50 protein-coding genes and 1 tRNA gene (1 of these 51 running past the window's edge) are annotated in these 57,671 nt (G+C 69.0%); 21 read left to right on the top strand and 30 right to left on the bottom strand.

Annotated elements, in window-relative coordinates:
* Positions 1-5, bottom strand: partial view of a copper homeostasis protein CutC gene (locus ACX1D0_RS00255; protein WP_459018919.1) — the 5' end (the start) only. The gene continues 706 nt to the left of window position 1, outside the view; only the first 5 of its 711 coding nucleotides appear in the window; its start codon is at positions 3-5; its stop codon lies beyond the left edge, outside the window.
* 110 nt (positions 6-115) lie between these two features.
* Between ACX1D0_RS00255 and ACX1D0_RS00250 the strand changes: the two genes are divergently transcribed.
* Positions 116-1,411: an MFS transporter gene (locus tag ACX1D0_RS00250; protein WP_459018918.1), complete on the top strand. Its 1,296-nt coding sequence runs from the start codon at positions 116-118 to the stop codon at positions 1,409-1,411.
* Positions 1,412-1,720: 309 nt separating this feature from the next.
* Here ACX1D0_RS00250 and groL read toward each other — a convergent pair whose 3' ends face one another.
* Positions 1,721-3,352, bottom strand: coding sequence for a chaperonin GroEL (gene groL, locus ACX1D0_RS00245; protein WP_459018917.1), 1,632 nt, complete (start codon positions 3,350-3,352; stop codon positions 1,721-1,723).
* 212 nt (positions 3,353-3,564) lie between these two features.
* Here groL and ACX1D0_RS00240 point away from each other — a divergent pair, with 212 nt between their 5' ends.
* Positions 3,565-4,071: a hypothetical protein gene (locus tag ACX1D0_RS00240; protein ID WP_459018916.1), complete on the top strand. Its 507-nt coding sequence runs from the start codon at positions 3,565-3,567 to the stop codon at positions 4,069-4,071.
* Here ACX1D0_RS00240 and ACX1D0_RS00235 read toward each other — a convergent pair.
* A complete protein-coding gene (locus ACX1D0_RS00235) occupies positions 4,004-4,279 on the bottom strand; it encodes a DUF3263 domain-containing protein (RefSeq protein WP_459018915.1) in 276 nt (91 codons plus the stop codon). The genes ACX1D0_RS00240 and ACX1D0_RS00235 overlap by 68 nt on opposite strands.
* A 127-nt stretch (positions 4,280-4,406) precedes the next feature.
* Here ACX1D0_RS00235 and manA point away from each other — a divergent pair, with 127 nt between their 5' ends.
* The 3 genes from manA (at position 4,407) to ACX1D0_RS00220 (ending at position 6,354) form a co-directional block, all read left to right on the top strand.
* Positions 4,407-5,585: a mannose-6-phosphate isomerase, class I gene (gene manA, locus ACX1D0_RS00230; RefSeq protein ID WP_459018914.1), complete on the top strand. Its 1,179-nt coding sequence runs from the start codon at positions 4,407-4,409 to the stop codon at positions 5,583-5,585.
* A gap of 41 nt (positions 5,586-5,626) precedes the next feature.
* A tRNA-Thr gene (locus tag ACX1D0_RS00225) sits at positions 5,627-5,702 on the top strand.
* Between the two features lie 46 nt (positions 5,703-5,748).
* Positions 5,749-6,354, top strand: a complete 606-nt coding sequence (locus tag ACX1D0_RS00220) for a class I SAM-dependent methyltransferase (protein ID WP_459018913.1) — start codon at positions 5,749-5,751, stop codon at positions 6,352-6,354.
* Positions 6,355-6,361: 7 nt separating this feature from the next.
* Here ACX1D0_RS00220 and ACX1D0_RS00215 read toward each other — a convergent pair whose 3' ends face one another.
* Positions 6,362-7,138, bottom strand: a complete 777-nt coding sequence (locus ACX1D0_RS00215; RefSeq protein WP_459018912.1) for a DedA family protein — start codon at positions 7,136-7,138, stop codon at positions 6,362-6,364.
* A 210-nt stretch (positions 7,139-7,348) separates the two neighbouring features.
* On the opposite strand from ACX1D0_RS00215, the gene ACX1D0_RS00210 reads away from it, so the two are divergent.
* From ACX1D0_RS00210 to ACX1D0_RS00200, 3 genes are all read left to right on the top strand, one after another.
* Positions 7,349-8,443: an ABC transporter ATP-binding protein gene (locus tag ACX1D0_RS00210; protein WP_459018911.1), complete on the top strand. Its 1,095-nt coding sequence runs from the start codon at positions 7,349-7,351 to the stop codon at positions 8,441-8,443.
* A gap of 83 nt (positions 8,444-8,526) precedes the next feature.
* Positions 8,527-9,687, top strand: a complete 1,161-nt coding sequence (metB, locus tag ACX1D0_RS00205) for a cystathionine gamma-synthase (RefSeq protein WP_459018910.1) — start codon at positions 8,527-8,529, stop codon at positions 9,685-9,687.
* A gap of 20 nt (positions 9,688-9,707) precedes the next feature.
* Positions 9,708-11,087 (top strand): DUF4032 domain-containing protein, encoded by a 1,380-nt coding sequence (locus ACX1D0_RS00200; RefSeq protein ID WP_459018909.1) that lies wholly within the window; start codon positions 9,708-9,710, stop codon positions 11,085-11,087.
* 22 nt (positions 11,088-11,109) lie between these two features.
* On the opposite strand, the gene ACX1D0_RS00195 is transcribed toward ACX1D0_RS00200, so the two are convergent.
* Both ACX1D0_RS00195 and ACX1D0_RS00190 read right to left on the bottom strand, forming a co-directional pair.
* Positions 11,110-11,730, bottom strand: a complete 621-nt coding sequence (locus tag ACX1D0_RS00195) for a class I SAM-dependent methyltransferase (RefSeq protein WP_459018908.1) — start codon at positions 11,728-11,730, stop codon at positions 11,110-11,112.
* Positions 11,731-11,756: 26 nt separating this feature from the next.
* Complete coding sequence (locus tag ACX1D0_RS00190; protein ID WP_459018907.1) at positions 11,757-12,479, bottom strand: DsbA family oxidoreductase; 723 nt, start codon at positions 12,477-12,479, stop codon at positions 11,757-11,759.
* Between the two features lie 73 nt (positions 12,480-12,552).
* Here ACX1D0_RS00190 and cysS point away from each other — a divergent pair, with 73 nt between their 5' ends.
* The 3 genes from cysS (at position 12,553) to ACX1D0_RS00175 (ending at position 16,471) form a co-directional block, all read left to right on the top strand.
* Positions 12,553-13,998 (top strand): cysteine--tRNA ligase, encoded by a 1,446-nt coding sequence (cysS, locus tag ACX1D0_RS00185; protein WP_459018906.1) that lies wholly within the window; start codon positions 12,553-12,555, stop codon positions 13,996-13,998.
* Complete coding sequence (rlmB, locus tag ACX1D0_RS00180; RefSeq protein WP_459018905.1) at positions 13,999-14,952, top strand: 23S rRNA (guanosine(2251)-2'-O)-methyltransferase RlmB; 954 nt, start codon at positions 13,999-14,001, stop codon at positions 14,950-14,952.
* A gap of 82 nt (positions 14,953-15,034) precedes the next feature.
* A complete protein-coding gene (locus tag ACX1D0_RS00175) occupies positions 15,035-16,471 on the top strand; it encodes a glycine hydroxymethyltransferase (RefSeq protein ID WP_459018904.1) in 1,437 nt (478 codons plus the stop codon).
* 2 nt (positions 16,472-16,473) lie between these two features.
* Here ACX1D0_RS00175 and ACX1D0_RS00170 read toward each other — a convergent pair whose 3' ends face one another.
* From ACX1D0_RS00170 to ACX1D0_RS00155, 4 genes are read right to left on the bottom strand one after another with little or no spacing between them, the layout of a single operon-like run.
* Positions 16,474-18,156, bottom strand: coding sequence for a DUF2207 family protein (locus ACX1D0_RS00170; RefSeq protein WP_459018903.1), 1,683 nt, complete (start codon positions 18,154-18,156; stop codon positions 16,474-16,476).
* Positions 18,153-18,620, bottom strand: coding sequence for a 2-C-methyl-D-erythritol 2,4-cyclodiphosphate synthase (gene ispF, locus ACX1D0_RS00165; protein WP_459018902.1), 468 nt, complete (start codon positions 18,618-18,620; stop codon positions 18,153-18,155). Before ispF ends, ACX1D0_RS00170 begins: the two co-directional genes overlap by 4 nt.
* Complete coding sequence (gene ispD, locus ACX1D0_RS00160) at positions 18,617-19,342, bottom strand: 2-C-methyl-D-erythritol 4-phosphate cytidylyltransferase (RefSeq protein ID WP_459018901.1); 726 nt, start codon at positions 19,340-19,342, stop codon at positions 18,617-18,619. Before ispD ends, ispF begins: the two co-directional genes overlap by 4 nt.
* 12 nt (positions 19,343-19,354) lie before the next feature.
* Complete coding sequence (locus ACX1D0_RS00155; RefSeq protein WP_459018900.1) at positions 19,355-19,840, bottom strand: CarD family transcriptional regulator; 486 nt, start codon at positions 19,838-19,840, stop codon at positions 19,355-19,357.
* Between the two features lie 165 nt (positions 19,841-20,005).
* Between ACX1D0_RS00155 and ACX1D0_RS00150 the strand changes: the two genes are divergently transcribed.
* The gene (locus ACX1D0_RS00150; protein ID WP_459018899.1) at positions 20,006-20,497 is read left to right on the top strand and encodes a hypothetical protein; all 492 of its coding nucleotides are present in this window, start codon (positions 20,006-20,008) and stop codon (positions 20,495-20,497) included.
* 4 nt (positions 20,498-20,501) lie between these two features.
* Here the strand turns inward: ACX1D0_RS00150 and ACX1D0_RS00145 are convergent, their stop codons facing one another.
* The gene (locus ACX1D0_RS00145) at positions 20,502-21,179 is read right to left on the bottom strand and encodes a response regulator (protein WP_459018898.1); all 678 of its coding nucleotides are present in this window, start codon (positions 21,177-21,179) and stop codon (positions 20,502-20,504) included.
* Positions 21,180-22,343 carry a sensor histidine kinase gene (locus ACX1D0_RS00140; protein ID WP_459018897.1) on the bottom strand — a complete coding sequence of 388 codons (1,164 nt, stop codon included), beginning with the start codon at positions 22,341-22,343 and terminating at the stop codon, positions 21,180-21,182.
* Between the two features lie 196 nt (positions 22,344-22,539).
* Here ACX1D0_RS00140 and phoU point away from each other — a divergent pair, with 196 nt between their 5' ends.
* The 3 genes from phoU to ACX1D0_RS00125 all read left to right on the top strand — a co-directional run bounded on the left by phoU (position 22,540) and on the right by ACX1D0_RS00125 (position 24,919).
* Positions 22,540-23,205 (top strand): phosphate signaling complex protein PhoU, encoded by a 666-nt coding sequence (phoU, locus tag ACX1D0_RS00135; protein WP_459018896.1) that lies wholly within the window; start codon positions 22,540-22,542, stop codon positions 23,203-23,205.
* 93 nt (positions 23,206-23,298) lie between these two features.
* A complete protein-coding gene (locus ACX1D0_RS00130; protein ID WP_459018895.1) occupies positions 23,299-24,048 on the top strand; it encodes a phosphoglyceromutase in 750 nt (249 codons plus the stop codon).
* A 136-nt stretch (positions 24,049-24,184) separates the two neighbouring features.
* A complete protein-coding gene (locus tag ACX1D0_RS00125; RefSeq protein WP_459018894.1) occupies positions 24,185-24,919 on the top strand; it encodes an SDR family oxidoreductase in 735 nt (244 codons plus the stop codon).
* On the opposite strand, the gene ACX1D0_RS00120 is transcribed toward ACX1D0_RS00125, so the two are convergent.
* The 6 genes from ACX1D0_RS00120 to ACX1D0_RS00095 all read right to left on the bottom strand — a co-directional run bounded on the left by ACX1D0_RS00120 (position 24,916) and on the right by ACX1D0_RS00095 (position 31,384).
* Positions 24,916-26,361: an AI-2E family transporter gene (locus ACX1D0_RS00120; protein WP_459018893.1), complete on the bottom strand. Its 1,446-nt coding sequence runs from the start codon at positions 26,359-26,361 to the stop codon at positions 24,916-24,918. The two genes, ACX1D0_RS00125 and ACX1D0_RS00120, sit on opposite strands and share 4 nt — an antisense overlap.
* 77 nt (positions 26,362-26,438) lie before the next feature.
* Positions 26,439-27,578, bottom strand: coding sequence for an iron-containing alcohol dehydrogenase (locus ACX1D0_RS00115; protein ID WP_459018892.1), 1,140 nt, complete (start codon positions 27,576-27,578; stop codon positions 26,439-26,441).
* Positions 27,579-27,671: 93 nt separating this feature from the next.
* On the bottom strand, positions 27,672-28,031 hold the full coding sequence (locus ACX1D0_RS00110; protein WP_459018891.1) for a biotin/lipoyl-containing protein: 360 nt from the start codon (positions 28,029-28,031) through the stop codon (positions 27,672-27,674).
* Positions 28,032-28,050: 19 nt separating this feature from the next.
* Positions 28,051-28,311 (bottom strand): hypothetical protein, encoded by a 261-nt coding sequence (locus tag ACX1D0_RS00105; RefSeq protein WP_459018890.1) that lies wholly within the window; start codon positions 28,309-28,311, stop codon positions 28,051-28,053.
* An 11-nt stretch (positions 28,312-28,322) separates the two neighbouring features.
* Positions 28,323-29,879: an acyl-CoA carboxylase subunit beta gene (locus ACX1D0_RS00100; RefSeq protein ID WP_459018889.1), complete on the bottom strand. Its 1,557-nt coding sequence runs from the start codon at positions 29,877-29,879 to the stop codon at positions 28,323-28,325.
* Between the two features lie 11 nt (positions 29,880-29,890).
* A complete protein-coding gene (locus ACX1D0_RS00095; RefSeq protein WP_459018888.1) occupies positions 29,891-31,384 on the bottom strand; it encodes a methylmalonyl-CoA carboxytransferase subunit 5S in 1,494 nt (497 codons plus the stop codon).
* Positions 31,385-31,719: 335 nt separating this feature from the next.
* On the opposite strand from ACX1D0_RS00095, the gene ACX1D0_RS00090 reads away from it, so the two are divergent.
* From ACX1D0_RS00090 to ACX1D0_RS00080, 3 genes are read left to right on the top strand one after another with little or no spacing between them, the layout of a single operon-like run.
* Positions 31,720-34,113, top strand: coding sequence for a glycoside hydrolase family 3 C-terminal domain-containing protein (locus tag ACX1D0_RS00090; RefSeq protein ID WP_459018887.1), 2,394 nt, complete (start codon positions 31,720-31,722; stop codon positions 34,111-34,113).
* A gap of 23 nt (positions 34,114-34,136) precedes the next feature.
* Positions 34,137-34,760, top strand: coding sequence for a GtrA domain-containing protein (locus tag ACX1D0_RS00085; RefSeq protein ID WP_459018886.1), 624 nt, complete (start codon positions 34,137-34,139; stop codon positions 34,758-34,760).
* Positions 34,761-34,773: 13 nt separating this feature from the next.
* On the top strand, positions 34,774-35,778 hold the full coding sequence (locus tag ACX1D0_RS00080) for a glycosyltransferase family 2 protein (RefSeq protein WP_459018885.1): 1,005 nt from the start codon (positions 34,774-34,776) through the stop codon (positions 35,776-35,778).
* Here ACX1D0_RS00080 and ACX1D0_RS00075 read toward each other — a convergent pair.
* Together ACX1D0_RS00075 and ACX1D0_RS00070 are read right to left on the bottom strand one after the other, a co-directional pair.
* Complete coding sequence (locus tag ACX1D0_RS00075) at positions 35,771-37,087, bottom strand: ATP-binding protein (protein ID WP_459018884.1); 1,317 nt, start codon at positions 37,085-37,087, stop codon at positions 35,771-35,773. The genes ACX1D0_RS00080 and ACX1D0_RS00075 overlap by 8 nt on opposite strands.
* A complete protein-coding gene (locus ACX1D0_RS00070; protein ID WP_459018883.1) occupies positions 37,084-37,797 on the bottom strand; it encodes a LytR/AlgR family response regulator transcription factor in 714 nt (237 codons plus the stop codon). Before ACX1D0_RS00070 ends, ACX1D0_RS00075 begins: the two co-directional genes overlap by 4 nt.
* A gap of 89 nt (positions 37,798-37,886) precedes the next feature.
* Between ACX1D0_RS00070 and glf the strand changes: the two genes are divergently transcribed.
* On the top strand, positions 37,887-39,029 hold the full coding sequence (gene glf / locus ACX1D0_RS00065; protein WP_459018882.1) for a UDP-galactopyranose mutase: 1,143 nt from the start codon (positions 37,887-37,889) through the stop codon (positions 39,027-39,029).
* Positions 39,030-39,125: 96 nt separating this feature from the next.
* Here the strand turns inward: glf and ACX1D0_RS00060 are convergent, their stop codons facing one another.
* The 4 genes from ACX1D0_RS00060 to ACX1D0_RS00045 form a co-directional block, all read right to left on the bottom strand.
* Positions 39,126-42,095, bottom strand: coding sequence for a glycoside hydrolase family 3 C-terminal domain-containing protein (locus ACX1D0_RS00060; RefSeq protein ID WP_459018881.1), 2,970 nt, complete (start codon positions 42,093-42,095; stop codon positions 39,126-39,128).
* 51 nt (positions 42,096-42,146) lie between these two features.
* A complete protein-coding gene (locus ACX1D0_RS00055; protein ID WP_459018880.1) occupies positions 42,147-42,560 on the bottom strand; it encodes a hypothetical protein in 414 nt (137 codons plus the stop codon).
* A 99-nt stretch (positions 42,561-42,659) separates the two neighbouring features.
* Entirely contained in the window at positions 42,660-45,047 is a 2,388-nt protein-coding gene (locus tag ACX1D0_RS00050) for a glycoside hydrolase family 3 N-terminal domain-containing protein (protein WP_459018879.1), read from the bottom strand.
* A gap of 744 nt (positions 45,048-45,791) precedes the next feature.
* Positions 45,792-46,205: a CBS domain-containing protein gene (locus tag ACX1D0_RS00045; RefSeq protein WP_459018878.1), complete on the bottom strand. Its 414-nt coding sequence runs from the start codon at positions 46,203-46,205 to the stop codon at positions 45,792-45,794.
* Between the two features lie 205 nt (positions 46,206-46,410).
* Between ACX1D0_RS00045 and ACX1D0_RS00040 the strand changes: the two genes are divergently transcribed.
* Together ACX1D0_RS00040 and ACX1D0_RS00035 are read left to right on the top strand one after the other, a co-directional pair.
* On the top strand, positions 46,411-47,397 hold the full coding sequence (locus ACX1D0_RS00040; protein ID WP_459018877.1) for a putative endonuclease domain-containing protein: 987 nt from the start codon (positions 46,411-46,413) through the stop codon (positions 47,395-47,397).
* 347 nt (positions 47,398-47,744) lie between these two features.
* Positions 47,745-48,983 (top strand): prolyl oligopeptidase family serine peptidase, encoded by a 1,239-nt coding sequence (locus tag ACX1D0_RS00035; RefSeq protein WP_459018876.1) that lies wholly within the window; start codon positions 47,745-47,747, stop codon positions 48,981-48,983.
* Positions 48,984-49,083: 100 nt separating this feature from the next.
* On the opposite strand, the gene ACX1D0_RS00030 is transcribed toward ACX1D0_RS00035, so the two are convergent.
* From ACX1D0_RS00030 to ACX1D0_RS00005, 6 genes are read right to left on the bottom strand one after another with little or no spacing between them, the layout of a single operon-like run.
* Positions 49,084-50,208, bottom strand: coding sequence for an SDR family NAD(P)-dependent oxidoreductase (locus tag ACX1D0_RS00030; protein WP_459018875.1), 1,125 nt, complete (start codon positions 50,206-50,208; stop codon positions 49,084-49,086).
* The gene (locus tag ACX1D0_RS00025) at positions 50,205-51,563 is read right to left on the bottom strand and encodes a PHP domain-containing protein (RefSeq protein ID WP_459018874.1); all 1,359 of its coding nucleotides are present in this window, start codon (positions 51,561-51,563) and stop codon (positions 50,205-50,207) included. Before ACX1D0_RS00025 ends, ACX1D0_RS00030 begins: the two co-directional genes overlap by 4 nt.
* A 5-nt stretch (positions 51,564-51,568) precedes the next feature.
* Positions 51,569-54,028 (bottom strand): alpha-ketoacid dehydrogenase subunit alpha/beta, encoded by a 2,460-nt coding sequence (locus ACX1D0_RS00020; RefSeq protein WP_459018873.1) that lies wholly within the window; start codon positions 54,026-54,028, stop codon positions 51,569-51,571.
* Positions 54,029-54,058: 30 nt separating this feature from the next.
* A complete protein-coding gene (gene lpdA / locus ACX1D0_RS00015; protein ID WP_459018872.1) occupies positions 54,059-55,426 on the bottom strand; it encodes a dihydrolipoyl dehydrogenase in 1,368 nt (455 codons plus the stop codon).
* Positions 55,427-55,443: 17 nt separating this feature from the next.
* On the bottom strand, positions 55,444-56,820 hold the full coding sequence (locus ACX1D0_RS00010; protein ID WP_459018871.1) for a dihydrolipoamide acetyltransferase family protein: 1,377 nt from the start codon (positions 56,818-56,820) through the stop codon (positions 55,444-55,446).
* Positions 56,821-56,834: 14 nt separating this feature from the next.
* Entirely contained in the window at positions 56,835-57,602 is a 768-nt protein-coding gene (locus ACX1D0_RS00005; protein WP_459018870.1) for a DeoR/GlpR family DNA-binding transcription regulator, read from the bottom strand.
* Between the last annotated feature and the right edge of the window lie 69 nt (positions 57,603-57,671).

Here is a 57,671-nt window from a genome sequence, read left to right as displayed (position 1 = left end):
CTCATGGAGCCATCTTGCCAAGTCACTGGCGCCAGCGGGCGTAGGCGCGCACTGTCGGCGGCATGCTGCGCCGGCCTGGATGGACAACTTTGGTCGACAGGGGTTGACTGAGCCGGTGCCTCGCGTCCGCAACCCCATGATCGTCACCCTGCTCGGGCTCCGCGGCAACGGCCGCGCCTCGGTCTACACCGAGCCCCTGTGGGGTCTGTCGATGATGCTGGTCCTGCCGTACGCCTCGGTGTTCATGCTGGCCCTGGGCATCGGCGACGCGCAGATCGGCCTGCTCGCCACCATCTCGATGCTGTCCCAGGTGGTCTTCGGGCTGCTGAGCGGCGTGATCACGGACAAGCTGGGGCGGCGGATGACCACCGCCGTGTTCGACATCGTCGCCTGGGCCATCCCCTGCCTCATCTGGGCCTTCGCCCAGAACTTCTGGTGGTTCCTCGCCGCGTCCATCGTCAACGGCGCCTGGCAGGTGACGCAGAATTCCTGGGACTGCCTGCTGGTCGAGGACGTCGACCGCGCAGAGATCCCCAAGGTGTACTCGCTGGTCAAGGTGGCGGCAGAGTTCTCCGCACTGTTCGCGCCGATCGCCGCGATCCTCGTCTCCACGCTGGGGCTCGAGTTCGCGGTCCGCATCCTCTACCTGAACGCATTCTTCATCATGTCGTTCAAGATCTGGCTGCTCTACCGCTATACCACCGAGACGGCGACGGGCCGCATCCGGATGGAGCAGACCCGCGGCGTGAGCATCTGGCGGTCGTTGTCCGAGTACCGCGGGGTGCTCGGGCTGATCCTGCACTCCAGGGGCACCATCTTCGCGCTCATCATCGCCGCCATCGTCGGCGCCGTCGCGCTGGTCAACGCCACCTTCTGGCAGGTCGTCATCAACCAGCGGCTGGGCGTGCCCGACGCGCTCCTGCCGTTCTTCCCGATGGTCCGCTCCCTGCTCTCGGTGCTGTTCTTCTTCACTCTCATCCCGCTGCTCACCCACGCGAAGCACCTGAAGGCCCCCACCCTGATCGGCTTCGGCGTCTACCTCGCCGGGCAACTCCTGCTGGTGGGTATTCCGAGCTCCGACGGCGCGGCCGGCGCCGCCACCTACGGCCTGCTCGCCGTCTGCCTGATGCTCGACGCGTTCGGCGGCGGCATCCTGTTCATGCTGGCGGAATCCCTGGTGGCTCTCCACGTGGACCGGGACGAGCGGTCGCGGGTCATGGCCATCCAGCGCACGGTGGTGATGTTGGTGACCGCCCCCTTCGGCTGGATCAGCGGCTGGTTGTCGGGCATGGACCGAAGCTGGCCGTTCCTCCTGACGTCCGCGCTGCTGGTGCTGGGCCTGGTCGTCGCAGGATCCTTCTGGGTGACCACGCACTCGGAGACACCCGACGAGGAACTCTCCGCGGCCTGAGGATTGAGCCGGACACGGCTCTCGTCAGGCTGTGTCGAGCCGGACACGGCTCTCGTGGGGCGCTGTTGAGCCGGATCCGAGACTCAACGCCCAATTCGCACCCTTTGAACGATCCAAGCCTCCGCGAAGTCCAGATCCGGCTCATGTGGTGGTGGGCCGGCCACCGCACGGCTCGGTGAGCCAGCCGGTCTCGGCACACTGTTGGGCCGGTTGCTGGCCGCCGCGCTACCGGCCGGAAACATCGGAGGACACCGAAAGGGCGGCCCCGAAACGGGACCGCCCTCCTGGCTTGCCTGTGCGAGGGGTGGCTCAGAAGCCGCCCATGCCGCCCATCTCGTCCATGCCGCCGCCGGCGCCGCCCGCGGGGGCCTTCTCCGGCTTGTCGGCGATGACGGCCTCGGTGGTGAGGAACAGCGCCGCGATGGACGCGGCGTTCTGCAGCGCCGAGCGGGTGACCTTGGCCGGGTCGATGATGCCGGCCGCGACCATGTCGACGTACTCGCCGGTGGCCGCGTCGAGGCCCTGGCCCACGGGCAGGTGCGCGACCTTCTCAGCCACGACACCACCCTCGAGACCGGCGTTGGCCGCGATCTGCTTCAGCGGGGCCGAGGCCGCGGTGAAGACGATCTGCGCGCCGATGGCCTCGTCGCCCTCAAGGCCCTCGACCGTGGCGGCCTTGGACGCCTGCAGCAGCGCGACGCCACCACCAGGCACGATGCCCTCCTCGACGGCCGCCTTCGCGTTGCGCACGGCGTCCTCGATCCGGTGCTTGCGCTCCTTGAGCTCCACCTCGGTGGCCGCGCCGACCTTGATGACGGCCACGCCGCCGGCCAGCTTGGCGAGGCGCTCCTGCAGCTTCTCGCGGTCGTACTCGGAGTCCGAGTTCTCGATCTCGCGACGGATCTGCGAGACGCGACCCTCGATCTGCGCCGACTCGCCGGCGCCCTCGATGATGGTGCACTCGTCCTTCGAGACCATGACGGACCGGGCGGAGCCCAGCAGGTCCACGGTCACGGCGTCGAGCGACAGGCCGACCTCTTCGCTGATGACCTGCGCGCCCGTGAGGATCGCGATGTCCGTCAGCATGGCCTTGCGGCGGTCACCGAAGCCCGGCGCCTTGACGGCGATGGACTTGAACGTACCGCGGATCTTGTTGACGATCAGGCCGGCGAGGGCCTCACCCTCGACGTCCTCGGCGATGACCAGCAGGGGCTTGCCGGACTGCATGACCTTCTCGAGGACCGGCAGGAGGTCCTTGAGCGAGGAGATCTTGGAGTTCACCAGCAGGACATAGGGGTCATCCAGGGTGGCTTCCATGCGCTCGGCATCGGTCACGAAGTAGGGCGAGATGTAGCCCTTGTCGAAGCGCATACCCTCGGTGAGCTCGAGATCCAGCCCGAAGGTGTTGGACTCCTCGACCGTGATCACGCCCTCCTTGCCGACCTTGTCCATCGCCTCGGCGATGATCTCGCCGACGGTGGTGTCAGCGGCGGAGATCGACGCGGTGGCGGCGATCTGCTCCTTGGTCTCGACGTCGATGGCCATGTCGGCCAGCTCGGCGACGATGGCGGCGACGGCCACCTCGATGCCCTTCTTCAGGCTCATCGGGTTGGCGCCGGCGGACACGTTGCGGAGGCCCTCGCGGACCATCGCCTGGGCCAGGACGGTGGCCGTGGTGGTGCCGTCGCCGGCGACGTCGTCAGTCTTCTTGGCGACCTCTTTGACCAGCTCGGCGCCGATGCGCTCGTACGGGTCCTCCAGCTCGATCTCCTTGGCGATGGACACGCCATCGTTGGTGATCGTGGGGGCGCCCCACTTCTTCTCCAGGACGACGTTGCGGCCCTTGGGGCCGAGCGTCACCTTGACCGCGTCTGCCAGCGTGTTCATGCCACGCTCGAGGGCGCGGCGCGCTTCCTCATTGAACTCAATCAGCTTTGCCATGGTGTTTCGGGAGTCCTCCCGTCAAGTGGGGCCTGAGCCCCGAAGTGTGCAGTGTCGGGTGAACCGCGGTGCCCGCGACGGACGGCTAAGCCTCACCGGCAGTTCGGTAGCACTCAAAGCGTGAGAGTGCTAACCCCATTATTAGCACTCGACACAAGAGAGTGCAAAGGCCCACTATGGTCCGGAGACAGAAATCTCGGACGGGAGCCCCGATGGATCTGCCGCGACTCGCGCGGGACACCGCCAATGTGGTCAACCTCTCGACGCCGCTGGGCCTGGCGCTGGCCGTCGTCGGCCGGGCGAGGCTGCGCCGGCGGGGCCACCTGATCGTGGCGGACCGGGCCCGGCTCCCCATCCACAACGCGGGCGCCGTGACCATCGGCTCGGTGGTGCTCATCCCGCATCGCAGCGCCGAGGAGGTGGAGGCCTCCACGCCCACCCTCATGGAACACGAGGACGGGCACGCATGGCAGTACGCGTACAGCCTCGGGTTGCCGTTCCTACCGCTCTACGGCCTGGCCACGCTCTGGTCCATGGTCCGGACCGGGGACCGCGCCAGCGCCAACTACTTCGAGGTGCAGGCGGACCTGCTCAAGGGGGGCTACCGCATCAACCCGACGATGCCCGTGGGGAGCGGGATCCGGCGCCTCCTCAGCCGTGGAGCCGCCGGGCGGAGCGGGCGGCCTGCCGCTGGCCGCGCATCCGACGCAGGCGCTTGACCAGCAGAGGCTTGTAGGCGAGCGCCTCCGGCGTGTCGATGAGGGCGTTGAGCTGCTGGTAGTAGCGCGCCGACGAGAGGCTGAAGTGCTCCATGATGGCCTGTTCCTTCGGCACCGCCGAGGTGAACCACTGATCCTCGAAGTCCAGGATGGCGGCTTCACGTTCGGTCAGATCCACCGGGGCGCTCACGGAGAAGGCTGCAGACATGCCGCTCAGTCTAAACCCGAATCACAACGCTGTCATTAGGCGGTGGCGCAGACTGCTGCCGCGTGGGCGGCTCTCGCGCTACAGTCGAATACGCCCTGGCCCACTCACCCCCGAGGACCACATCACCATGCGCCGACTCACCGGCCACGTCCAGCACTTCGCCTGGGGTAGCCCGACGGAGATCCCCACGATCCTCCGCAGGGATCCCGATGGCCGGCCCTGGGCCGAGTACTGGCTGGGCACTCATCCCAGCGGGCACGCCCACCTCGAGGACGGGAGCGCGCTCGCGGACCTCGTGCAGGAGGCTCCCCACGTGCTGGGCGACGCCAGCCAGACGCAGTTCGGCGCGCGCCTGCCGTTCCTGCTCAAGATCCTGTCGGCGTCGTCCCCGCTCAGCCTCCAGGCCCACCCGTCGCGGGAACAGGCGGAGGTCGGCTATGCCCGCGAGTCGCTCCTCGGGCTCCACCCCAGCGATCCGGTGCGCTCCTTCAAGGACGACTGGCCCAAGCCGGAGGCCATCGTGGCGCTCACCCCGTTCGAGGGACTGCTCGGCTTCCGGGACCCCGTCGAGACCGCGGGGCTCTTCGAGGGTCTGGGCGTGGCGGACGAGCTGGCGTCGGTCATCGGGCCGCTGCGGGACCGACGCGACGCTCCGGCGCTGCAGGAGGTGTTCCTCGACGTCCTCTCACTGGGCGAGCGCCGCTACCTGGTGGACGTCGTCCTGGCCGCCTCGGTGCAGCTCCTCCACGCCCCCGGCAGCCTCGGCGAGTTCGCGCGCACCGCGGTCGAACTCGACGAACACTTCCCGGGGGATCCGGGCATCCTCGCCGCGCTCCTCATGAACCGCTTCGCGCTGCAGCCCGGCGAGGCGGTGGCGCTCGAGGCCGGCGTGATGCATGCCTATCTCCGCGGCACGGGCGTGGAGATCATGGCGAACTCGGACAACGTCATGCGCGGCGGGCTGACGCAGAAGCACATCGACGTCGACGGACTGCTGCAGGTGGTGGGCTTCGAGCCCATGGTCCCGCAGATCCTCGTCGCCTCCGGAGCCGACGGCGTCTACCTCTACCCCACGTCGTTCCCGGAATTCGAGCTGTGGCTGATCGCCCCGTGCGACCCCGCGCCCATCCCGATGCCCCGACCGGACTCGTGCCGGATCGCGCTTGCCACGTCCGGCGCCTTCACGCTGCACGGCGACGGGAGCCCGCACCACCTGGCCTCCGGTGACGCCGTGTTCATTCCCGCCGACGAGCACGTCACGGTCAACGGTCACGGCCAGCTCTTCGTCGCCGCTTCGGGCGCCTAGGTTTCCCACCGGCACCTTCGCCCGGCACAATAGTGGCGCTCGCCTCCTTAGCTCAGCGGCCAGAGCGCTCGCCTTGTAAGCGAGTGGTCGTGGGTTCGACTCCCACAGGAGGCTCCACCGCCGCTGGTTTGTGGGCGCGGGTCGGTGAGACCAGAATGGCCCCATGACTGAACCCAGCAAGTGGGCGCGCATCATCGCCGCGGACCCCGATCACTCTCAGCGCTACATCGAGCGCTTCAAGATGATGGAGGCGGCCGGCCACGACCTGGGCGGAGAGGCCCGCACCGTCGACGCGATGGTGCCGCGAGGTGCCCGCATCCTCGACGCCGGCTGCGGCCCCGGCCGCGTGGGTGGGCGGCTGCACGCGCTGGGCCACGTCGTCGTCGGCGTCGACGTGGACCCGGCGCTCATCGAGGCCGCCGAGATCGACCACCCCGGTCCGACCTGGCTCGTCGGCGACCTCGCCGAGCTTGACCTGCCTGAGCGGGGCGTCGACGGCGACTTCGACGTGATCATCTCCGCCGGCAACGTCATGGGCTTCCTCGCGCCGTCGACGCGCGTTGACGTCCTGCGCCGCTTCGGGACCCACCTGGCGCCCGAGGGTCGCGCCATCATCGGCTTCGGCGGCGGCCGCGGCTACGAGTTCTCGGACTTCTTCGCCGACCTCGACGAGGCGGGGCTTCGCCTGGATCTCGCTTTGTCGACGTGGGACCTGCGCCCGTTCACCGCGGAGTCCGACTTCCTCGTCGCCCTCTGCTGCCGCGCCTGAGACAGGGTCAGGCAGCCTTCGAACGGGCCTTCCGACGCTGGTTGAGGTACGTGGTGACAACGATGAAGATGATCAGCGCGATGGCCACGTACCCGGCCACCTTGGCGTAGACGTTGAGGACGGCCACCGCCGCGTCGCCCAGCTGCCAGCCCATGAGGAAGAAGCCGACGAGCCAGATCGTGGAGGCGATGTAGTCGTAGACGAGGAAGCGCCTGAGGCTCATCCCCGACGCCCCGGCCAGCACGAAGACCACCTGCATGAGCGGCAGAGGCATGGGGATGTAGGCGATGAGGAACCCCAGCGGCCCCGCCTTCTCGGCCCACCGCTCGGCTCGGGCGTAGGCCTGCGCGGCGCGCCTGGACTGCCCGGACCAGACCTCGATCATGCCGCGACCCCACAGCTTCCCGGCCCACCAGTAGACCCAGTCGAACTTGAGGCTGAGGATCGACGCGACCACCAGCACCACCGGCCAGTGCGGCATCTCGCCCGTCGAGGCGATGGCCCCGCTGGCCGCGACCGCGGTGCGACCGCCGGTGATCATCGCCAGCCAGTCCGGGGCGGTGGCGAGCAGCCACGCGCGGGTGGGCAACAGGATGAGGCCGAAGACGCCGACGACGCCGAACCAGGCCAGGCAGGCGATGTCGTCGCGGCCCGGCTCCTTGCGCCACGGCATGCCATCGGCCTCCCACCAGGCGGGCTCCGCCTCGACGGCGGCCGGGTGATCCGGGTCGACGGGGCCGGCCGGATCGACGGCGGCGTCGTCGCGCCCCTGCTCATCAGTCACGGGGGGAATCCTACGTCCACAGGCCACGACACCCCCGATCCCGCAGCCGCCGACGGCGTGAACCCTCAAGGCGTGCCTCCCGCTCCGCGGACCCATCTGGGAATTCGGGGGCCCCGGGGTGTAAAGTCACGCAGCAGGAACACCTGATATCAGGTTCCTATCCACTACGGATCGTCGGGCACGTACCTGCCCGTGGAAAGGAATATGGCTATGGCCACCGTTAGTTACCGCGACGCCTCCCGGGTCTACCCCGGCACCGATCGCCCCGCCGTCGACAAGCTCAGCCTCGAGATCGAGGACGGCGAGTTCATGGTTCTCGTCGGCCCCTCGGGTTGCGGCAAGTCCACCTCCCTCCGGATGCTGGCCGGCCTCGAAGAGGTCAACTCCGGCTCCATCTACATCGGCGACCGCGATGTCACCGACCTTCCCCCGAAGGACCGCGACATCGCCATGGTTTTCCAGAACTACGCGCTGTACCCCCACATGACCGTTGCTGACAACATGGGCTTCGCGCTCAAGATGCAGAACGTGCCCAAGGCGGACCGCGAGAAGCGCGTCCAGGAGGCCGCCAAGCTGCTCGGCCTTGAGGACTTCCTCAGCCGCAAGCCGAAGGCCCTCTCCGGCGGCCAGCGTCAGCGCGTCGCCATGGGTCGCGCCATCGTGCGCCAGCCCCAGGTCTTCCTCATGGACGAGCCGCTGTCGAACCTGGACGCCAAGCTCCGGGTCTCCACCCGCACCCAGATCGCCGCGCTCCAGCAGCGCCTCGGCGTCACCACCGTCTACGTCACGCACGACCAGGTCGAGGCCATGACGATGGGTGACCGTGTCGCGGTGATGAAGGACGGCATCCTGCAGCAGGTCGACACCCCGCTGGCCCTCTACGACGCGCCGAAGAACCTCTTCGTCGCCGGCTTCATCGGCTCCCCGGCCATGAACCTGATCTCCGGCAAGCGCGTCGAGGACGGCGTGCAGGTCGGCGACTACGTCGTGCGGATCCCGCGTGACACCCTCAACAAGGCGGCCGGCGGCGAGGACACCCTCACCATCGGCATCCGTCCCGAGGCGTTCCGCGTCGCGGAGGAGGGCATCGGCCTCCACATCGCCGTCGTCGAGGAGCTCGGAGCGGACTCGTTCCTCTACGGCACCCTTGCCAGTTCCCACGAGGACGAGATCGTGAGCGAGCAGCAGTTCGTCGCCCGCGTCGGCGCCCGTACCGCACCCCACAAGGGTGAGGTCGTCCGCCTCTCCGCCGCGCCGGACCAGGTGCACGTGTTCAGCAACAAGACTGAAGAGCGTCTCTCCTGACAGCGAAACAGCACTGACGTGGAGCCCCGGTTCGCCGGGGCTCCACTATTTTTGGGCGATGACGGCATGACGAGAGGAACGCGATGGCAGAGCTTGGCCGATGGACCCAGGGGATGCGCGCGGGGCTGGGCGTGGACCCGGCCCACGGCGCCGTCGTCCCCCCGCTGTACCTGAGCAGCAACTTCACCTTCGCGGGGTTCGACGAGCCCCGCGAGTACGACTACACCCGCTCCGGCAACCCCACCCGGGATCTGCTCAACGAGGCCCTGGCCACGCTGGAGGGCGGGGCCGGGGCCACCACCGTCGCCACCGGCCTGGCGGCCATCACGCTCGTGGCGGAGGCGTTCGTGCCGGCCGGGGGGCGCGTCGTCGTCCAACACGACGCGTACGGCGGCACGTGGCGGCTGTTCAGCTTCCTGGCCTCGCAGGGGCGCTTCGAGGTGGAGTTCGTGGACTTCAACGACGACGCCGCCTTCGATGCGGCGATGGACCGGTCCCCGGCCCTGGTGTGGATCGAGACGCCGTCGAACCCGCTCCTGCGGATCACGGACCTCGCCGATGCCGCCGCCCGGGCGCACGCCGTCGGGGCGCTGGTCGCGGCGGACAACACGTTCCTCTCGCCCCTGCTGCAGCGCCCGCTCGAGCACGGTGTGGACATCGTCATCCACTCCACCACCAAGTTCATCAACGGGCATTCGGACGTGGTGGGGGGCGTGGCGGTCGCCGCAGACCCTGAGGTCCACGCCCGGCTGCGGCTGTGGGCCAACGCCCTCGGGCTCACCGCGAGCCCGTTCGACGCGTACCTCACGCTTCGCGGGCTCCGCACCCTCGACGCCCGCCTGCGTGTGCACGCCGCCAACACCTCGGCCCTGGTGGCGCTCCTGGACGGCCACCCGGCGGTCGAGGCGCTGCACTACCCGGGGCTGGCGGCTCACCCGGGCCACGAGGTCGCGGCGAGGCAGCAGGCCGGATTCGGCTCCCTGATCTCGGTGGACCTGGCCGGCGGCGTCGGCGCCGTCCGCCGCTTCCTGGACGGCCTGCAGATCTTCCACCTCGCCGAATCGCTGGGCGGCGTGGAGTCCCTGGTGTGTCACCCGGAGACCATGACGCACGCCGGGATGACCATCGAAGCTCGCGAGACCGCCGGCATCGGCGGCGGCCTGCTCCGCCTGAGCGTCGGCATCGAGTCCGAGGCGGATCTGGTGGCCGTGGTGGCCGAGGCGCTGAAGCGCGCCGGAGCGTGACCAGAGACTAGACTCACCCCGTGCCCAGGTTCCTCGCTGCCAAGCCGGATGCGGACCTCCTCCAGTTGCCCTGGCAGGTCCCGCTCGTCGACTGGCCGGCGCGCCACCTCGTCGCACTCCCCCGAGGCATCTCGCGCCACGTGGTGCGCTTCATCACCGTCGGGGAGGAGATCTTCGCAGCCAAGGAGATCCTGGAAGAGGTGGCGGTGCAGGAGTACCGCATGCTCACCGAGCTGAAGCGGCTGGGCGTTCCCTCGGTGGACCCCGTGGGCGTGGTCCTCGGGCGGGCGGACTCCGCCGGTGACCATCTGGACCCCATCCTGCTGACCCGGCACCTGCCGTTCTCGTTGCCGTACCGCTCCCTGTTCTACCCGGGCGTCAAGCACGAGACGGTCAACCGGCTGCTCGACGCGATGGTGGCGCTGTTCGCACGTCTCCACCTCACCGGCTTCTACTGGGGCGACGTGTCGCTGTCCAACATCCTGTTCAGGCGCGACGCCGGCGAATTCGCCGCCTACCTCGTCGACGCTGAGACCGGCGAGCTGCACGACACCCTCACGCATGGGCAGCGCGCGCACGACCTCCAGATCGCGCGCACCAACCTCTTCGGCGAGTTCCTCGACCTCGAGGCCGGCGGCATCCTGGACAGCTCACTGGACCCGAAGTGGCTGGTCACCACCATCGAGGACCGCTACCAGCAACTGTGGGCCGAGCTCACCGGCGAGGAGGAGTTCGACGGTTCTGAGCTGTACCGCCTCGAGGGGCGGGTGCGCCGCCTCAACGCGCTGGGCTTCGACGTGGCCGAGATCGACGTCGACACCTCTGCCGACGGCCGCACCATCCGGATGCGGCCCAAGGTGGTGGAGGCCGGGCATCACACGCGCCGCCTCATGCGGCTCACCGGCCTGGATTCCGAGGAGCACCAGGCCAGGCGGCTCCTCAACGACATGGACACCTACCGCGCCAAGACAGCCCCGCACGCCCCCGAGTCGGTGGCGGCGCACAAGTGGCTGGTCGAGGTGTTCGAGCCGGCGGTCACCCGAATCCCGGCGGACCTGCGCGCCAAACGCGACGCGGCGCAGTTCTTCCACGAGGTGCTGGACTACCGCTGGTACCAGTCGCAGCGCGAGAACCGCGAGGTGCCCACCGAGGAGGCGGCGGCCGGGTACATCCATGAGGTGCTCACGCAGCTGCCAGACGAGCAGATGGTCAACGTCGATCCGGTGGGCGGCGAGCTGGCCAACAAGTACGACCCCTCACACGGCTACGTCGACGACAACGACGAGAAGCCCTACGACCCGTGGGAGGACGGCGCCAACGACCCGGAGATCCCGGTGATGGCCGGCTTCGACATCAATGCGCTGCGCGCGAAGGCCGCAGCGAAGAAGTCGAAGGGCTGAGGCCCGGGCCGCCGCCGGCCCGCTAACGCCTGCGTGCGTGCAGCCGCTCGATGAGCCCGTGGTGCAGGCGGTCCGAGTCGACGATCTGCAGTCCCATGGCCTCGACGACGAGGCGCGGGCGGCGGGTCCAGTGCTCGCCCTGCAGGGGGATGGTGACGGCCTCGAGGAGCCACTGCACGGCACGCAGCGCCGGGTTCGTGGAGCCCACATGATCGGCGAGCAGGAGGCTTCCACCCGGCCGCAGGACGCGCACCATCTCCTCGACCCCCCGTCGGTGATCGGCGAATCCGCACAGCGAGTACGTGCACACCACTGCGTCGAAGCTGCCGTCGCCGAACGGGAGATCCTGCCCGTCCGCTATCAGCGAGTCCACCGACAGGCCCAGCCGCTCGATCCTGCGGCGTGCCACCCTCAGCATCCCCTCGCTCAGCTCGACCGCAGTCAGGTCCGTTCCGGGACCGTAGTACGGCAGGCTGAGCCCCGTCCCGACGGCCACCTCCAGCACGTCGCCCTTCGCGCGCTCAGCAACCCACGCGCGGCTCTCCGCCAGGAAACGGCGCTCCATGGGCGCGATCATGGCGTCGAACCGCTCGGCGCCCTCGTCCCAGTGCTGACGGAGCCGGTCCTCGCGTGCTTTCGACATGGGTCAAGTACACCAGCCCACCGGCGTCAGCTGCAGCCCTCCGCGCCGCAGGCTTCGCCCGTGCCGCCGTCGATGGTGATGAGGCTCGGCGTCCGCTCCGACCATGAGACCTCGAGCGCCTGCAGGAACACCTCCGGCGGTTGCGCCCCCGAGACGCCGTACTTGCCGTCGAACACGAAGAACGGGACGCCGCGCACGCCGATCGCGGCGGCCTCGGCGACGTCGCGGCCCACGGCGGCGTCGAGGGCCTCGGAGTCGACCGCGGCGCGCGCCTCCTCCCCGGGCAGCCCCGCCGTCAGCGCGAGCCCGACCAGCACGTCGGCGTCACCGATGTCGCGGCCGCCCTCGAAGTGTGCGGAGAGCAGTGCCTCCTTCAGGCGCCCCGTCCTGGTGCCGCCGTCGGCCGCATCGGCCAGTTTGGCCGCCTGCAGGACGCGGTGCGCCCGGCGGGAGTTGGCCACCACGAGGTTGTCGAAGTCGTACTCCAGCCCCTCGCCGCGGGCCTGCTCCGACACGTGCCTGATCATCTCCTCGACGGTGTGGGCGGGGATTCCCTTCGCCGCGACGAGGTACTCCACCTCGGAGCGATGGTCATGCTGGGGCAGCGTGGGGTCGAGTTGGTAGCTTCGCCACTGGACCGTCACCTGCTCGCGCTGCGGGAACTCGGCCATCGCCCTCTCGAAGCGGCGCTTACCGATGAAGCACCAGGGGCAGGCGATGTCGGACCAGATCTGAACGTCAAGACTCACGGTCACATGATAGTGCATGTTTCAACCAGATCCGCGCGGCGAACCGGCGGCCCGGCCAGTAGACTCACCTGTTGTGACGCTCAAGATCTATGACACCGCGACCCGCTCAGTGCGGGACTTCGTGCCACTCGGCGACGGCACGGTGTCGATCTACCACTGCGGGCTCACCGTGCAGGCGTCGCCGCACCTCGGGCACATCCGCAAGGAGGTCGTCTTCGACGTGCTGCGTCGCTGGTTGGAGCACAAGGGCCTCAGCGTCACCGTCGTGGCCAATGTGACCGACATCGACGACAAGATCCTCGCCAAGTCCGCCGAGGCCGGCGTGGAGTGGTTCGCCCACGCCTACCACTTCGAGCGCGAACTCCACGACGCGTACGCCTCCTTGGGCTGCAAGCCCCCCACCTACGAGCCGCGCGCCACCGGCCACATCCCCGAGATGATCGAGCTCATGGGCACCCTCGTCGAGCGCGGCCACGCCTACGCGGCCCCCGACGGCTCGGGTGACGTGTACTTCGACGTCAAGTCCTGGCCCCGCTACGGCGAGCTGAGCGGGCAGAAGGTCGACGAGATGGAGCCCGCGGCGGACGCGGATCCCCGCGGCAAACGCGACCCTCGCGACTTCGCCCTGTGGAAGGGCCACAAGGAGGGCGAGCCCCTGACCGCGTCGTGGCCCTCGCCCTGGGGTCGCGGCCGCCCGGGCTGGCACCTCGAGTGCTCCGCGATGGCGGGCAAGTACCTCGGCGACACCTTCGACATCCACGGCGGCGGCGTGGACCTGCGCTTCCCGCACCACGAGAACGAGTTGGCGCAGTCCGCTGCGGCCGGCAAGGGGTTCGCGCGGTACTGGATGCACAACGCGTGGGTCACCATGGCGGGCGAGAAGATGAGCAAGTCGCTCGGGAACACCGCCCTGGTCTCCGAGGTCACGAAGACCTACAACCCCCGCGCGGTCCGCTTCTTCCTGCTCGCACCTCACTATCGCTCCACCATCGAGTTCTCCCCGGCCGACGAGGGGACCCGCGGCTCCCTGACCGAGGCGGAGAAGGCGATCGAGCGGATCGACTCCTTCCTCGACCGGGCCGCGGAACACGTCGCCGGCGACTGGCACGCCTCACGAGCCCACCGCCTGCCCCAGTACCGCGCCTTCGAGGAGGCCATGGACGACGATCTGGGCACCCCGGCGGCCACTGCCGCCCTGTTCGACGCCGTACGAGGCGGCAACCAGGCCCTCACATCGGGCGACCCCGAGCAGATCGCGGACCACTACTTCGCGGTCAGCGCGATGCTGAATGTCTTCGGCATCCACCCTGAGGCCGACGAATGGGCTGGCCAGTCCACGGGCAGCGACCTGACCCCCGTCGTCGACGGCCTCGTCGCCGCGCTGCTCGAGCAGCGCGCCAAGGCCCGCCAGGCGAAGGACTGGGCCGCCGCGGACACCATCCGCGACACTCTCGCAGGCCTCGGCCTCGTGATCACAGACACTCCCACCGGCCCCCGGTGGAGCTTGGAGAAGAAGTAGATGGCAGGCAACTCATCGCGCCGCGGCGCGACCAGCAAGGGCAAGAACAAGGCGGCGGGCTCCGGCGGCCGGGTCCGGCGTGCGCTCGAGGGTCGCGGCCCCACCCCCAAGGCGGAGGATCGCCCCTACCACAAGGCGTACAAGGCCAAGCAGATGGCGCAGCGCCAGCAGGCGGGCCGGCCCAGGACGTCGAAGGCGCCCGCCGGTGCGGACTGGGTGGTGGGACGCAACCCGGTCTTCGAGGCGCTGACGGCCGGCCTGCCGGTGAAGCAGGCCTACGTCGCCGAGGGCGCCGAACGCGACGACCGCCTCCGCGACATCCTCAAGTTCACGGCCGAGCACGGGATCCCGCTGCTTCAGGTGACCCGCGCCGAGCTGGACCGGGTCACCGGCGGACTCGTGCACCAGGGCGTGGCCGTACAGCTGCCGGCCTACGAGTACGCGGACCACGAGGACGTGCTGGCCGATGCGCTGGACCTCGACGGCATCGTCGTGGCCCTGGACGGCATCACGGATCCCCGCAACCTCGGCGCCATCATCCGGTCAGCGGCGGCCTTCGGGGCGCAGGGCATCATCATCCCGTCGCGACGCTCGGCGTCGATGACCGCCACGGCGTGGAAGACCTCCGCGGGGGCAGCCGCGCGGCTGCCGATCGCCATGGCCACCAACCTCAACCGCGCGCTGGAGCAGGCGTCGAAGATGGGCTTCACCATCGTCGGCCTTGCCGGCGAAGCTGAGATCCCGGTTTCAGGCGTCCCGGGCGTCGACGGGCCACTGGTCATCGTCGTCGGCTCGGAGGACGAGGGCTTGGCGCGCCTGGTGCGTGAGCACTGCGACGCACTGGTGTCGATTCCCATTGCACGCGGTGTGGAATCTCTGAACGCGTCGGTCGCGGCCGCCGTGGCGCTGTACGAGGTGACGCAGCAGCGCGCGGGGATCACCCCGTCGGAGTGACGTCCAGCCGCCGGCCTCGAGGATGCCTCGGGCCGGCGGGGGGACTAGATTTGGACCCACACCCGCACACCCAAGGAGAACAGTGAGCGATCTCGAGTCGGTCTCGTCGGCCTACCGGACCCTTCTGGGCATGATCGAGAAGGTGGAGCCCCGCATCGCCCAGGCGACGCGGCAGGAACTCACCGATCAGCGCGCGTCGCTGAAGCTCATCGCGTCCGAGAACTACGCCAGCCTCCCAGTGCTCGCCACCATGGGCACCTGGCTCAGCGACAAGTACGCCGAGGGCACCGTCGGCCACCGCTTCTACGCGGGCTGCCAGAACGTGGACACGGTGGAGGCCGTCGCCGCCGAACACGCGCGCGAGCTGTTCGGCGCCGAATACGCCTACGTTCAGCCACACTCCGGCATCGACGCGAACCTCACCGCGTACTGGGCCATCCTGGCGCACAAGATCGAGTCCCCCGCGCTGGCCGAGTTCGGCGCGAAGGGCGTGGCGGAGCTGTCCGAGGCGGACTGGGAGACCCTACGTCGACGCTTCGGCGACCAGCGGCTGCTCGGCATGTCACTCGACGCCGGCGGACACCTCACGCACGGCTTCCGCCCCAACGTGTCGGGCAAGATGTTCCACCAGCGCTCCTACGGCACGGATCCGGAGACCCAGCTCCTGGACTACGACGCGCTCGCGGCTCAGGCGCGCGAGTTCAAGCCGCTGATCCTCGTGGCCGGCTACTCCGCCTACCCACGGCGCGTGAACTTCGCCACGATGCGCGAGATCGCCGACGAGGTGGGCGCCGTGCTCATGGTGGACATGGCGCACTTCGCCGGACTCGTGGCCGGCAAGGTGTTCACCGGCGACGAGGACCCGGTGCCCCACGCCCACGTCGTGACCACCACCACGCACAAGTCCCTGCGCGGCCCGCGCGGCGGCATGGTGCTGGCCACCGAGGAGTTCGCGCCGTCCGTGGATCGCGGCTGCCCGCTCGTCCTGGGCGGCCCGCTCTCCCACGTCATGGCCGCGAAGGCCGTGGCGCTCGCGGAGGCCCGCACCGCCGAGTTCCGGACCTACGCCCAGAATGTGGCGGACAACGCGAAGGCGCTGGCCGAGGGGCTCCTCCGTCGTGGGGTGAGCCTGGTCTCCGGCGGCACGGACAACCACATCGTGCTGATGGACGTCCGCTCCTTCGGGCTGACCGGCCGCCAGGCAGAGGCCGCCCTGCTCGAGTCCGGCATCGTGACCAACCGCAACGCCGTCCCCCATGATCCCAACGGCGCCTGGTACACCACCGGCGTGCGGCTCGGCACCCCGGCGCTCACCTCGCGCGGCTTCACGCAGTCGGACATGGACGCGGTGGCGGACATGATCGCCGGCGTCCTGTCGTCGACCACCCCCACGACGACCAGCGCGGGCGCGCCGAGCAAGGCGAAGTACGAACTCACCGACGACGCCCGCAGCGGCTCACTGGCCGAGGCCGAGCGCCTGCTGCGGATGCACCCGCTGTACCCCGGCTTCGAGATCTGAGGTCAGCGCGAGTACAACGCGCCCTGGACGGTGTGGATGAACTGCGTCATCGACGCGGGTAGGTCCTGCAGGTGCCACGTGCCCGGCGCGTGGTACCAGTCCAGGGCGTCGGGGTCCGGGATGGTGTCGTCGTCGTCAGCCGCGACCATGGCGTCCAGCCACCGCTCCTTGCCGCCCAGCACGACGGTGTAGCCCAGCAGCCGCGAGATCTCGTCCAGCTCGCGCCCCCGAGGCATCTCCGTCGTGGGGTGCGTCGCCAGCAGCGCCGACAGCGCCTGGAGTCCGGTGAGGAGCGCGGCGCCGGCGGCTGTGCGGCGCGGCATGCGGTCCGCCACGCCGACGACGGCGCCGCCCACAGCGAGCAGCACCAGCGCCACCAGCCCGAGGGTGGTGAACGCGACGAGGGCGACGGCCGCGATGAACGCGAGGCCGAGCACGACGTAGCCGCGGGTCCGCCACGAGGACCTGGTGGAATCGGGTCGCTGCTCGAACCAGCCGCGCGCCACCACGTCGTCGTAGAGCGCGTCCTGGATCCGGTCGATGCGCCCCTCGCCCAACCTGGCCGCGAGGCCCGACACCAGCTTCTGCTCGCCCACCGGAGCCACCGCATCCAGCAGCTCACGCTCGAAGCGCGCCAGGTCCTCCGGCGATGCCGCGGTGCGCTCCAGTGCCCAGTCCAGCAGCCCGTGGCTGGGGCGCGGCAGTTCGGTGATCCGCAGGTGTCCGCGCACCGCGAGGTCCACGAGGCTGGCGGTGATGTCCACCGGGTCCACCCGCTCATCTGCGACGGTGCCCACGTGTCCGGGCCGCACCCCCTCGGGAACCCGGAACACCGACTCCCCGTGGCCCACGGGCGCGAACGATGCGATGGCGCGCGGCGCCGCGGGGTCGAGGTCGCGGCCGGCGCGGCGGTGCAGGAGGGTGACGAGCGCCGCGCCCAGAAGCGCCGTGCCCAGAGCGGCCAGCACCGCCGGCCACGACACCTCGAAGGCCCGGTCGAGGCTCCAGCGTTCGGCGACGTCCGCCGTCGCCGCCACCGCCTCAGCCGGGTATGCGACGCTCAGCACCACCTCGTCGCCGGCGGCGCGGGGACCGTCCTGGAAGGAGGGCGTGGGCTGATCGAACGTGCCGCCGCTCAACGCGGCACACCGCCCCACGCTCCCGGGCGGGCCGGCCACGCAGTCCATGAGTTGCTGGGTGGCCGGCCCCTCGACGGTGCCAGCCACGTGCGCGAGCGCCACGGGCATCCCCTGGATCAGCGGCCACTCCAGCAGCGTCAGCGCACCGTCCTGACCCTGTTCGGCGCGGGTGGCTCCGTGCACCTCGTAGGACACGGTGACCGCCCCGGGGCCGTCGACGCCGACGCGGATCTCCACCTGGGTGGCGGTGGTCGTGGTGGACAGGTCGGCGCTCTGGCCGCCGACGGTGGCGGTGATGTCCGAAATCCGGTACCGGTGGTAGGAGGAGCCGTCGATGTCGCGGCGCAGCGCCAGCACCTGGGTCAGCTCGTCCAACGGGCCGTCGAAGGTGAGGGTCTGGGTGACGCGCAGCGTGCCGTCCCCCTGCACGACGGCCGCGACCTCGGCGGAGGCGCCGCCGTCGTCCGCCAGGGCCGCCTGCGGTGCCCCGAGCAGCAGCGCGACGGCGGCGCTCAGCAATGCCCACCCCGCACGGACCGCAGTCACCGCATGACCATGGCCACGGCGATGGCCGCGACCCCCTCGCCCCGCCCGGTCAGCCCGAGGCCGTCGGTGGTGGTGGCGCTCAGCGTGACCGGCGCCCCGACGGCGGCGCTCAGCGCCAACTCGGCCTCGGCCCGGCGCGATGCGAGCCGGGGCCGGTTCCCGATCACCTGGACCGAGACGTTGCCGATGGTGAATCCCGCGGCCCGGACGCGGCGCGCGGTCTCCGTGAGGAAGGCGATACCGCTCGCGCCCGCCCACTGCGGCTCCGAGGTCCCGTAGTTGCTTCCGAGGTCCCCGAGGCCGGAGGCGCTGAACAGCGCGTCGCAGGCGGCGTGGGCCGCGACGTCGCCGTCGGAGTGTCCGGCCAGGCCGGCCGGCTCGTCGGGGAAGTGCAGGCCGGCCACCCACATCGCGACGCCCGGCTCGAGCCGGTGCACGTCTGTGCCGATACCCACGCGTGTCATGCGCTCCCCCTGTCGCCGGCGTGAACGGAGCGGTGGCGCTCCGCGAGGATGGCCTGGGCCAGGATGAGGTCTACCGGCTCGGTGATCTTCATGGCGTCCCGGTGGCCCCCGACCAGCGTGACGTGCAGGCCCACGTGTTCGCAGGCGGCGGCGTCGTCGGTGACCTCCACGCCTTCCTGCGCGACCCTCTGGTGCGCGTCGCGCAGCTGCCCGTAGCGGGCGCCCTGTGGCGTCTGCACCGCCCGCAACGGCGACCGGTCCACCACCACGGACGCGTGATGGCCGATGCGTCGGATGGAGTCCACGACCGGGACCACCGGGACGACCACGTCGTCACCGGCGGCGACGGCGTCCGCGACGGCGCGGACCACGGCCGCGGGCACCAGCGCCCGGGCGGCGTCGTGCACGAGAACCACCGCGTCGTCGGCGACGGCGAGCGCATCCAGCCCGAGCCGGACCGATTCCTGGCGGGTTGCGCCGCCCCGCACAGTGCGGACGGGGACCGCCGCGCCCGCGAGGGACTGGGTGAACTCCCGGTCCCGCCCGGCGGGGATGGTGACGACGATCTGCGTCACGCCGCCGTCGGCCAGGGCGTCCACGGCGCGGCGCACCAGCGCGATCCCGTCGAGCTCGACGAGCGCCTTCGGCAGCGCGGCCCCGAACCGGGAACCAGAACCGGCCGCCACCACAACGGCGACGACCGGCGTATCAAGATGTGACACCTGGGTCTGTTTTCAGGAGGCGAGGACCTCGTCGAGCATGACCTCGGCCTTGTCCTCGTCGGTGCGCTCGGCGAGCGCGAGTTCGGCGATCAGGATGGTGCGGGCCTTGGCCAGCATCCGCTTCTCGCCTGCGGAGAGGCCCTTGTCGCGGTCACGGCGCCACAGGTCTCGGACGACCTCGGACACCTTGATCACGTTGCCGGAGTGCAGCTTCTCCATGTTGGCCTTGAACCGGCGGGACCAGTTCGACGGCTCCTCGGTGTGCTCAGCACGAAGGACCGCGAACACCTTCTCCAATCCGTCGGCATCAACCACGTCACGAACGCCCACCAGGTCCAGATTGCAGGCCGGTACGCTGATCACAAGGTCGTTTTGTCCGATGACGCGGAGGACCAGGTACAGCCTGTCCTCACCTTTGATGGTCTTGTTCTCGATGTCTTCAATGACAGCCGTCCCATGATTGGGGTAGACCACCGTTTCACCGATCGAAAAAGTCATTCTCACTGACCCCTTTCCAAGACCCAATTCTAGCAGCCCGCCCACCCATGGCCCAGACGACGATTCTTAGCCGACCCCGAACCGCCCCGGTGGATGCTTCGTGGTACACGCCTCGCTGTTCCGGTTAGGATGTGCCTAGCCCACGCCCCCACAGCCGGAGGACACATGAGCAGCACCCTGCGCCGCACCGCGGCCCTCGTCGCCACAGCGGCGCTCGCCGTCTCGATGAGCGCGTGCACCGCCGGGCAGTGGGAGTACGCCGCGCCGCCCGCCGCAGGCGTACAGAAGGACGAGGGCGGCCTGAAGCTGCGCAACGTGCTCGTCGTCACCGACGGCGAAGGCAAGGGCATGATCCTGGGCGGCATCGCGTCACGGGATGAGGCGGCCACCGTCGTGGGGCTCGGATACGCGGCTGAGAAGGACGACGGCAGCTACGGCGAACTCAACGCCGTCGCGTTCGAGGCGGACATCCCCAAGGGCAAGACGATCATCCTCGACGGCGCGGACACCTCGTTCAACAGCTCCGAGCTGCTGATCGGGCGCCTCGCCCGCGTGGCAGTGGTGTTCGAGAGCGGGGAGCGCGTGATCCTCACGGTGCCGGTTGTGTCAGCCGAGCACGCGGACTTCGCCGACGCGTGGCAACAGGCCAACGCCTGAGGCGTCAGCCCTCGTACTTGTAGCCCAGGCCCCGCACGGTGATGAGCCGCTGCGGGTTCGCCGGGTCGCGTTCGATCTTGGACCGCAGCCGCTTGATGTGCACGTCGAGGGTCTTGGTGTCGCCCACGTAGTCGCTGCCCCAGATCCGGTCGATGAGCTGGCCCCTGGTCATGACACGGCCGGCGTTGCGCAGCAGCAGCTCCAGCAGCTCGAACTCCCGCAGCGCGAACCGCACGTCCACGCCGTCGACATTGACCTGATGGCGCTCCACGTCGATGCGGACACCGTCGACCTCCACCACCTCGGGAAGGAGCACCTGGTCCTGCCCGCGGCGCAGGACGGCGCGGATACGCGCGACGAGTTCCCTGTGGCTGAACGGTTTGGTCACGTAGTCGTCGGCGCCGAGTTCGAGCCCCACCACCTTGTCCACCTCCGAGTCCCGGGCGGTGACCATGACGATGGCCACGTTGCCACGCGACCTCAGCTGGCGGCACACCTCCACGCCGGGGATGCCCGGCATCATGAGGTCCAGCAGCACCAGGTCCGCGCCGGACTTGTCGAATTCGGCCAGCCCCTCGGCGCCGTCGGCGGCGGTGACCACATCGAAGCCCTCCTTGCGCAGCATGAAGCTGGTGGCGTCGCGGTAGGAATCCTCGTCCTCGATGATCAGGATGCGGGTCACCTAGTCCTCCTCGTCGGTGTCGGTGGGGTCCGGCCCCAGATAGGCCGGAAGGCGGAGGGTGAACGTGGAGCCCTGCCCTGGCCGCGACCATACCCGGACGGTGCCGGCGTGGGCGTTGGCGATGTGCCGGACGATGGACAGGCCGAGGCCGGTGCCGCCGCTGTGCCGGGACCGGCCGTAGTCCACGCGGTAGAAGCGCTCGAAGATGCGCTCCTGGTCCTCGGGCTTGATGCCGATGCCGTTGTCGGAGACCTTGATCTCGACGAACTGGTCCCCGTCTGCGGTGACGGGCAGGATGCTCAGCGTGACCCGGGCCCTCTCGTCGGAGTAGTTGATGGCGTTCTGGATGAGATTGGTGACGGCGTCGGCGAGCTGGAACCAGTCCCCGAGGATGCGTGCGTGGGTGGTGCGCGCGAGGATCAGACTCACGCCCCGCTGGTTGGCGCGCTCCTGCGAGCGGGAGATGGCCTCGCCCACCACCTCGGCGACGTCCACCACCTCGCGGCTGAGCAGAGGGTCCGTGGACTGGAGGCGCGACAGGTCGATGATCTGGTTGACCAGTTCTGCCAGCCGAGAGGTCTCGAGCTGCATGCGGTGGACGAAACGCTGCACGGACTCCGGGTCGTCCTTGGCGGCCTCGACGGCTTCCGCCAGCACCGAGATGGCGCCGATGGGGGTCTTCAGCTCGTGGGAGATGTTGGCGACGAAGTCCCGACGGACAGCCTCCACGCGCTTATGGGTGGACTCGTCGTCGGCGATGACGAGGACGTTCTCGTCGACCATCGGGGCGATCCGCGTGCTGAGCTCGAGGCGCTCGGCGCCGGGATGCAGCTCCCGCACGACGGGACCCCGGAACGGCTGCTGGGAGGCGCGAACCTCCCGGACGCGCTCGAGGAGTTCGGGGAAGCCCACGCGGCTGCCCCTGGCGAGGCCGAGCGCGACCCCCGGCTCGTTGACCATGAGGATCTCGTCGTGGGGGCCGACGAGGACCGCCCCCGAGTGCAGCGTGTCCAGCACGTCGTGAAGTTCCCGCGAGGCCTTGTCCGCCATGCGCCGGGCCTCCAACTGGTCCCAGCTCTGTCTGCCCCTGATCAACATGTACGCGAACAGGCAGCCGATCAGGGCCACGCCAGCCCCGATGAGTCCGGCGAGGGCTGGGTGCATGCCGCCATCATATGGCGGGCGCGACGTGAGGACCCACGCAGGGTTACCCCGCGGCAATCCTCTCCCCAGCTCTTCACCGCGCGTTCACCAGCGGTTCACCCGCACGCCATGCCCGGCTACCCGGCCTGGCTATCGTTCGTGACGGTCCTGCCCCGGCTAGACTGGCCGATGACCTGACACGCAAGGAGCACAGCACATGCGCACCAGCTACCACGAGGAGCTCGATTCCATCCTCGACCGCCTTGTCCACATGGCGGAGATGGTGGAGACGGCCATCAGCGAGTCGTCGGAGTCGCTGCTGACCGCGGACCTGGAACGCGCCGAGGCTGTGATCAGCAACGACGTCGAACTGGACAAGATGCATGAGGAGATGGAGTACAAGTGCCTCTCTCTGCTCGCCCTCCAGGCCCCCGTCGCCGGGGAGCTGCGGATCATCGTCTCCGCCATCCGCGTCGTCTTCGAACTTGCGCGCATGGGTGACCTGGCGGCGCACGTGGCCAAGATCGCGCGCCTGCGGTACCCGGCCAACGCGGTGCCGGACCAGTTCACCGAGAGCTTCCGCGAGATGGCCGCCATCGCGCTCGAGATCGTCACGCTCGCCCGCCGCTCCCTGCAGGACCGCGACGCCCTGGGCGCCCACCGCCTGGTGGAGATCGACGAACGGATGGACGTCCTGCGCCGCGAGCAGTTCACCGCCATGCTGGCGGAGGGCACGGACATCTCCATCGAGGGCGCCGTCGACGTGGCGCTGTTGGGCCGCTATTTCGAGCGCTTCGCTGACCACGCCGTCGCGGTGGGTCGGCGCGTGATCTACATCATCACCGGTGACGTTCCCGAGGGCGAGGACTGGCCCAACGCCTGAGATTCCCGCACGGCCGGCGCATCCCTTGGGGGGCGCCGGCCGTTCCCGTCCCTGCCCACCACCACCGCCGACCTCGCCTGTAGGGTTGGGCGCATGACCGCGAAGTTGATCCTGCTCCGCCACGGCGAGAGCGAGTGGAACGCCAAGAACCTGTTCACCGGCTGGGTGGACGTGGACATCAATGAGAAGGGCGTGGAGGAGGCCAAGGCCGCCGCCGGCCTGCTCCAGGCCGAAGACCTGCTGCCGGACGTCCTGCACACCTCCCTGCTGCGCCGGGCCATCCACACCGCCAACATCGCGTTGGACGGCTGCGACCGGCACTGGATCCCCGTCAAGCGCCACTGGCGGCTCAACGAGCGCCACTACGGCGCGCTGCAGGGCAAGAACAAGGCCGAGACGTTGGCACAGTACGGCGAGGAGCAGTTCATGCTGTGGCGTCGCAGCTACGACACCCCGCCGCCGCCCATCGACGTCGACGACCAGTTCTCACAACACCACGACCCCCGCTACGCGGACATCCCGGAGGCGGACCGCCCTCGGACGGAGTGCCTGAAGGACGTCGTCAACCGCATGCTGCCGTACTGGGAGGCGCACATCGTGCCGGACCTGGCCGAGGGCAAGACGGTGCTCGTGACGGCGCACGGCAACTCGCTGCGCGCGCTGGTCAAGCACCTGGACGGTATCTCGGACGAGGACATCGCGGGCCTCAACATCCCCACCGGCATCCCGCTGTACTACGAGCTGGACGAGGACTTCAAGCCCGTCACGCCCGGCGGCCGCTACCTGGACCCCGAGGCCGCGAGGGCCTCGATCGAGGCTGTGAAGAACCAAGGCAAGAAGTGAGCTTGGTGGGGCGCCCCGACGGGCGCCCCACCCTCACTCCCTGAGGAGCACCGCGTCGCGCAGCGACCGCAGGGTGTGTCTCGAAGTGTTGTGTCGCGCAGCACCCCAGGAACCGGTGGCCAATACAGTGAGCCCCATGAAGACTGCACTGGTGACGGGCGCGAGCTCGGGAATCGGCGCCGCGACGGCGCGACTGCTGGCTGACGCGGGCTACCGCGTGATCTGCGCCGCTCGTCGCACGGACCGCATTGAGTCCCTCGCTGCCGAGATCGGCGGCGTCGCCGTCGAATGCGACATCACCCGCGACGACGACGTGGCCCGGCTCGCCGAGGCGGCGGGCGACTCCCTCGACGTTCTGATCAACAACGCCGGTGGCGCGCTGGGCCTGGAGCCGGTGCGCGACGCCGACCTCGGCGCCTGGTCGACCATGATCCAGACCAACCTCCTGGGCACCACCCGCGTGACGAAGGCCCTCCTGCCTGCGCTGACCACGGCAGAGGGCGTCATCGTGTTCGTCACGTCGACAGCGGCCGACAGCGGCTACGAGGGCGGCGCCGGGTACTGCGCCGCGAAGGCGGCCGAGCGCGCCGTCGTCGAGTCCCTGCGCCTCGAGCTGTACGACGTGCCGGTGCGGATCACGGAGATCTGCCCCGGGATGGTCCGTACGGACGAGTTCGCGCTGACCCGGTTCGGGGGCGACGCGGAGCGCGCCGCCAAGGTCTACGACGGCGTCGCCGAGCCGCTGACCGCCGAGGATGTGGCGGACGCGATCGTCTGGATGGCCACCCGGCCCGGTCACGTCAACGTGGATCGGCTGACCATCCGGCCACGCGCCCAGGCGGCGCAGCACAAGGTCCACCGGCAGGGTTAGGGCCTGCGGCGGCGCATCTTGTCGAGCCAGGAGGCGTGGGGTTCGTGGAACCGGTCGTCGGTCACCTCAGCAGCAGCGGCATCACCCTCGTCGTCCTGGCGCTTGCGACGCAGCCGGACAAAGGCCCGGAAGAACTGCGCTGCCCGCTCGGACTCGCTGGCGACCACGCGACCGTCCGCCGTGGCCCACTCGATGTCGCCGGCCGAACGCTCGCCTGTCCTGATGTCGATGAGGTCACCCAGATAGCGGAAGATCACCGCGAGGACGGCGGCCACCGGCACCGCGAGGAACGCGCCGATGATCCCGAACCACACGCCGCCGAGCAGCACCGCCAACAGCACCGCGACGGGGTGCAGCTTCATCACGCGCGACTGCAGCATGGGCTGGAGAACGTTGCCCTCAACCTGCTGGACGAGGACGATCAGGCCAAGCACCAGGAGGGCCGTGGTGAAGTCGTTGGACACGATGGCCACGAGCACCGCCACCGCCCCCGCCGTCACGGCACCGATCATGGGGATGAAACCCGCCATGAACGTGATGATGGCCAGGGGAAACGCCAGCGGCACGCCGAGAACCGCCAAGCCGAAGCCGATGAGCACCGCGTCGACGAAGCTGACGATGGCCTGGGTCCGGATGTAGCCGGACACGGTTCGCCACATCCGCGTCAGCAGCTCGGTGGCGTGGAAGCCGGCGCGACGGCCCACGACCTTGCGCGTCCAGCCGAGGAAGTGCACACCGTCCTTGAGAAAGAAGAAGCTGAGCACGAGCATCAGGAGCAGCGTGACGACCACGTTGCCGATGCTGCCGCCGAAGCTCAGTGCCTGGGACAGGATGTCGCCGCTGCGGGACTGCAGGTAGTCGAGTCCCTGGGTGATCCACTCGTCGAGTTGCTCGTCGCGCAGGTTGAGGGGCGGGCCGGCCGCCCACTGCTGGAGGCGCCGCACGCCCTGTACGGTCTGGGAGGCCAGGGTGGGCCACTGCGAGGCGACGCTGGGCGCGATGATCGCGATGAGGCCCGCGAGGATGCCCACGCCGCCCAGGAGTGAGATGGCGGCCCCGAGCGCGTAGGGCAGGCCGACCCTCTTCAGGGCGGCGGTGGCGGGCCACAGCACCGAGGTGAGGAGCAGCGCGAGCAACACGGGCAGGACACCGTCCCAGAACTGGCCGAACACCCATCCGATCACGGCCAGCGCCAGGGCGATGAGGATGAAGCGACCCGCCCACAGGGCGAGCCAGCGTCCCCCGGCGCCGATCACGTCTGACCTGTCAACGGGTTCGGATGGATCGGGCGCGGACAGGGCATCCATCGGATCGATCGGCTTCGCCACCTCCACGACGGCATCTGAGTCCGCGAGAGTGGCACCGGGTGGCGGCGCACTGCCGGCGGGTGGGGACAGCGGGGGGGTTTCGTCCGCGTGCGGAGCCTCGTCGTGGTGGGGCACCCGTCCTCCTTCAGTCACGGCCCCGAGCGCGGGGCTGGTCTGACGTTCAGCGTAGCGGGCCCACCGATCCCCTTTGTTCAGGCGGCGTCGCGGAGGATCCCTGCCACCTCGTCGCGGGTGAGGACGATCGGGTTGCCCTTCATCGAGCTGCCCTTGAGGGCGGCTTCGACGACGGCGTCGTGGTCCTCACCGGCCAGGCCGAGCTCGGCCAATCCGGGGAGCTCGAGCCGGGCGTGCAGCTCGCCCAACCAGTCGTCGAGCGCCTCCAGGGACCACTCGCCCGTGAGCGCCATGGCGGCGTCGGCGTACCTGGCCAAGGCGGGATTCTCCGGCTCGCGCCCGCGCATGGCGGCGATGTTGGCCCGTGTGGCGACCCGCAGCAGCGCGGCGCAGATCGCGCCGTGCGGCGCCCCGGTCACGCCCCCGAGGGGGCCTGCGAGCCCGTGCACGGCGCCCAGCTTCGCGTTGGCCAGCGACAGCCCGCCCATGAGGGAGCAGTACGCCATGTCCGTGCGCGCCTCGAGGTTCTCGCCGTCCTCGACGGCGGCCGCCAGGCCCCGCGCAGCTGCGCGCAGACCGGAGGTGGCCAGCGCGTCGACCATCGGGTTCGCGAGGCGCGACGTGAGCGGCTCCAGACACTGGGTAAGGGCGTCCATGCCGGACTGGGCGGTGACCAGAGGGGGGCAGGAGAGCGTGAGTACGGGATCGACGAGCGCCACCGTCGCGAGCATCGACGGGCCGCGGAGGGAGACCTTCACCCGGTGTTCGGTGGAGGTGAGCACGGCATTGGCGGTCACCTCGGAGCCCGTGCCCGACGTGGTGGGCAGCGCGATGAACGGCAGCGCCCGGTGGGGCAGCGGGTGTCCGCCTCCGATGACCTCGGCGTGGTCCATGGGGTCGGTGTCTCCGGCCGCCAGCGCGGCGACGGCCTTCGCGAGGTCGAGGACCGCTCCCCCGCCGATCCCGATCACGTGGTCCGCCTTGGCCGAGCGCGCGGCGTCGAGGGCGGCGCGGGCGTCGTCGAAGCTGGGCTCGCCGGAGAGGGCGAAGGAGCCGACGGCGGACACGTCGCGCAGGACCTCTGCGTGGCGATGGGTGTTGCGGCCCGTGAGCAGGAACGGCCGCTCTCCGAGGCGGCGACTGTGCTGTGGCAGTTCCGCCGCCACCCCCACCCCGAACCGGATCGACGTGGCGGTGGCGAAGGTGAACTCGGTCATGTGGTCAAGCCTGCCAGACAGGCGGCGGCGCGGCAGCGGAAAGCCCCGGGATGCTCACGCACCCGGGGCTCGCCGTCGTCGTAGAAGGGCTGGTCAGAACTCGATGAGAGCCTGTCCGCCCTGGACCGCGTCGCCGGGGGCGACGAGGATGGCCGAGACCACTCCCGCCGCCGGAGCGGTGATCTCGGTTTCCATCTTCATGGCCTCCAGGAGCAGCAGGACCTGCCCGGCCTCGATCTCGTCTCCGACGTTGACCAGCACGCGCGCGACCGAACCGGCCAGCGGCGCCACGACGGCGTTGGAGCTGACGGCGGACACGGACGCCTTCGTCGGGATCGGGTTGGCGCCCGCGTTGACGCCGATGATGACGGGGCCGAGCCCTTGACGCTCTTCCTCCTCGACCTCGACGTCGATCTCGTATTCCGTCTCGTTGACGGTGACCTTGAGTTTCATTGGTTCTCCTGTGGCTGTGTCAGCGAACGTGGGGGACGGACCGGTCGTGGACGCGGGCACGGCTGGCCGCCGCCCACCTGGTCTGCGACCCGTAGCGGATGGCGCGCACCTTGGCCTTGTGGCCGAAGTACGCCGCCACCGCGGCGCCGATGGCGATCAGGTCGTTCTCCGGGATCTGGCGGCAGTCCTCCAGCACGGCGACCTGCGCCTCGAGGACCGCGACCTTCTCCACGAGGGCCGCGACCGTTGCCTGCAACTCCTGCAGCGTGGTGTCTTCCATCTCGAATCCGATCAGGCCGGGCCGAGGCCGTGCTTCTTGGCGGGGCGCACTTCGCGCTTGCCGACGAGCAGCTCCAGGGCCATGGCGATCTCGCGACGGGTGTCGGCGGGATCGATGATGTCGTCCACCAGGCCACGGCTGGCAGCCATGTAGGGGGTGGAGAACGTCTCGCGGTACTCCTCGACCAGTTCGGCGCGACGCGTGGCCTTGTCCTCGGCCGCGTCGATCTCGCGGCGGAACACGACGTTGGCCGCACCTTCGGCGCCCATGACGGCGATCTCCGCCGTCGGCCACGCGAACACCTTGTCCGCGCCAAGGTCCTTCGAGCACATTGCCAGGTAGGCGCCGCCGTAGGCCTTGCGGAGCACGACGGTGATCTTCGGGACGGTGGCAGCCGAGTAGGCGTAGAGCATCTTGGCGCCGTGGCGGATGATGCCGTTGTGCTCCTGGGCGACGCCGGGGAGGAAGCCGGGGACGTCGACGAGGTTCACCACAGGGATGTTGAAGGCGTTGCAGAAGCGGACGAACTTGCTCGCCTTGTCCGAGGAGTCGATGTCCAGCACGCCGGACATGACGCTCGGCTGGTTCGCGATGATGCCGATGGTGCGGCCCACGATCCGGCCGAAGCCCACGACGATGTTCTTGGCCCAGCCGGCCTGCACCTCGAGGAAGTCCGCGTGATCCACGATCTCAGCGATGACCTCGCGGACGTCGTAGCCCTTGTTGCCCTGCACGGGGATGATGTCGCGCAGCTTGGGGTTGGGCTCCACCACGTCGTCTGGATCGACGATGGGGGCATCCTCGGTGTTGTTCTGCGGCAGGAAGCTCAGCAGCTTCTGGGCGATCAGGATGGCCTGCTCGTCGTCGTCGGCCACGAAGTGCACCACGCCGGAGCGGGCCATGTGAGCGTCGGCGCCGCCGAGATCGTCCTGGGAGACGTCCTCGCCGGTGACCTGCTTGATCACGCCGGGGCCGGTGATGAACATGTGGGCCTTGCGCGTCTGGATGATGAAGTCCGTCAGCGCGGGCGAGTAGGCGGCACCACCGGCGCAGGGGCCGGCGATGATCGAGATCTGCGGCACCGCGCCCGAGAGCAGGACGTTGGCGTAGAACACCTTGCCGTACCCGGAGAGCGAATCGATGCCCTCCTGGACGCGGGCGCCGCCCGAGTCGTTGATGAACACGAACGGCGTGCCGGTGGTCAGCGACGCCTTCAGGGTCTCGGTGACCTTGATGGAGTGCGCCTCACCCGCGGAGCCGCCCATGACGGTGAAGTCCTGGCTGGCAAGGTGCACCGGGCGGCCCATCACGGAGGCGGATCCGGTGACCACACCGTCGGCCGGCATGTCCGCCTGGTCCATCCCGAAGGTGGTGGTGCGGTTGCGGCGGAAGGCGCCGGTCTCCTGGAAGGAGCCGTCGTCGACGAGGGCGGAGATGCGCTCGCGCGCGGTCAGCTTGCCCTTGTCGCGGTGCTTCTGCAGCTTGCTCTCGCCGCCGCCGGCGTGGACGTGGGCCCGCTTCTCGGCCAGCTGCTCGAGGCGCTCGGCCATCGTGTGTTGCTTGGTCATCTGCAGGCTCCTCAGACTGGCTCGACGGCGACGTGGTGCTCGCGCCCGGCGAGCGTCACCTTGTACTTGATGGGACCGGTGATGCCCTGGTGCGACGCCGTGGCGGCGGTCTTCTCCGCGTTCATCTGCTCGGGCGTCTTGGCGACACTCTTGGGGCCCTCGTCGCGGATCTTGAAGAAGGCCGGCGCGACACCCGGGAACATCGCGTTGGTCAGCACATCCTCCTCCGAGCCGTCGAAGCCCTCCAGCGCCTGTGCCTGCTTGTTCAGCTCGTCCCATTCGGGCTTGAGGTGGTCCGCGGGCCGGCCGGTGATGATGTCCTTCTTGGTCTGCTTCTGCGCCATCTCGATGACCTCGGGGTTGCGGTCCCCGAGGCACTCGCCGTAGTAGCCGAGCATGAGGTCGGCGAACTCGCCGGTCATCACCTTGTAGCGGCCCATGAGGACGTTGAACACGGCCTGCGAGCCGACGATCTGGGACGAGGGGGTGACCAGCGGCGGGTGGCCGGCATCAGCCTTGACCCGCGGGACCTCTTCCATCACCTCGCGGATGCGGTCTCCCGCGCCCTGGGCCTTGAGCTGGGACTCCATGTTGGAGAGCATCCCGCCGGGGATCTGGGACAGGAAGATGTCGGTGTCCACCAGGGTGGCCGACTCGAATTCCTTGTACTTGGGGCGGACGCCGGCGAAGTGGTCGCGGATCTTCAGGAGTCGATCCATGTCCAGGCCGGTGGTGTACCCGGTGCCCTCGAGCATCGCGACGAGCGACTCCGTGGGGTTGTGGCCGGGGCCGAGCGACATCGACGAGATGGCGCTGTCCACGACGTCCGCGCCGGCCTCGATGGCCTTCATCAGCGACACCAGCGTGACGCCGGTGGTGGCGTGGCAGTGGACGTTGATCTGGACGTCGCCGTAGGTCTCCTTGATGCCGCGCACGATGTCGTAGGCGGGCTGCGGCTGCAGCAGCGCGGCCATGTCCTTCAAGGCGATGGACTCGGCACCCATGTCGATCAGCTGGCCGGCGAGCTTGATGTAGCCCTCGACGGTGTGGACCGGGGAGATGGTGTAGCAGATGGTGCCCTGGGCGTGCTTGCCCACCTTCTTCACCGCGGCCATGGCGTGGGCCATGTTGCGGGGGTCGTTGAGGGCGTCGAAAACCCGGAAGACGTCCATGCCGTTCTCGGCGGACTTCTCCACGAACGTCTCCACGACCATGTCCTCGTAGTGGCGGTAACCGAGGAGGTTCTGGCCGCGCAGCAACATCTGCAGACGCGCGTTGGGCATCAACTCGCGGAAGGTGCGTAGGCGCTTCCAGGGGTCCTCGTTCAGGAATCGGATGCACGCGTCGAACGTCGCGCCACCCCAGCATTCGACCGACCAGTAACCGGCCTGGTCGATGTCTTCGCACGCGCCGACCATGTCCTCCATGGCCATGCGGGTCGCCATCAAACTCTGATGCGCGTCGCGGAGTACAAGCTCCGTCACGCCGATCTTTCGGGCAGTCATAAGGTAATCCAACCACGGGCCCGGACCTCCTGGAACGGCACCCCCGAGATAATCGGTCGGACCAACCTCGTGTACGCTGCTGGACCTTGCGTGCGTCGGCATCGATCCTAGTAGGCGGGGTTCTGGCGACGTCGACGGACGGGCCGCCAGCACCTTCCCAGCGTGAGCGAGGCGCATGGTCCGGCGGGCGCACCTCGCCCTGCGGCCGACAGATTGAGCCGCTGATCGCGCCGGTTGTGCAAGCGGGCCGGAGCCCGGCCAGGCTGCCGTGATCAACTTCCGGTATTCCCTGGGCCGACGATCCCCGACCCAGGACGCCCATCACCGGAGATGCCATGATCGAGAAGCTGACGACGTTGGAGAAGGCCGCCCTGCTGAGCGGCAAGAACGTCTGGGAGTCCCGTGATCTTCCCCGGCACGGCATCGCCTCATTCTTCATGGCCGACGGCCCGCACGGCGTCCGCAAGCAGGTTGGTTCCGGCGACCACCTGGGGCTCAACGCCTCCGAGCCGGCGACGTGCTTCCCCACCTCCGCGACGGTGGCCTGCAGCTGGGACGTCGACCTGGCGGACGAGGTGGGTCACGCCCTGGGCCGCGAGGCCCGCGCCCTGGACGTCGACGTCCTCCTCGGCCCCGGCCTCAACCTCAAGCGCAGCCCTCTCGGCGGGCGCAACTTCGAGTACTTCTCGGAGGACCCCTACCTCAGCGGGAAGCTGGCCGCGGCCTATGTGCGTGGGATTCAGGCCGAGGGCGTCGCCGCGACCCCGAAGCACTTCGCCGTGAACAGCCAGGAGCTGCGCCGCATGGCGTCTGACTCCGTCGTCGACGAGCGGACGCTGCGCGAGCTGTACCTCACCGCCTTCGAGATCGTCGTGCGTGAGTCCTCACCCAGGGCGCTGATGAGCTCTTACAACCTGGTCAACGGCACGTATGCCCACGAGCACCGCCATCTGCTCACCGACGTCCTGCGTGACGAATGGGGCTTCGACGGCGTGGTGATCAGCGACTGGGGCGGCAGCAACGACCCCGTGGCCGCCGTCAATGCGGGCGCGAACCTCGAGATGCCCGCCCCTGGGCTGGACTCTGTGCGCCAGCTGGTGGAGGCCGTCCGTGACGGCCTCGTGACCGAGGCGGACGTCACGGCCCGCGCGGCCGAGGTGGTGCGGCTGGCCATCGGGGCCCGCCGGACGCCGCGCACGGAGATCGACCGCGACGCCCACCACGGCCTCGCCCGCCGCGCCGCCGAGGAATCGATGGTCCTCCTCCGCAACGAGGGCGGCATCCTCCCGCTGGCCGCCGGCACACGGGTGGCGCTGATCGGCGACATGGCCGACACCCCCCGGTACCAGGGCGCCGGCTCCTCGGCGGTCAACCCGACGCGCCTCAGCAGCGCACGGGAGGCGATCGCGGCCAGTGGCCTCGATCTCGCCGCCTACGCTCAGGGCTACCGTCGCCACTCCCCCGTCGACCACGCCCTCGAGAGCGAGGCGGCTACCGCGGCCGGGTCCGCGGACGTGGTCGTGTTGTACCTCGGCCTCGACGAGATCAGTGAGTCCGAGGGCGTCGACCGTCGCCACATCGACCTGCCCGAGGCGCAACTGTCCTTGCTGCGGGCGGTGGCCGCCGCAAACCCCGCCGTCGTCGTGGTGCTGAGCGCCGGGTCCGTGGTCGACATGGCCTGGGCCGGCCAGACGCGCGCAGTGCTGCACGGGTACCTGTCGGGGCAGGCGGGCGCCGAGGCGGCGATGCGCGTGCTCACCGGTGACGTCACGCCGTCGGGCAAGCTCGCCGAGACCTACCCGATGTCGCTGATCGACACCCCTACCTTCGGGCGCTTCCCGGCCGAGGGCCGCACCAGCGTGTACCGCGAGGGTCTCTTCGTCGGCTACCGCCATGCGGAGGCCGCCGGGCGCGCCGTCCGCTACCCGTTCGGCCACGGGCTCAGCTACACCACCTTCGGATACTCGGACCTGCACCTCACAGACGCCGGCGCAGAGTTCACGCTCACCAACACCGGAAGCGTCGCGGGCGCGGAGGTCGCGCAGCTGTACGTCTCGATGCCGGCCAGCAGCGTCGTCCGGCCGGACCAGGAGCTCAAGGGGTTCGTCAAGGTTCACCTCGCTCCCGGCGAGTCCCGTCGCGTCACGATCGCGTTCGACCGCTACACCTGGCGGCACTTCGACGCCGCTACCGGAGCGTGGGTGACCGAGGACGGCGCACGTCGCGTCGTCATCGGAGCCGGCTCCGCCGATCCACGCCTGAGCGGCGAACTGCGCGTCGACGGCGTGAGCCTCAGCCCCACTGTCGACGCCGCGACACTGCGCCGGGCCATGCTGCGCGGCCTCACCGACGACGAGTTCATCAACCTGTTCGGCCTCACGGTGCCGCGGGAGGTCACCTCCGGCGACCTCGACCGCAACGACCCACTCGGCGACCTGCAGCGGGCCCGCAGCCCGCTCGCCCGGTTCGCGCACTGGGTGCTGGCCACCCTGCGCAGCCGAAGCGAGGCCAAGGGCGAGCCAGACCTCAACATCCAGTTCATGTACAACATGCCCTTCCGGGCGATCGGGAAGATGACCAACGGCATGGTCAGCGACGAGATGGTCGACGGCATCGTCACCCTCGTCAACGGCCACCACCTCCGCGGGCTGCGGGCCGTCATCGGCGGATTCCTCCGCAACCGGCGCACCGCCAAGGACCTCACCCGCCAGCTCACCGAAGCCCGCTGACCACCCAAGGAGTAGACCCGCCCATGTTCACGAAGATCCGCACGATGTGGAGTGGCTTCAGCGAGCGCCACCCGGAGCTGTCGAAGTTCCTCATGTTCTTCCTCCTCAGCAACGGGGTCACCGTGCTGCAGATCGTCATCATGCCCGTGTTCCGCGCCATCTTCGGCCGGACCGGGCTGATCGACACCGACTTCCAGGTGTGGCCGGTCGGCTCCAACGTCGACGGCTCCCAGTACTTCGTCTTCGACTACGCCGCGGGTGCGCTCCCCGAGGGCGGCGGTGGCCTCGCCTACTTCCTGGCCGTCCAGTTGGCCATCGGCATCGCGCAGGTGATCAACTTTTTCGCGCAGCGCAACATCACCTTCAAGTCCAACACCAGCATCTGGCGGGCCGCCTTCTGGTACGTCGTGGCCTACATCGTCATCACGCTGGTGGCAGCCGCCGCCCAGGGCTTCTACAAGGCCCCGATCTACACCTTCTTCATGGACACCCTCGGCTGGGGGCAGACCGGCGAGACCACCGCCGACATCATCACGATGATCATCAACGCCGCCATCTCGTTCTGGGTGTTCTACCCCATCTTCAAGGTGATCTTCAAGCAGGTCCCCGTCGCCGACGAGGCCGAGTCCGCACCGCACCCCGCCTGACAGGATGCCGGACGTGACAACCCTCACCCTGGTGGTGCCGAGCTACAACTCGCGCGACTATCTTCACCGTTGCCTGGACTCCATGCTCCCGTTCGACGACGACCTCGAGGTGATCGTGGTCAACGACGGTTCCACCGACGACACCTCAGCCATCGCCCACCGCTACGCCGCGGCCCACCCCGGGAGGGTCCGCGTCATCGACAAGCCCAACGGGGGTCACGGTTCGGCGGTCAACGCAGGGATCGACGCCGCGGCGGGCCGCTACGTCAGGGTGGTGGACAGCGACGACTGGCTGGATCGCACCGCGCTGACGGCCCTGCTGAACGTCGTGCGTGGCCAGGACCGGCTGGACATGGTGGTGACGAATTTCGTCTACGAGAAGGAGGGACGGACACGGCGGCACGCGATGCGCTACCGCTCCTCGCTCCCGGAGGACCGCGAGTTCGGCTGGGAGGACGTGAGACGGTTCCGGCCCAACCAGGGGCTGCTCATGCACGCCCTCACCTACCGCACCGCGGTGGTGCGCAACTCGGGCATGAGGCTGCCGGAACACACGTTCTACGTGGACAACCTCTACGCGTTCCTGCTGCTGCCCTACGTCCGGCGGATGCGCTACCTCGACGTCGACCTGTACCGCTACCACATCGGCCGCTCGGACCAGTCGGTCAACGAGGCGGTCATGCTCCGGCGGCTGGACCAGCAGCTCCGGGTCAACCGGCTCATGATCGAGGCCCTGCCCTCGGCCGGGTCGACACCCGAGGCGCTGCTGCGGTATCAGGTGCACTACCTGGGTCTGGTGTGTGGCGTTTCCTCGATCATGCTGATCCGCGCCGGTGGACCTGAGCAACTGCGGCTGAAGCGCGACCTGTGGAGAGACCTCCGCGCCGCGCACGCCCCCGCGCACCGTCGGCTGCGGCGCAGTGGGATCGGCCAACTCGTGAACCTGCCCGGCCGCGCCGGCCGCAGCGTATCGGTGCTGGCCTACCGGGTGGCACAGCAGGTGGTCGGGTTCAACTGACCACGCGCCAGGCTGTGGGCAGCAGGACCGTGAGGGTGAACCAGTTGTCGCGGTCCGTCACCGAGGCCTGCCCGCCGTACTTCTCGGCGGCGTGGCGAATGCTCTTCAGGCCGAGGCCGTGGGCCCCGCCCACCTTTCTGGTGGCCAGTTCGCCCTCCTCGTAGCGCAGTTCGCCGTCGAAGTAGTTCTCGAAGTTCATCACGACGAACCTGGCCTGGTTGTGCACCGCCACACGGATGATCCGATGCTCCGGATCATCCAGCCGCGACACGGACTCGATCGCGTTGTCCAGCGCGTTGCCGAGGATGCTGGCCAGGTCCATCACGTCGACGAAACCGAGCGCCGTGCCGTCGGCCACGCACGTGAAGTTGATGCCGCGGGCGCGACAGTAGCGCGCCTTCGAGGTGAGCACCGTGTCGAGGACCGGGTTGCCGGTGTCGAAGGCGGCCCCGAACTGATCGAGCGACTCCTCCAGAGCGTCCAGTTGCCGTCCGCGACGCTCCGGATCCAGCTCGGTACGGATGACCGCCAGGTGGTGCTTGAGGTCGTGCGAGGCGCGGCTGACGAGTTCGATGTCGCGTTTGGCCGCCAGGTACTGGTCGTGTTGCGTGCGCAGGATCGCGTCCATGGCCGCCAACTCCAGGTCCGCCCGCTGCTTGCGCAGCTGCTCATGCTGGGCGTAAAGCGCGATGTAGCCGGCAAGATCCACCAGGGTGCGGATGTAGAAGACCTCGATCGAGATCTCGCCACTGAACGGAGTGTTGGGCGTGATGAAGCTGAGGTTGCTCAACGCGAAGGTGGTCAGCGCCATGGCGACGGCGATGGCGAGCATGCGGGGGCCGACGGCGGGGGCGGTCCCGTCGAAGTGGCGCCGTTCCAGGACATGGGCCGCCCCGAAGGCCGCCGCGTAGAGGACCACCAGCACCACCGTCGGTACCAGGCCGGTCACCCCCGGCTCGGGATGGAAATAGAAGGCGTGGATCTGCCACTCCAGCGATGCCACCAGCTCGGCGAGCACGAACGCGCGCGCGGTCACGTACCCGATGTCGCGGAGACCGACCGTGGTGGCCGCCGCGATCAGCCCCACCATGCCCGCCACGGCCAACGCCATCCCCAGCGTCCACAGGTTCAGCGGCAGTGTCCCGGCGAACAGCTGGATCGCCACGAGCGCCCCCAGCCCGACCGCGAGTGTGGTCGCGGTCCCCACCGCCCCCCAGCGTCGGGGCAACACCAGGATGTAGACGACGCAGGCGAGCCACTCGGCAAGACCGGTGAAAGCTCGAGGGATGTGCGGCAGGACGTCGATCACGCCGGATTTCCTCCGAAGTACCCCGTGAGCGCCTCGAGGAACGGCTTCTTCCGGGCGCGGCTGACCGGCAGCGACACCCCTCCCGTGAGCTTGGACTCGCCGTCGCTGAACCCTTCCACGTGACGGAGGTTGACCAGGAGGAAGCTGTTGGAGCGGTGGAAGCCACGGGGCTCCAGCTGGGCGGCCATCTCCTTGAGCGTGCCGATCATCGACAGCTTGCCGTCGCTGGTGTGGAACACGAGCCGGTGCTTGATGCTCTCGATGTAGACCACGTTCGCCAGGTTGACGCGGAGCACCTCGCCACCCACGCTCAGCACGATGTGGTCGTCGCGGCTGCGGTCCAGACGCTCGAGGGAGCGCTTGAGCTCCTGGGAGAACGCGAAGTAGGGCACGGGCTTGAGGAGATAACTCATCGCATCCACCTCGTATCCCTTGATGGCGAACTGCGCCATGTTGGTGACGAAGATGAGGATGACGCCAGGGTCCACCTCGCGGATGAGCCGGGCGGTGGCGAAGCCGTCGAGGTTCTCCATCTGGACGTCGAGGAAGATGATGTCGAAGCGGGGGCGGTAGGCAGCCGTCAGCTCAGAGCCGTCGGTGAACTCCTCGACGGCGAACTGCATGCCGTGCTCATGCTCGTACCGCGCCAGATACGACTGCAGGAGGTTGCGGCTCTCCTGCTGGTCGTCGACCACTCCGATCCGGATCATGCGCCCTCCTTTACGGGTCGCAACACATTATCAATGGGCGGCGGGACGCCGCTGGTAGCCTCGCCCTGAGCTGCCTGCCGGGAGGAACGATGGATCTGTTGGTCGTTGGGTCCGGCCTGTTCGGGTTGACCATCGCCGAGCGGGCCGCGAGTGAGCTCGGCCTGCGGGTCACCGTCGTCGAGTCGCGGGACCACATCGGCGGCAACGCCTGGAGCACCGTCGACGAGGCCACCGGCGTCGAGGAGCACCGTTACGGGGCCCACATCTTCCACACGTCCAACGACAGCGTCTGGGGCTACGTCAACAGGTTCACGGCGTTCACGCCCTATGAGCACCGCGTCTACGCCCGGCACCGCGGCGAGGTGTTCCCGCTGCCGATCAACCTCGGCACCATCAACCAGTTCTTCCGCAGCGGGCTGGGGCCGGACGAGGCGCGCCTGCTGATCGACGAACAGGCCGGCGAGCTCGCCGGCCGCGAGCCCGGCAACCTCGAGGACAAGGCCATCTCGCTGATCGGCCGGCCGCTCTACGAGGCGTTCATCCGCGGGTACACCGCCAAGCAATGGCAGACAGATCCCCGGGACCTTCCCGCCTCCATCATCACGCGGCTGCCCGTTCGGTTCACCTACGACAACCGCTACTTCAACGACACCCACCAGGGCATGCCCCGGGACGGGTACGCGGCCTGGCTGCAGAAGATGGCCGACCACCCGCTCATCGACGTACGGCTGGGCGTGGACTTCCTCGACAGCGGGCACGAGTTCAGCAGAGAGGCCGCGGCGGGCCAGGTACCGGTGGTGTACACCGGCCCGCTCGACCGTTATTTCGGCCACCGGTTCGGGGCGCTCGGCTGGCGCACGCTGGACTTCGATCGCCGGGTCCTCGACGTCTCGGACCACCAGGGCACCGCGGTGATCAACGAGTGTGACGAGGACGTGCCCTTCACCCGGACATTGGAGTTCAAGCACTTCCACCCGGAGCGGACCCACCGCGGTGGCACGATCGTGGTGCGTGAGTTCTCGCGCTTCGCGGAGAACGGCGACGAGCCGTTCTACCCCGTCGCCACCCCCGACGATCGGGCGAGGTTGGAGCGGTACCGCGCAGCCGCCGCGGAGGAACCACGGGTGCTCTTCGGCGGACGGTTGGGGACCTACCAGTACCTGGACATGCACATGGCCATCGGCTCGGCCCTCAGCCGCTTCGACAGCACGGTGCGCGGCTGGTTCGCGTGATCAGCGGCACCGTCCGCGGTGGGCAGTCCTGACGCACAAAGCACGCGGGTGCGGGACCCGGTAAGGCCCCGCACCCGCGTGCGTCGGAGGGATCGGTCAGCTTGCCGCGGAGCCGGCCTCCGTGGTGCTGGTGTGGCGGCGCACCCGACGCCACACCAGGAACGCACCGAGGAGGACCAGGGCGCCCAGGACGGCGGTGACCGCGTACTGGATGTAGACCCAGGTGGGCGGCGTGTAGTCGACCGTCGCGCCGGGGGCGAGGCCGTTCATCGCGTTGGAGTTGGCGACCGTGAACAGGATGTTCTGGGTCGCGTTCCGGATGTCGGTGACCGCCTTGGCCGAGGACGTGTCGCTGAACGACTTCGACGGCTGGAAGGTCAGGGTCAGATCCGTGCCGGCGCTGATCGACTGGTTCGGGTTCATGTAGGGGTACAGGTTGAAGTCGGAGATGGCAAAGCCCTCGAACCCCCACTCGGTGCGGAGCACGTTGGTCATCAGCGCCTCGGAGCCACCGGCCCAGGTGGTCCCGATCCGGTTGAACGAGCTCATGACACCGCCCGCGCCCATCGTGGTCTCCTCGACGGTGCCGCTGTCATCAGCGATGTAGGTGACGTCCATCGAGATGCCCTTGACGGCCATCTCGAAGGGCTTGAGGTACAGCTCACGGATGGTCTGCTCCGTCGCCCAGGTGGCGATCCCGTTGTTGACGCGGTTCGTCTCCTGCTCGTTGAGCGCGAAGTGCTTGAGCATCGTGTAGACGCCCTTCTCCGCGACACCGTCGGCCACCGCGGTGAGCAGCGCGCCGGAGAGGACCGGGTCCTCCGAGTAGTACTCGAAGTTGCGGCCGCCGAACGGCGAGCGATGCAGGTTGGCCGCCGGCGCGTACCAGCCGTTGATGCCCTTCTGCAGCGCCTCGTTGCCGAGCATCCGGCCCATCTCGGTGCCGAGATCCACGTCCCAGGTCTGCGCGATGAGGACCTGCGAGGGGTACGCCACTCCGTTGATCGAGGAGTTGATGAAGGAGGAGAAGCCCGCCGGACCGTCCGGCTCCAGCGTCTGCGGCTTGCCGATCGACCCGATGCCGGCGGTCTGGTAGGCGCCGTTGAGCAGCAGGTCGGTCATCTCGCTCACGGTGAGGGAGTCCATGATCTCCTCCCACTGCGGGTCGTCCTTCGCGAGCCCGCGCATGTCGATGAGCGTCAGATCGGACCCGTCGCCGGTCGCCGGCTTCTCACCGTCGAACTCGCCCGCCGCCGCCTCGTGATCCCACGGGGCGAAGCCGGCCACGACCGCATCGTCGGCGACGAACATGTCGGCCGTCGGCGCCTGCGGGAAGGTCCCGGCGAAGTCCGCACGCGACATCGAGAGGATCCTGCCCTCCTGGGGCTCGCTGGTGAAGGCGTCCGAGACGTCGTCGAACTGGTTGGTCACCTCGGCCAGATCTGTCGAGCGCTGGTTCTCACCGGAGAACACCACATCGTCGTCGACGGAGTAGGTGATCGGCTCGACGCCCGGCGCGACGGTGTGCGAGTCGGTGCGCAGGCTGATGACGTAGTCGCCGGGCTCGAGGACGTAGGCGCGGTTGTCCAGGTGGTCGTAGGAGGCCATGTCCTCGACGGCGATCTCGAGGGTGAGCGTCTCGGACGCGTCCGGCTCGAGCAGGCCCGTCTTGTCGAACGCCCCCAGCACGACCTCGGACTTCTCGATGCCGCCCGGAGTGTAGGGCGCGGTGTAGTAGAGCTCGACGACGTCCTTGCCCGCGACGTCACCGGTGTTGGTGACCTGGACCTCGACGGAGATGGTGCCGTCGACAGCGCCCGCCTCGGTGGAGACGATCTCCCACGTGAAGTCGCTGTAGCTGAGGCCGTACCCGAACGGGTAGACCACCGCGTCGTCGTAGTCGACGAATCCCTCGGCCGCGGCCGTCTCGTAGTACCGGTAGCCGATGTAGATGCCCTCGGCGTAGTTGACGAACGGGGCCTCCGACGTGAGCGTCGCGTTGGAGGTGGCCTGCTCGACGGCCGAGATCGGGAAGGACGCCTCGATGTTGTCGTAGATGAAGCTGCCGAAGTTCACAAACGTCGGATCGGCCGTGAAGTCCGCCGCCCACACGTCGGCGGTGCGTCCGGAGGGGTTCACCTCACCGGTCAGGACGCTACCCAGTGCCGAAAAGCCGCTCGCGCCAGGCGATCCCGCAAGGAGGACGGCGTCGATCCCGGGATCGTCCTGGACGTCGCCCATCTCGATGGTCGTGGACGCGTTGACCACGACGACCACCGTCTCGAAGGATTCCTTGGCGAGCTCGAGGAGGTCGCGCTCGTCCTGGTTCAGTTCGAGCTGGTGCTGGCCGTCGGCGGCGTTGTCGTCCCAGTCGGTCATGTCCCGCGTCAGGTCGCCTCCCTCGCCGCCGGGGCGGCCGATGACGATGATGGCCGCGTCGGAGTAGTCCGCGAACGAGGCCTGGAGGGACTCGTAGTCCCCGACGGGAAGCTCACCGATGTTGTAGCTGGAGGCCCCGGGGTTGTCCATCTCGATGTGTCCGCGCCGGTTCTCGGCGGCGAACGCCTCGATGGCCGCGTAGACCTGGTCGTTGACGTCGAAGCCGGCAGCTTCGAGCCCGCCGCGCGCGGTCACCGCAGACCTCGTGTCGACCGAGCCGGAACCAGCGCCGCCGAAGACCGGGTCGGCCGCAGCGCGGCCGAGCATGGTGACCCGCGACGCCGACGGGAGCGGCAGCGCGCCGGCCTCGTTCTTCGCCAGGACGATGCCGCCGGCGGCGATCTCCTCGACGAGGGCCTTGGCCGCCTCGTCGACCTCCTCCATGCTCGCGAAGTCGGAGGTGTAGTACTCGGTGTCCCAGTCCGCCGATTCCTCGGCGTTGGTGAATGTGTAGGTGCCGGACCCGAGCTGGGACTCGACCCATCCGCCTCCGACGACGAGCGCCACGTTCACGGCGACGATCAGCGCAGTCACCGTGGCGAGCACGGGGATCCAGATCCACAGGAATCTCTTGTTGGGCATCGGCGTCTTCACGCGATCGGCGTTCTTCTTCGGGGTGGCGTTCACTACTTGTCTCCTTCGAGCACTGGCGGCGTGGGTGTGTGTCTGGCCGGAGGGTTACTCGGTGACCTCGGTGATGTTTCCGTCCTGGTCGATCTTCCAGGTCTTGCCGGTCTCCGCGGAGTCGGCCTCGATGGTGAACTCGTCGCCGTCGATCTCGATGGTCCCCTGCACGCGGGAGGTGGCCTCCGAGTAGGTGTAGGGCATCACCAGGAGTCCGTACTTCACAGTGGGCGCGTCGACGTCGCTGGCGAGCATGACCTGGGCCCAGTCGTCGTCTTCGAGGGCCTCGAGGACCGTCTGGCGGGCGTTCTCGAGGTCCTCCGCCACGTCGACGGTCGCCGCGACGTCCGATGCGGAGCTCTGCGAGGCGCCCGAGCCGTTGTCGCCGGAGCACGCGGTGACCCCGAAGACGCCGGTGAGGGCGATCAGCAATCCGAGTCCGGTGGTCAGGATCTTGTTGGTCTTCACTTCTACTCCTTGTGGTCACTGGCCATGGGCTCGTCCCGCAGCCGAGGGTGGGGGTGGCCGACGACTTGTCCCGTCGGCCACCCCTCGGGGTTTGGTTGCTCAGCCGTTGATCTGGCCGGCGTAGTTCAGGCCGAAGCCGTAGTCGTACACGTTGCCGTTGGCGTCGGTGTAGGGCGTCATGTCCTTCGCGACGTCTTCGAGCTGCGCCTCGACGGTGTCCATGTCCGCCGGGAACTGGATCGGCAGGCGGCCCTGGGGCTCGTAGAGACCCAACGACACCTCGATCAGCGCCTGGTCGCTCGTGCCGAACCCGACGACGATAGCGTCAGACTTCCCCTCGAACTCCGTCGGGACGACCGGGTTGATCGCCTTGAGGACGGTGACGACGGGGATGTCCTTGCCGCTGGCCTCGACGGCCGCGATCGCACGCTCGAACGAATCCAGGTCGGCCTCGTTCGCGATTCGCGAGGTGTTGCCGAAGTAGGAGCGGTTCTGCCTGGTCCCGTCCTCGAGGATGTCGCCCGAGATGGACACCTTGCGGACGTTCTCGCCGTCGGCGGTGTACGGGCGGTACTGGAGGGACAGCGGGTACCACTCGTCGGTCTCGAGGTCGTGGCCGATGTTGGAGAAGTTGCCGCCGTTGTCCGGGCTGTCCATGCCGACCAGGACGAGGTCGACATCGCTGAGGTCGGGAGCGGTGTAGCTGGTGACCACGCCGTCGGCGTCGGTCACGGCCTCATCGGTGACGACGGTGCCGAAGTACTGCTCGGCAACCTCGAGATCGATGGTCGGGCCCTCGGTGTACTCGCCGGGCCCGAAAGCGCTGGCGAAGCCGTTGCTGTAGGAGCGCGGGATGTAGACGGTCTTGTCGGACCAGTCAGCGGCCTCGGCGGCGGCGATGGTCCCGCTGTCGTTCTTGACCATCACGACGGAGTCGAGCTGTGCGGCGTAACCGGCCTCGACCTTGTCGTCGCTGGCGAGGATTTCCGCGGACTCCTCCGGGTCGAGGAAGGCGCTCTCGTAGAGGCCGGGCTTGAAGAGCATCGTGAGGATGCGCGCACCCGACTCCTGGAAGCGGGTCTCGGCGTCCACGTCGAGTTCACCGGCCTCGAACTTCTGCTGCCACAACTCGGCGCCTTCAAGGAGGAAGGTCGCGTCGTTGACGCCACCGAACATGTCGTGCCCGGTACCCAGCACCTCGAGGTAGCGCTCAGCGGGCGTCAGGTCTTCCGCGCCCCACGCCATCCCGAAGAAGGCCCCTTCGTCCTTGGCGCCACTCATGACACCCCAGTCTGTGACGACGACGCCTTCGTAGCTGTTGTCCTCGCGCAGCACCGACATGCGCCCGCTGTCGTACGCAGTGCCGACACGCTCGCCGAACAGCGGCTCGCCGTCGGCATTCAGCGCGATCGAGTAGGCCGTCATGACAGCCGCGGAGTCGAGCGAGCCCAGGAAGCCCGCGGCGTGCTCGTCGAAGTTGTCGCCGGGGTAGACGCCGTACTTACCGGCGTCGGTGTGACCTTCACGGCCACCCTCGCCTGGGCCGTCGCCGGCCCAGTGCTTGATCATGGCGTTGACCGACTCGGAGCCCCAGACGTCCTCGCCGCCGGTTCCCTGGAAGCCGTCGACGTAGGCGGCGGCAAGTTCGGTGTTCTGGTCGACGTCCTCGCCGAAGGTCCCGCCGACACGAAGCCAGCGCGGCTCGGTGGCAAGGTCGATCTGGGGGCTGAGGGCCGTCGCGATGCCCAGCGCGCGGTACTCCGCGGAGGCCATCTCGCCGTAGTTCAAGGTGTGCTCCGCGTTGAACGTGGCCGCGAGGCCCAGGCTGGCGGGCCAGCGTGAAATGTCTGCGCCCTCTGCGTTGTAGCCGCCGGATCCGGCGGTCGAGCGGGGGTCGGAGCTGAAGTTGACGGGCACGTAGGGCAGGTCTGCCGTGGCAAGGGTCTCGACGTAGGCCTGCATCTCGTTGACCCACGGGACGGTGACGGCCGCGTCGCTGCCGGCGGCGTTGAGGACGTTGCGCAGATTGGACTCCGACAGGTAGGTCTTCTGTGCGTCGGTCAGGCCATCGGCGGGCGTGCGCTCGTGGGAGCTGAACAGCATGAGGCCGGCGATCTGCTCGATCGACATTCCTTCGGCGAGGTCCGCCGCGCGCTCGGTGGCGTCCACGCGCCAGTCCTCCCACGCGTCGAGCTCACCGTTGGCGTTCATGTCCTTGAACGCGTACGTCGCTCCCTCGATCTCCTCCTCGAGCAGCGTGATGCCGCTCTCGGCGCCGTAGGACAGGGTCGGGCCGTCACCCGGGTTGTCGACGACCATGAAGGCCGTGGTGCCGTCGGTGACCTCACGCTCGGTGTAGGTGCCGCTCACGGCCTGCTCGGACGTGGCGGCCGGGGACTGTGACTGCTCGGGACCGGCGGTGCATCCCGACAGTGCCATGGCGGCAATGCCGGCGAAGGCCATGATTCGCACAGCAGGACGCCTCATCGGACGCCCTCCTGCGCTCGCGGTCTGGTGAACCTTCATCAAACTCTCCTCGTTGAGTATCGCGGGCCGGTGGCAGCCGAGGAGTCGGGGGTGTGCGTCCACCGCCCGTCCCGCCGTGCTGTCACGACCCTGTTGGGACCTGGCACTCGTGCCGCGCGGCCGCTCCTTCGCGCTGCAGGCTGCAGTACTCGGGCCGTCGGACTCACGTCACGTGTTGCCGAGGGCAACTCAATCAACCGCGTGATTTCCCTTGGTTACCCCGAGCACAACCTGTCGGTCTGCGCGCACAACCTGCGCGCTGCTCGTGCAGGGTCTGGACGGACGCAGGGCAGGAGCGGACTCATCGGGGCGACGGTCTCTGAGGCGATGACGTGTCACGGTCCCACAGTGGGCCGACGCGACGCTCGGGCGCGGAGCGTTCGGGCTGGGGACGGCGAAGGGCTGACCGGGGTTACGGAACCCGGACGCACAGAGACGGGGCCGCCCGGAAGGCGACCCCGTCCCGCTTGTGGTAATGCCAGGCGTGGCGTCAGTGACGCTCTGCCCTGAAGTTGAACCTATCGGCGAAGCTGGTCGTTCTCGATCAAGTCGCCGGGGCCTTCATTGGCCTTACCGATGGTCTCTTGAATCTTGGCTTCGAAGCCCATACTTTGCCTCCCGAGTTGATCTAGGAAATAGGACGAGTCCCACGGTACGCCCTCGGATCAAGCTAGGGAAGGGTTGCGGTGAACTCGCGCCGTGCGGTCAGCGTTGGGAGATGTCCTCCACCACGTCGCCGGTGGTGCGCGCGTCGAGATCGCGGGCCACGTCAGCCTGCGCGATGACGCCGACGAGCCTGCCGCCGTCGACCACGGGGACGCGTCGCACCTGCCGCTGGCCCATGATGCCGGCCACCTTCTCGGCGTCGTCGTCAACGTCCACGGTCACGACGTCGCCCGTCGCGACCTCCGCGACGGTGGCGCTTGACGGGTCCAGGCCTTCGGCGATGCCCCGGACCACGATGTCGCGGTCGGTGACCACACCGGCCAGATGATCGCCGTCGAGGATTGGGAGCGAGCCGACGTTGAGATCCCTGAGCTGGCGGGCGGCCTCGGTGAGTGTCGCGGTGGGGGCGAGCGTCTCCGCCGGCGTCGTCATGATGTCGCGCGCTGTCTTCATCGTTCCTCCTACGGTCAAGGTCAGCCGTTGTGGGCTTCCCACCTACCATGTACCCAACGGACGGGGAACCAAACGTCAGTGACGGCTCCGCGGCGCCTCCGCGGTACCCCCGCCAGCCTGAGCGGCGGATCTGGAGGCGTTGTCGCGGGCAGATCCACCGGATAGCCCTGTGGTGTTGTCGATGGTGGGCTGGGTGTTGTCAGCCGTGTTCACAGCACGCGACGCGGCGCTCGTCTTCGGCACGCTGGTACGCGTGCACCCACGTCAGAGCCTCAGCCCATCTCTCCACGCCCTGGCCAGGCGCCAGGAGGGCGTGCTCAGCACCCGCCAACTGATCGACGGCGGGCTCACCCGGGCCGTCGTCGGCAGGATGGCCCGGGAGTGGGGCCACCCGGCCGACGGGCTGCACTTCGTCGCCGAGCCGACCTGGCTTTCTGTCGCCTGGGCCGGGCTTCTCCGAGCCGGCGCCTCGGCCGTCCTCGGTGAGGACGCCGCGGCCCATCTCCACGACGCAGTGCGAGACGCACCCTCTCGGATCGCGGTCTGGACCGACGCGAGACGTGACGGCTTCACCGCTGGGCCCTGGCGGGTGGTCTATCGTCGCGGCACTCGCGATGGCATGGGGAGCCCGCCGCGGACGTCGGTGGAGCGGTCGCTGGTGGATCTGGCGCGGGTCAATACCGAGGACGCGACCATCGCGGCGGTAGCGCGTGCCCTCGCCCAGGGCCGGACGATCCCCACCAAGATCCTCGCGGCGCTAGGCACGCGGGAACGGACCAGGCACTCGGGGATTATCAGGGACCTCTGCGACCGCGCGGGTGAGGGCATCGAGAGCGCCCTCGAGTGGCGGTTTCAGACCGGTGTGCTGCTCCCGCATGGACTGCCCCTACCCGGGAAGCAGGTACGCAGCACCGTCGGGCGCGCCGACGCACTGTATCGCGAGGCGCGGCTCGCGGTAGAGCTCGACGGGATGCGCGATCACACCGACTGGTCGAAGGACATGGCGCGCGACAACGCACGCCTCGTGGCGGACGACACCACCACCCTGCGCTACGGGTGGCAGGCGGTGACGCACGACGCGTGCGCCGTCGCGGCTCAACTGTCCCAGGCGCTGGCGGCACGAGGGTGGGACGGGCAGAAGGTCGCCTGCCCGAAGTGCCCGTCATCCAAAGAGGGAGATGTGGTGGCGTAGTCGCTGCCACAAGTGCCGCCTAAGGATCGGCCGGGACTCGACGATGGGTCGGCAACGCTGACCGGCGGATCTGGTGGCGTAGTCGCTACCAGATCCGCCGCCTAGGGATCGGCAGGGATCAGCTGCTCAACTGACCTGACCGTCGGTCACGGGCACCGCAGGGCCTTGTCGAGCCCGCGGGGCGACTAGGTTCGCGGCGACCGATTGTGCCGCTGATCGGACCGATCATGTGACGACTCTCTGAGCTGCACACCGCGCGGCAGGGGAATGTTCTTGTCCGCCAAGATCTCCACGACGGGAGGCCCCGGCGGACCGGACAAGTCCAGCCCAGACGAAGGAGTCTAGAAATGATGGAACGCCTCAGCCGACGTGCCCTGCTCGGTTCGGCCGCAGTAATCCCCGCAGTTGCCGCCATCCCACAGGTGGCCTCGGCCGCAACCTCGGTCGGCTTCGACCTGAACGCCACCGTGCTCGACGGTGGCGAGCAGGTGACGTCGCTGACCATCCGGGCGGGCGCGCTCGGGCAGTTCGATCCTTCGAGCCTGACCCTCGGAACCTTCTCGGTGCTGGCCAGGGCGGAGAGCCCGCTCCCCTCCTCGTCGGGCCAGCTCACCTTCGGCAGCTACGACGTCCAGCGCGAGGTGACCGCGGCCCGGACCGACAACCGGGGCAACCTCACCCTCGAATTGGCCACCGCCGAGGGCGTGCCCGGGGGCGCCACCCTGGGCTACACCGTCCCCGCCGGGCGCAACGTCGAATTCGACCTGACCTACACGATCGCGCAGAACGCCCCACTACGGCTGCGCAACCAGCGCCAGGTGATGATCGACAGCTTCACCCAGCGCGAGCTGACGAACCCCGAGGCGGACGCCTTCAGCTACGGGACGTCTGCGTCCGGGCTGAACTACCGCTTGTTCAGCCCCTCGAACAACGGCCACGGCCGGGCGGGCAGGCACCCGCTGATCGTCTGGTTGCACGGCGGAGGCGAGGGCGGCATGGACTCGCGCCAGACGAACGAGGCGCAGCTGCGCGGCAACCGTGGGGCGCTCGGCTTCGTCACGCCGGAGGCGCAGCAGCTCTTCGGCGGGGCATACGTCCTCGCCCCGCAGTCCCCCAGCATGTGGATGGCCGACGGCGACGGGTTCGCGCCGCGGATCGCCGCGCTCGTGGACGAACTGCTCGCGTCGAACCACAAGATCGACCCGCAGCGGGTGCATGTCCTCGGCTGCAGCAACGGTGGGTACATGTCGCTCAAGATGGCGGTCGAGTACCCGACGAAGTTCGCCTCGATCGTCCCCGTCTGCCCCGGCGCGACGCCCAACTTCTTCACCGACGCAGAGTTGCAGAGCGTCAGCTCGACCCCCACGTGGCTGGTGCACTCGAAGGATGACACCGTCCTCCCGTGGGAGGCCAACACCGGCCGGGCGGCGGCGCTGATCGAGGACTCCATCGTCACGCTGTACGACACGGTGACGTGGCAGGGCCACCAGTTCATGGGGCACTGGTCGTGGATTTATGTCGCCCGCAACGACCCGCAGCACAACGGTCAGCACCTCTGGGAGTGGATGGCCGAGCAGCACCGCTGACCCGCTGTCGGCGTCGCCTCCGAGACGCTCGACCGGCGGATCTGGTGGCGTAGTCGCTACCAGATCCGCCGTCGAGCAGGTCAAGGGGCTCTGCCCCAGGTCAGCTGCTGAGCATGACCTGTCCTCCGGTGACCGGGATGGCCTGGCCCGTTTCGTAGGCCTGCTCGACGATGTAGTACACCGCCCGCATCACATCGGCGCCGGTGGTGCCGCGACGCATCGGGACCTTCGCTTCGTAGAACTCGCGCACCTCAGCGACGGTGGTGGCGCCGGGGACCTTGCCGGAGCGCAGGTACTGCGCGAACAGCCCGCGGTCGGGGTCGGACCACAGCGGGCCGTCGTAGAAGTTGCCCGGGCAGATCGCGTTGACCTTCACGCCGAGCTCGACGAGTTCCAGCGCGAAGCTCTGGACCAGGCCGATGCCGCCGAACTTCGAGCCGGCGTAGGCGCCGTTCTTGTTCGAGCCCACCAGGCCGGACTTCGAGTTGATCTGGATGATGTCGGTCATCCAGCCCGGAGCGGCCGAGTGCTGGGCGGCCAGCAGCCGGCCCAGGTGCTTGGTGACGAGGAAGAACGCCGTGTAGTTGATGTCCGTGGTGAGCGCGAACGCGGACAGATCCTGTTCCAGCACGCTGCCCGCGCGGACGATGCCTGCGTTGGAGATCACCAGGTCGAGGCCGCCTGTGGTGGCCGCGATCTGCTCGGCCATCGCCGCGACGGAGGCCTCGTCGGCCACGTTGACGGTGATGGCCGCGGTCTGCTCTCCCAGCTCGGTCACCAGCGCCGCCGCGCCGTCGGCGTTGAGATCGGCGATGTAGACGAACGCGCCGGAATCGACGAGCCCGCGCACGATCTCCGCGCCGAAGCCCTGCGCGCCGCCGGTGACGACGGCGACCTTGCCTGCGACGACGGCCGAACGGGAGGCCGCGCTGCGCGCCTCGGCCGAGCGTGCGCCGGGGAGGGGGGTGAGGTCGCCGAGGGTGCGGACCGAGAACGCGTGCCGCTCCCCCGCCACCTCGACGACGACGTCGCCAGGCAGGGGGAGGTCGGCGTCGCGCAGGGCGGCGAGAATGGCGTCGGTGGAGTCCGCGCTCAGCTCCAGGGGTTTCGACGCGGGGCGGCCTCCGGCGGCGCCCGGCTCAACCAGCGGAGAGACCACGACGGGGACGCCGTGCCTCGCCAGGTAAGAGCCCCGGACCACCGGGGCGATGTCGACGATGCTCATGCCAGAGCCCTCCTCAATTGACTGACACTTTCCTCGACGGTGGTCTCACCGGCCACGAGGGTCCGGCCGAGCGCGCCGTAGCGCGCGACCCGATCCGTCAGCCGCAGGACCGCCAGCGGCGAGTCCGGCGCGAACAGGCCGAGCGACGCGTCCGCGTCGGCCAACTGCTCGTGCGCGACCATCGCCCAGGTGGCGTCGTTGAGGTGCGCCAGCTCGGGGCGCTGCAGCTCCGGGCAGTTGAACACCTGACGGGGCGTGTTGATGTCGACGCCCGACACCTCCAGCAGACCGTGCTCGGCGGCCAGCTCGGCCACCCGCGCCATCTGCTCCGGGGTGTTGCGCGGCGGCATGTAGGTGATGGCAGGCATGCCCATCCGCTCCAGTTCGATGACGAGCTCCTCCAGGAAGTCGTCCTCGAACTTCTCCGCCTTCTTGTCGCCAGTCGGGGACGCTGTGACGTCGCCCAGGTAGGCGTAGGCGGGGATGGCGCCGACGGACTTGGCGAAGGCGATGACCTCGGCCATGCTGGGGCACTCCCCACCGTTCTCCATCCGCTCCGGGATCACATAGACCTGGTCCAGGAACTCGGCCTTCATCACGCCAAGCAGATCGAAGACGAGGTGCGGGTTGTCCGGGTCGGCGAGCTGGTCGCGGACCTTCCCGGCCAGGTTCAGGCCCATCTCGGCCAGCCCGCCGACGAGCGACTGGCCGGGGCCGAACCGCTCAATCAGCTTCGCGGCCATCGCCGCGAGCAGGTGGCGCTCGGTCACCGTCCCACCGCGCAGGAACTGCGATCGCTCGACGATGTCCTCCTCCAGGTCGATCAGCGGCGCGCCGAGGCGGCCCAGGATCTCGTTGGCCCGCTCCACCATCTGCGCGGTGCGCTTGAGGCGCGCCTCGCGGATGGGCACCAGGTACTCGGCGACGGCGTCGCGTGACCCCGCCGGGATGCCCTGCACCGTCATGTAGGCGATGCCGGCCGTGTCCGGGTTGTTGAGCTTGCGGGTGTGCATCGGCGCGCGGCCGGAGCTCACCTCGTCGGCGGTGTGTACGTAGACGCGGCACTCGAAGCCGGTCACCGCGCCCATGCCGAGCAGCGTCGCCGCCTCCGCCATCTCCGCGGCTGCGGCGGCGGAGTCGTGGTCCACCGACCCCACCACCATCAGCCCGGCCTCGCGGGCCCGCAGCGCCGCCATGGCCGGCGTGTACGGGCTGAAGCTGTAGATGGTGTGCACGTGGTTGTTGGACTCTGTGACGAACTCCGGGAACACCGGGCCGTCCTGCAGGTACTCCCGCAGGGCGGCCAGGCGCTCGGCCGGCGTGATCGTCGGATCGTTGATCACGTCTCGCGACATGGCGGTCAGAGCCCCATCCGCGACCGACGAGCCAGCTCGGCGTTGGTCTGGTTGGTCGTCGGCACGTGGCCCTTGAGCGGGAGGATCCGCTCGTGGATGGCGTCGATCAGCCACTCGATCTGCGGGAAGAATTCCTTCTCCAGCTCCGCGGCGGGGGTGATCGCGTTGCGCGAGCCCACCACTGTGACGGGGGCGTCGAGGTGATCGAACGCCAGCGTCTGGATGGAGGAGGCCACGTTGTGCAGGAACGAGCCGCGATCCACCGCGTCCGAGGTCAGCACCAGGCGGCCGGTCTTCTTCACCGACTCGACGATGGGGTCCAGGTTCAGCGGGGCGACGAAGCGGAGGTCGATGACCTCGGCCGAGATGCCGAACTTTTCCTGCAGCACGTCGGCGGTCTCCATCACGCGGTACAACGTGGGGCCGATCACCGCGATGGTGAGGTCGGTGCCCTCGCGGCGCACCACCGGCTCGCCCTCGGGCACCTCGTAGTAGCCCTCCGGCACGCCGTCGACGGCGAACTGCTCGGCCACGTCGTAGAGGAGCTGGGACTCGAAGAACATCACCGGGTCCGTCCCGCGCAGGGCCAGGTTCATCATGCCCTTGGCGTCGTAGGGCGTGGAGGGGTAGTAGACCTTGAGCCCGGGCATGTGGGCCACGAGCGCGGACCAGTCCTGGGAGTGCTGGGCGCCGTACTTGGAGCCCACGGACACGCGCATGACCAGCGGCATCGTCAGCAGGCCGGCGGACATGGACTGCCACTTGGCGGCCTGGTTGAAGATCTCGTCTCCGGCGCGGCCGAGGAAGTCGCAGTACATGAGCTCGACGATGGCGCGGCCACCCGAGAGGGCGTAACCGACGCCGGCGCCGATGATGGCGGCCTCGGAGATGGGCGAGTTGAACAGGCGGTGGTACGGCAGCAGCTCGGTGAGACCGCGGTAGACGGCGAACGCGCCGCCCCAGTCACGGTTCTCCTCGCCCCAGCCGGCCATCGTCGGGTCGATGGCGAAGCGGTGCGCGACGGCCTCGAACAGGGCGTCGCGGTAGGAGTAGGCCTTCGCCTTGGAGACGGGCTTGCCGTTCTCGTCGGTGGCCTTGCGCACCTTGTTCTTCAGCGACTTGACGCGGGCGTTCTCCTCCAGCGGCTCGAGCAGCTCGGCCTCGCCCTCGGCCATGGCCTCCACGTTGCCGTTGGAGAACATGACGGACTCGATGAAGTCCATGCCGACGCGGGGGCTGGATTCCTCGTCCTTCGTCGCGATGGCGATCACCTTGGTGAGGCGCTCGTCGAACTTCGCCTGGATGTCGTCGACCTCGCCCTGGCTGAGCACCTTGTTCTCGACGAGGTAGGCCGCGTAGTTCTTGAGGCCGTCGTGGGTCTCCCACAGCTCCACCTCCTCGCGGGTGCGGTAGGAGGAGGCGTCCGACGGCGAGTGGCCGGAGAAGCGGTAGGTGATGGTGTCGGTGAGCACCGGGCCCTTGCCGGACTCGAGGATCTGGCGCTTGCGGGCGACGGCGTCGGCCACGGCGAGCGGGTTGAGGCCGTCGACGCGCTCCGAGTGCATCGCCTCGGGGTTCACACCGGCGCCGACGCGGGCCAGGATGTCGTAGCCCATGGTCTCGCCGGAGGTCTGGCCGCCCATGCCGTAGAAGTTGTTGAAGAAGTTGAACCAGATGGGCGGGTTACCCTCCACGCCGTGCTTCCACAGGGTGCGGTACTGGTCCATGGCGGACATCATCATGGCCTCCCACACGGGGCCGCAGCCCATTGAGGCGTCGCCGATGTTGGCGATCACGATGCCGGGCTGGCGGTTGATCCGCTTGAACAGCGCAGAGCCGGTGGCGATGTCCGCCGAGCCGCCCACGATGGCGTTGTTGGGCATGGAGCCGAACGGCGCGAAGAAGGCGTGCATCGAGCCGCCGAGGCCGCGGTTGAAGCCCGCCTTGCGGGCGAACGTCTCCGCCACGGTGCCGTAGAGGATGAAGTTCTCGGCCAGGTCCAGCAGGCCGTCGTGGCCCACCTTCTCGGCGAACCCGAGGGTCTCGCCGTCGAGGAAGGTGGTCATGATCTTCTCGAGCTCGGCCGGGTCCAGCTTGCGGGCGGCGGAGTAGCACTTGGCGAGGATCTCGCCGTGGCTGCGGTGCGAGCCGAAGAGGTAGTCGGTGGGATCCAGCTGCGAGGCCTGACCGACGACGGCCGACTCCTGGCCGATCGAGAGGTGGGCCGGGCCGCGGTGGTTGTACTCCACACCGTTCCACGCGCCGGTGGTCTTGATCGAGTTGAGCATGGTCTCGAACTGACGAACCGCGATCATGTCGTGGAGGATGTCGACGAGGCCGTCCTTGCCGTGGGTCTCAAGCTCCGCAGCGAAGTTGGGCTGGTACTGGTTGACGGGAATGTCGGGCGTGGTGATGAACGACGCCGAGCGGACGTTGCTCGGATCGACGACGAGGGTGCGTGGCATGGGTGACTGCTCCTAGTTTCTTGTGATCGCTCAGGCCTTGGCAGCCCAAGCCGCCTCTCGGATGAGTTCGCTGACGGTGGGGTGGGGGAAGACGACCTGGCGCAGGTCGGTGATGTTGAGTTCGGTCTCGAGCACCACGGAGGCGCCCCAGATCATCTCGGAGGCGTAGCTGCCGACGACGTGCATGCCGAGCACCTGCAGGGTGTCGCCGTCGTAGACCAGCTTGGCGGCGCCGGGGGCCTTGACGCCGTTCTCGGCGACGAAGCGGCCCGACATGGCTCCGGGGACGGTGACGGTCCGGACGTTGCCGCCCTGGGCCTTCGCCTGGGCCTCGGTGAGCCCGATGCCGGCGGCCTCCGGAATGGAGTAGACGGCCCACGGGATGGTGGACCAGCGCATGACCTCGCCCTTGCGGTGGGCCTCGGGGTCGAGGATGTTCGCCGCGGCGATCTCGCCCATGCGGTAGGCGGCGTGCGCGAGGAGCGAGCGACCGGTGACGTCGCCGATGGCCCACACGTTGGGCAGGTTGGTGCGCATGCGGTCGTCCACCGCCACGCCCTTGCCCGAGACCTCGAGGCCGGTGTTCTCCGCACCCCAGCCCTGGACGGCCGGGCGACGGCCCACGGCCATGAGCACGACGTCGGCCTCGATGGCCTCGCCCGCGCCGGCGGCCGTGGTGTATCGGACGGTGCCGCCGTCGATCGCGGTGACCTTGCACGAGAGCTTGAAGTTCACGTTGCTGAGCGCCTTGCGGAGCATGGGCGCCAGCTCGGCGTCCATGAACGGCACGATCTCGGGCAGCATCTCGACGACGGTGACCTCGGAGCCGAGCGTGGCGAACAGGCTGGCGAACTCCAGGCCGATCACGCCGCCGCCGATGACGGCCAGCCGCGGCGGGATGGACTCGACGGCGAGCATGCCGGTGGAGTCCACCACGTGCGGGTTCTCCTTGGCGCCGGGGATCGGCGGCATGACAGGCACCGATCCCGTGGCGAGGATCACATGGTCGCCGGTGTGGGTGGCGCCGTCGACGGTGACCTTGCCGGGTCCGTCAAAGGTGCCGTAGCCCTTCACGACGGTGACGCCCGCCTTCTTCTCCGCGAAGCCCACACCCTTGACCAGGGTGGTGACGGTCTGGGCCTTCCACCTCTGGAGCTCGGTCCAGTCCACCGAGATGTCGGAGGTGTGGATGCCGAGCTGGGTGCCGTGCTTGGCGTGCTCGTAGGTCTTGGCGGCGTTGAGGAGCGCCTTGGTGGGAATGCACCCCACGTTGAGGCAGGTGCCGCCCAGTGCGTCGGCCTCGATGAGGAGGACCTTCTTCCCGGCGTGGCCGAGGCGCTCGGCGGCGATGTAGCCGCCGGGCCCTCCGCCCAGGACGATGACGTCGAAGTCACTCATGGATGTGTCAGTTCCTCTCAGCCGAGCACGGTGATGTCGATGGCCTCGATGAACTTCACGAGGTCCTGCAGGAAGCGGGCGGCGTCCGCGCCGTCGATCGCGCGGTGGTCCGCGGTGAGCGACAGGCCGATGCGCTGCTCGGCGCCGACGGAGCCGTCGGCGTTGACCTTGACCCGGGGGAAGATCGCGTCGACGCCGAGGATGGCGGTCTGCGGCACATTGAGCAGCGGGGTGAACGACTCGATGCCGAATCCGCCCAGGTTCGACACCGTGAAGGTGGCGCCGGAGAGTAGATCGGGGTTGATGGAGCCCTGGATGGCCTCGTTGGCGAGCTGCTTGCTGACGGCCGAGAACTCGCGCAGGCTCATCAGCGACGCGTTGCGCACCGTCGGCACCAGGAGGCCGCGGGGGGTGTCGCACGCGAAGCCCATGTGGACCCGCTCGAAGGTGGTGAGCACGCCGTCGCTGAGGTGCGAGTTGTGCGAGCGGTTCTTCGCGGCGGCACGGACGGCGGCGTAGCCGACGAGGTCGCCGATGGTGACGCCGTTCATGCCGAGCGACGGGTCCGAGTTCTTCAGCTTCTTGCGCAGGTCAAGCAGGCCCTGCGCGTTCGCGGTGGTGGTGTAGGTGAGCTGGGCGGAGGTGGCCAGCGAGTTCATCATCCGCTCGGAGATGACCTTGCGGACACCCTTGACCTTCGTGGCCTCCGACGGGCCGGGGAAGTCGGCGTCGACGGCGCTGGCCGGGCGCGGCGCGGAGGGGGCAGCAGCAGCGGCGGCCGGTTGGGCCGGGGCGGCGAGGTCTGCGGTGGTCACGCGGCCGCCGAGGCCGGTGCCTTCGGCGCCCGCGGCGTGGGCCCCGGCGCGGGCGGCGCCGGTGGTGGCGGAGGTGAGGGCCTCCTTGACGTCGCGCTCGATGACGCGCCCGCCGGGGCCGGAGCCCTCGGCGACGGCGCCGAGGGCCAGCGAGTTGGCGGCGGCGAGGTTGCGGGCCCGTGGGCTGGAGGCGCCGGTGGCGGCTGTGCGCTCCACCTGGGGGGCGGCTTCGGGCTCGGGCGCGGCGGCGGGGGCAGCGGCCTCTGCGGCGGGAGCGGCGGCACCCTCGCCGTCGGCGCCCTTCCAGCCAGCCGCGTCGAGCGCGGGCTTGGGGTCCTCCCCGGCTGCGCCAACGACCAGCAGCGGCTCCTTGACCGGGACGTCGTCGCCCTCGGCCCAGAGCAGCGCCAGCACGGTGCCGGCGGCGGAGGTGGGGACCTCCATGGAGGCCTTGTCAGTCTCGACTTCGCAGACGATGGCGTTCTCGGCGATCTCGTCGCCCACCTTCACCTGCCACGACACGATCAGGCACGACTCGACACTGTTGCCGAGCTGCGGCATGACTACGACGGTTGCCATGAGTTCTGTCCTTCTTACTGGTTGGTTGCTTGGACGACGCGCACCTGGGTGTGTTCCCGCAGCGCTTCGACGGCGCCCTGGGGGAGCCCGTCGTCGGTGATGATTCCGGTGATGCCTGCCAGGGGCAGGAAGCTGACGAAGCCTGCCTGGCCGAACTTCGACGAGTCGGCCAGCAGCCAGGTCTCCTCGGCGCGGTCCGTCATGAGTGAGGCCACCTGGCCGCCCTCGACGAACCGCGTGGTCAGACCGCGCTCAGGGGAGAAGCCGTCGGTGCCCAGGAAGGCGAGCCGGGTGTTGAAGTCCGCGATGGCCCGCTCGGCCAGCGGTCCGACGAACGACTCGGACTCTCGGCGGAACACTCCGCCGGTGAGGATGATGGTGAGGTCCGGGTTGATGCGGGCCGTGCTGAACACCAGGGCCGAGTTGGTGACCACCTGGATGCCGCGGCGGCCGGTGAGGTTGCGCACCACCAGCGCGGTGGTGGTGCCGGCCTCGATCATGATGGTGTCGTCGTCGCGCACCATCTGGGCGGCCGCGGCGGCGATGCGCTGCTTGGCGTCGACGTTGAGCTGCTCGCGCTGCAGGATCGACTTCAGCGTGGTGGGGCGAGCGCCGCCGCGGGTGCGCACGAGCATGCCGCGCTGCTCCATGCCACGCAGGTCCCCGCGGATCGTCACCTCGGAGACGCCAAGCTCGGCGGCGAGCAGGGTCACCGACAGCGATCCGTCGTCCGTGAGTCGCGACATGATCTCGTGCTCACGCTCGGTGCGCTCGACGGTCACTGTCTCACATCGCTTTCGTTTGCTTCCGAAATGCTTTCGATAGTCCGACTATAAACCCGTTGATTCGGT

This window comes from Tessaracoccus pujii, assembly GCF_054483895.1.
This window is presented reverse-complemented; position numbering and strand designations above follow the sequence as displayed.

Coding starts and splice junctions, on each gene's coding strand:
- ACX1D0_RS00095 (WP_459018888.1), bottom strand. CDS start 31,384: ATGACTGCCCGAAAGATCGGCGTGACGGAGCTTGTACTCCGCGACGCG.
- ACX1D0_RS00110 (WP_459018891.1), bottom strand. CDS start 28,031: ATGAAACTCAAGGTCACCGTCAACGAGACGGAATACGAGATCGACGTC.
- glf (WP_459018882.1), top strand. CDS start 37,887: ATGGATCTGTTGGTCGTTGGGTCCGGCCTGTTCGGGTTGACCATCGCC.
- ACX1D0_RS00130 (WP_459018895.1), top strand. CDS start 23,299: ATGACCGCGAAGTTGATCCTGCTCCGCCACGGCGAGAGCGAGTGGAAC.
- ACX1D0_RS00155 (WP_459018900.1), bottom strand. CDS start 19,840: ATGACTTTTTCGATCGGTGAAACGGTGGTCTACCCCAATCATGGGACG.
- ACX1D0_RS00115 (WP_459018892.1), bottom strand. CDS start 27,578: ATGACCGAGTTCACCTTCGCCACCGCCACGTCGATCCGGTTCGGGGTG.
- ACX1D0_RS00050 (WP_459018879.1), bottom strand. CDS start 45,047: ATGAGGCGTCCTGCTGTGCGAATCATGGCCTTCGCCGGCATTGCCGCC.
- ACX1D0_RS00150 (WP_459018899.1), top strand. CDS start 20,006: ATGAGCAGCACCCTGCGCCGCACCGCGGCCCTCGTCGCCACAGCGGCG.
- lpdA (WP_459018872.1), bottom strand. CDS start 55,426: ATGAGTGACTTCGACGTCATCGTCCTGGGCGGAGGGCCCGGCGGCTAC.
- ispF (WP_459018902.1), bottom strand. CDS start 18,620: ATGACACGCGTGGGTATCGGCACAGACGTGCACCGGCTCGAGCCGGGC.
- ACX1D0_RS00020 (WP_459018873.1), bottom strand. CDS start 54,028: ATGCCACGCACCCTCGTCGTCGATCCGAGCAACGTCCGCTCGGCGTCG.
- ACX1D0_RS00105 (WP_459018890.1), bottom strand. CDS start 28,311: ATGGAAGACACCACGCTGCAGGAGTTGCAGGCAACGGTCGCGGCCCTC.
- metB (WP_459018910.1), top strand. CDS start 8,527: ATGGCAGAGCTTGGCCGATGGACCCAGGGGATGCGCGCGGGGCTGGGC.
- ACX1D0_RS00025 (WP_459018874.1), bottom strand. CDS start 51,563: ATGTCGCGAGACGTGATCAACGATCCGACGATCACGCCGGCCGAGCGC.
- ACX1D0_RS00140 (WP_459018897.1), bottom strand. CDS start 22,343: ATGCACCCAGCCCTCGCCGGACTCATCGGGGCTGGCGTGGCCCTGATC.
- ACX1D0_RS00010 (WP_459018871.1), bottom strand. CDS start 56,820: ATGGCAACCGTCGTAGTCATGCCGCAGCTCGGCAACAGTGTCGAGTCG.
- ACX1D0_RS00035 (WP_459018876.1), top strand. CDS start 47,745: ATGATGGAACGCCTCAGCCGACGTGCCCTGCTCGGTTCGGCCGCAGTA.
- rlmB (WP_459018905.1), top strand. CDS start 13,999: ATGGCAGGCAACTCATCGCGCCGCGGCGCGACCAGCAAGGGCAAGAAC.
- ACX1D0_RS00085 (WP_459018886.1), top strand. CDS start 34,137: ATGTTCACGAAGATCCGCACGATGTGGAGTGGCTTCAGCGAGCGCCAC.
- ACX1D0_RS00235 (WP_459018915.1), bottom strand. CDS start 4,279: ATGTCTGCAGCCTTCTCCGTGAGCGCCCCGGTGGATCTGACCGAACGT.
- ACX1D0_RS00030 (WP_459018875.1), bottom strand. CDS start 50,208: ATGAGCATCGTCGACATCGCCCCGGTGGTCCGGGGCTCTTACCTGGCG.
- ACX1D0_RS00220 (WP_459018913.1), top strand. CDS start 5,749: ATGACTGAACCCAGCAAGTGGGCGCGCATCATCGCCGCGGACCCCGAT.
- ACX1D0_RS00125 (WP_459018894.1), top strand. CDS start 24,185: ATGAAGACTGCACTGGTGACGGGCGCGAGCTCGGGAATCGGCGCCGCG.
- ACX1D0_RS00070 (WP_459018883.1), bottom strand. CDS start 37,797: ATGATCCGGATCGGAGTGGTCGACGACCAGCAGGAGAGCCGCAACCTC.
- ACX1D0_RS00240 (WP_459018916.1), top strand. CDS start 3,565: ATGGATCTGCCGCGACTCGCGCGGGACACCGCCAATGTGGTCAACCTC.
- ACX1D0_RS00090 (WP_459018887.1), top strand. CDS start 31,720: ATGATCGAGAAGCTGACGACGTTGGAGAAGGCCGCCCTGCTGAGCGGC.
- ACX1D0_RS00045 (WP_459018878.1), bottom strand. CDS start 46,205: ATGAAGACAGCGCGCGACATCATGACGACGCCGGCGGAGACGCTCGCC.
- ACX1D0_RS00195 (WP_459018908.1), bottom strand. CDS start 11,730: ATGTCGAAAGCACGCGAGGACCGGCTCCGTCAGCACTGGGACGAGGGC.
- phoU (WP_459018896.1), top strand. CDS start 22,540: ATGCGCACCAGCTACCACGAGGAGCTCGATTCCATCCTCGACCGCCTT.
- ACX1D0_RS00100 (WP_459018889.1), bottom strand. CDS start 29,879: ATGACCAAGCAACACACGATGGCCGAGCGCCTCGAGCAGCTGGCCGAG.
- ACX1D0_RS00210 (WP_459018911.1), top strand. CDS start 7,349: ATGGCCACCGTTAGTTACCGCGACGCCTCCCGGGTCTACCCCGGCACC.
- groL (WP_459018917.1), bottom strand. CDS start 3,352: ATGGCAAAGCTGATTGAGTTCAATGAGGAAGCGCGCCGCGCCCTCGAG.
- manA (WP_459018914.1), top strand. CDS start 4,407: ATGCGCCGACTCACCGGCCACGTCCAGCACTTCGCCTGGGGTAGCCCG.